General features: G+C 39.1%; 50 protein-coding genes and 1 tRNA gene (1 of these 51 only partly in view). 23 read left to right on the top strand and 28 right to left on the bottom strand.

What is annotated here, in order from left to right; genetic code table 11:
• The 8 genes from QNI15_RS07735 to QNI15_RS07700 all read left to right on the top strand — a co-directional run.
• Positions 1-746, top strand: partial view of a TonB-dependent receptor domain-containing protein gene (locus tag QNI15_RS07735; RefSeq protein WP_314031233.1) — the 3' end only. It extends 1,723 nt beyond the left edge of the window; the window shows 746 of its 2,469 coding nt (coding positions 1,724-2,469); the start codon falls outside the window, past its left edge; its stop codon occupies positions 744-746.
• An 83-nt stretch (positions 747-829) separates the two neighbouring features.
• Positions 830-3,232 (top strand): tetratricopeptide repeat protein, encoded by a 2,403-nt coding sequence (locus QNI15_RS07730; RefSeq protein WP_314031231.1) that lies wholly within the window; start codon positions 830-832, stop codon positions 3,230-3,232.
• A 90-nt stretch (positions 3,233-3,322) separates the two neighbouring features.
• Positions 3,323-4,963, top strand: coding sequence for an arylsulfatase (locus QNI15_RS07725; protein WP_314031230.1), 1,641 nt, complete (start codon positions 3,323-3,325; stop codon positions 4,961-4,963).
• A gap of 121 nt (positions 4,964-5,084) precedes the next feature.
• Positions 5,085-5,744, top strand: coding sequence for a family 16 glycoside hydrolase (locus QNI15_RS07720; protein WP_314031229.1), 660 nt, complete (start codon positions 5,085-5,087; stop codon positions 5,742-5,744).
• A gap of 178 nt (positions 5,745-5,922) precedes the next feature.
• The gene (locus QNI15_RS07715; protein ID WP_313996420.1) at positions 5,923-6,756 is read left to right on the top strand and encodes an SDR family NAD(P)-dependent oxidoreductase; all 834 of its coding nucleotides are present in this window, start codon (positions 5,923-5,925) and stop codon (positions 6,754-6,756) included.
• A 46-nt stretch (positions 6,757-6,802) separates the two neighbouring features.
• Positions 6,803-7,714, top strand: coding sequence for a helix-turn-helix domain-containing protein (locus tag QNI15_RS07710; RefSeq protein ID WP_313996418.1), 912 nt, complete (start codon positions 6,803-6,805; stop codon positions 7,712-7,714).
• A 229-nt stretch (positions 7,715-7,943) separates the two neighbouring features.
• Positions 7,944-8,309 carry a DUF7674 family protein gene (locus QNI15_RS07705; RefSeq protein ID WP_314031227.1) on the top strand — a complete coding sequence of 122 codons (366 nt, stop codon included), beginning with the start codon at positions 7,944-7,946 and terminating at the stop codon, positions 8,307-8,309.
• A 43-nt stretch (positions 8,310-8,352) separates the two neighbouring features.
• The gene (locus QNI15_RS07700) at positions 8,353-8,895 is read left to right on the top strand and encodes a GNAT family N-acetyltransferase (protein WP_314031225.1); all 543 of its coding nucleotides are present in this window, start codon (positions 8,353-8,355) and stop codon (positions 8,893-8,895) included.
• Between the two features lie 15 nt (positions 8,896-8,910).
• On the opposite strand, the gene QNI15_RS07695 is transcribed toward QNI15_RS07700, so the two are convergent.
• From QNI15_RS07695 to tyrS, 4 genes are all read right to left on the bottom strand, one after another.
• Positions 8,911-9,492, bottom strand: a complete 582-nt coding sequence (locus QNI15_RS07695; protein ID WP_314031224.1) for a hypothetical protein — start codon at positions 9,490-9,492, stop codon at positions 8,911-8,913.
• Between the two features lie 72 nt (positions 9,493-9,564).
• The gene (locus QNI15_RS07690; protein WP_314031222.1) at positions 9,565-10,944 is read right to left on the bottom strand and encodes a dipeptidase; all 1,380 of its coding nucleotides are present in this window, start codon (positions 10,942-10,944) and stop codon (positions 9,565-9,567) included.
• Positions 10,945-10,971: 27 nt separating this feature from the next.
• Complete coding sequence (locus QNI15_RS07685; RefSeq protein WP_314031221.1) at positions 10,972-11,652, bottom strand: substrate-binding periplasmic protein; 681 nt, start codon at positions 11,650-11,652, stop codon at positions 10,972-10,974.
• A gap of 81 nt (positions 11,653-11,733) precedes the next feature.
• Positions 11,734-13,056 carry a tyrosine--tRNA ligase gene (gene tyrS / locus QNI15_RS07680; protein WP_314031220.1) on the bottom strand — a complete coding sequence of 441 codons (1,323 nt, stop codon included), beginning with the start codon at positions 13,054-13,056 and terminating at the stop codon, positions 11,734-11,736.
• 277 nt (positions 13,057-13,333) lie between these two features.
• On the opposite strand from tyrS, the gene QNI15_RS07675 reads away from it, so the two are divergent.
• From QNI15_RS07675 to QNI15_RS07665, 3 genes are all read left to right on the top strand, one after another.
• Entirely contained in the window at positions 13,334-13,675 is a 342-nt protein-coding gene (locus tag QNI15_RS07675) for a four-helix bundle copper-binding protein (protein ID WP_313996404.1), read from the top strand.
• A gap of 45 nt (positions 13,676-13,720) precedes the next feature.
• On the top strand, positions 13,721-13,999 hold the full coding sequence (locus tag QNI15_RS07670) for an HPF/RaiA family ribosome-associated protein (RefSeq protein WP_313976274.1): 279 nt from the start codon (positions 13,721-13,723) through the stop codon (positions 13,997-13,999).
• Positions 14,000-14,176: 177 nt separating this feature from the next.
• The gene (locus tag QNI15_RS07665) at positions 14,177-15,655 is read left to right on the top strand and encodes a tetratricopeptide repeat protein (RefSeq protein WP_314031219.1); all 1,479 of its coding nucleotides are present in this window, start codon (positions 14,177-14,179) and stop codon (positions 15,653-15,655) included.
• Positions 15,656-15,746: 91 nt separating this feature from the next.
• On the opposite strand, the gene QNI15_RS07660 is transcribed toward QNI15_RS07665, so the two are convergent.
• Positions 15,747-16,352: a thioredoxin family protein gene (locus tag QNI15_RS07660; RefSeq protein WP_314031218.1), complete on the bottom strand. Its 606-nt coding sequence runs from the start codon at positions 16,350-16,352 to the stop codon at positions 15,747-15,749.
• The gene (locus QNI15_RS07655; protein ID WP_314031217.1) at positions 16,336-16,989 is read right to left on the bottom strand and encodes a 4'-phosphopantetheinyl transferase superfamily protein; all 654 of its coding nucleotides are present in this window, start codon (positions 16,987-16,989) and stop codon (positions 16,336-16,338) included. The genes QNI15_RS07660 and QNI15_RS07655 overlap by 17 nt, the downstream gene beginning before the upstream one ends.
• A gap of 255 nt (positions 16,990-17,244) precedes the next feature.
• Here QNI15_RS07655 and QNI15_RS07650 point away from each other — a divergent pair, with 255 nt between their 5' ends.
• The 3 genes from QNI15_RS07650 to folB all read left to right on the top strand — a co-directional run bounded on the left by QNI15_RS07650 (position 17,245) and on the right by folB (position 19,514).
• On the top strand, positions 17,245-18,165 hold the full coding sequence (locus QNI15_RS07650; RefSeq protein ID WP_314031216.1) for a WD40 repeat domain-containing protein: 921 nt from the start codon (positions 17,245-17,247) through the stop codon (positions 18,163-18,165).
• Positions 18,166-18,297: 132 nt separating this feature from the next.
• Positions 18,298-19,107 carry a DivIVA domain-containing protein gene (locus QNI15_RS07645; protein WP_313976281.1) on the top strand — a complete coding sequence of 270 codons (810 nt, stop codon included), beginning with the start codon at positions 18,298-18,300 and terminating at the stop codon, positions 19,105-19,107.
• Between the two features lie 56 nt (positions 19,108-19,163).
• Positions 19,164-19,514, top strand: a complete 351-nt coding sequence (folB, locus tag QNI15_RS07640; RefSeq protein WP_313976283.1) for a dihydroneopterin aldolase — start codon at positions 19,164-19,166, stop codon at positions 19,512-19,514.
• Positions 19,515-19,579: 65 nt separating this feature from the next.
• On the opposite strand, the gene QNI15_RS07635 is transcribed toward folB, so the two are convergent.
• The 9 genes from QNI15_RS07635 to QNI15_RS07595 all read right to left on the bottom strand — a co-directional run bounded on the left by QNI15_RS07635 (position 19,580) and on the right by QNI15_RS07595 (position 29,544).
• Complete coding sequence (locus QNI15_RS07635) at positions 19,580-20,440, bottom strand: PhzF family phenazine biosynthesis protein (RefSeq protein ID WP_314031214.1); 861 nt, start codon at positions 20,438-20,440, stop codon at positions 19,580-19,582.
• 94 nt (positions 20,441-20,534) lie between these two features.
• Complete coding sequence (locus QNI15_RS07630) at positions 20,535-21,116, bottom strand: Crp/Fnr family transcriptional regulator (protein WP_314031212.1); 582 nt, start codon at positions 21,114-21,116, stop codon at positions 20,535-20,537.
• Between the two features lie 199 nt (positions 21,117-21,315).
• The gene (locus QNI15_RS07625; RefSeq protein ID WP_314031211.1) at positions 21,316-22,191 is read right to left on the bottom strand and encodes a DUF4349 domain-containing protein; all 876 of its coding nucleotides are present in this window, start codon (positions 22,189-22,191) and stop codon (positions 21,316-21,318) included.
• Positions 22,192-22,475: 284 nt separating this feature from the next.
• Complete coding sequence (gene ggt / locus QNI15_RS07620; protein ID WP_390902167.1) at positions 22,476-24,158, bottom strand: gamma-glutamyltransferase; 1,683 nt, start codon at positions 24,156-24,158, stop codon at positions 22,476-22,478.
• A 134-nt stretch (positions 24,159-24,292) separates the two neighbouring features.
• Positions 24,293-25,261 (bottom strand): transketolase family protein, encoded by a 969-nt coding sequence (locus QNI15_RS07615; RefSeq protein ID WP_313996388.1) that lies wholly within the window; start codon positions 25,259-25,261, stop codon positions 24,293-24,295.
• 69 nt (positions 25,262-25,330) lie between these two features.
• A complete protein-coding gene (locus QNI15_RS07610) occupies positions 25,331-26,203 on the bottom strand; it encodes a transketolase (RefSeq protein WP_313976293.1) in 873 nt (290 codons plus the stop codon).
• A gap of 89 nt (positions 26,204-26,292) precedes the next feature.
• Positions 26,293-26,742 (bottom strand): thioredoxin-dependent thiol peroxidase, encoded by a 450-nt coding sequence (gene bcp / locus QNI15_RS07605; RefSeq protein ID WP_313996383.1) that lies wholly within the window; start codon positions 26,740-26,742, stop codon positions 26,293-26,295.
• A 110-nt stretch (positions 26,743-26,852) separates the two neighbouring features.
• On the bottom strand, positions 26,853-28,805 hold the full coding sequence (locus QNI15_RS07600; RefSeq protein ID WP_314031210.1) for a M23 family metallopeptidase: 1,953 nt from the start codon (positions 28,803-28,805) through the stop codon (positions 26,853-26,855).
• A 127-nt stretch (positions 28,806-28,932) separates the two neighbouring features.
• Entirely contained in the window at positions 28,933-29,544 is a 612-nt protein-coding gene (locus QNI15_RS07595; RefSeq protein ID WP_313996379.1) for a fumarylacetoacetate hydrolase family protein, read from the bottom strand.
• A 236-nt stretch (positions 29,545-29,780) separates the two neighbouring features.
• On the opposite strand from QNI15_RS07595, the gene QNI15_RS07590 reads away from it, so the two are divergent.
• Positions 29,781-30,590, top strand: a complete 810-nt coding sequence (locus QNI15_RS07590) for a M48 family metallopeptidase (protein ID WP_313976301.1) — start codon at positions 29,781-29,783, stop codon at positions 30,588-30,590.
• Positions 30,591-30,703: 113 nt separating this feature from the next.
• On the opposite strand, the gene QNI15_RS07585 is transcribed toward QNI15_RS07590, so the two are convergent.
• Positions 30,704-31,078: a hypothetical protein gene (locus QNI15_RS07585; protein WP_313996376.1), complete on the bottom strand. Its 375-nt coding sequence runs from the start codon at positions 31,076-31,078 to the stop codon at positions 30,704-30,706.
• Positions 31,079-31,706: 628 nt separating this feature from the next.
• Between QNI15_RS07585 and QNI15_RS07580 the strand changes: the two genes are divergently transcribed.
• A complete protein-coding gene (locus tag QNI15_RS07580) occupies positions 31,707-32,843 on the top strand; it encodes a hypothetical protein (protein ID WP_313996372.1) in 1,137 nt (378 codons plus the stop codon).
• Positions 32,844-33,007: 164 nt separating this feature from the next.
• On the opposite strand, the gene QNI15_RS07575 is transcribed toward QNI15_RS07580, so the two are convergent.
• Together QNI15_RS07575 and QNI15_RS07570 are read right to left on the bottom strand one after the other, a co-directional pair.
• Positions 33,008-34,441, bottom strand: a complete 1,434-nt coding sequence (locus tag QNI15_RS07575) for a SusD/RagB family nutrient-binding outer membrane lipoprotein (protein ID WP_313996370.1) — start codon at positions 34,439-34,441, stop codon at positions 33,008-33,010.
• A 71-nt stretch (positions 34,442-34,512) separates the two neighbouring features.
• Complete coding sequence (locus tag QNI15_RS07570) at positions 34,513-37,851, bottom strand: SusC/RagA family TonB-linked outer membrane protein (RefSeq protein ID WP_313996367.1); 3,339 nt, start codon at positions 37,849-37,851, stop codon at positions 34,513-34,515.
• Between the two features lie 635 nt (positions 37,852-38,486).
• On the opposite strand from QNI15_RS07570, the gene QNI15_RS07565 reads away from it, so the two are divergent.
• Positions 38,487-39,668, top strand: coding sequence for a class I SAM-dependent rRNA methyltransferase (locus tag QNI15_RS07565; protein WP_313996364.1), 1,182 nt, complete (start codon positions 38,487-38,489; stop codon positions 39,666-39,668).
• A gap of 180 nt (positions 39,669-39,848) precedes the next feature.
• Positions 39,849-41,588 (top strand): hypothetical protein, encoded by a 1,740-nt coding sequence (locus tag QNI15_RS07560; protein WP_313996361.1) that lies wholly within the window; start codon positions 39,849-39,851, stop codon positions 41,586-41,588.
• Between the two features lie 90 nt (positions 41,589-41,678).
• On the opposite strand, the gene QNI15_RS07555 is transcribed toward QNI15_RS07560, so the two are convergent.
• Positions 41,679-42,500: a hypothetical protein gene (locus QNI15_RS07555; RefSeq protein ID WP_313996358.1), complete on the bottom strand. Its 822-nt coding sequence runs from the start codon at positions 42,498-42,500 to the stop codon at positions 41,679-41,681.
• 479 nt (positions 42,501-42,979) lie between these two features.
• On the opposite strand from QNI15_RS07555, the gene cysK reads away from it, so the two are divergent.
• On the top strand, positions 42,980-43,897 hold the full coding sequence (gene cysK, locus QNI15_RS07550; RefSeq protein ID WP_313976317.1) for a cysteine synthase A: 918 nt from the start codon (positions 42,980-42,982) through the stop codon (positions 43,895-43,897).
• An 81-nt stretch (positions 43,898-43,978) separates the two neighbouring features.
• Here the strand turns inward: cysK and QNI15_RS07545 are convergent, their stop codons facing one another.
• The 7 genes from QNI15_RS07545 to QNI15_RS07515 all read right to left on the bottom strand — a co-directional run bounded on the left by QNI15_RS07545 (position 43,979) and on the right by QNI15_RS07515 (position 51,428).
• Entirely contained in the window at positions 43,979-44,452 is a 474-nt protein-coding gene (locus QNI15_RS07545; protein WP_314031209.1) for a c-type cytochrome, read from the bottom strand.
• Positions 44,453-44,549: 97 nt separating this feature from the next.
• Entirely contained in the window at positions 44,550-44,735 is a 186-nt protein-coding gene (locus tag QNI15_RS07540) for a hypothetical protein (protein WP_313976321.1), read from the bottom strand.
• A gap of 39 nt (positions 44,736-44,774) precedes the next feature.
• Positions 44,775-45,575 (bottom strand): pyrroline-5-carboxylate reductase, encoded by an 801-nt coding sequence (proC, locus tag QNI15_RS07535; protein ID WP_313996347.1) that lies wholly within the window; start codon positions 45,573-45,575, stop codon positions 44,775-44,777.
• A 96-nt stretch (positions 45,576-45,671) separates the two neighbouring features.
• Positions 45,672-46,979, bottom strand: a complete 1,308-nt coding sequence (gene thrC, locus QNI15_RS07530; RefSeq protein ID WP_314031208.1) for a threonine synthase — start codon at positions 46,977-46,979, stop codon at positions 45,672-45,674.
• Positions 46,980-47,183: 204 nt separating this feature from the next.
• Entirely contained in the window at positions 47,184-47,537 is a 354-nt protein-coding gene (locus QNI15_RS07525; RefSeq protein WP_313996341.1) for a hypothetical protein, read from the bottom strand.
• A 58-nt stretch (positions 47,538-47,595) separates the two neighbouring features.
• Positions 47,596-49,419: a sensor histidine kinase gene (locus QNI15_RS07520; protein ID WP_314031207.1), complete on the bottom strand. Its 1,824-nt coding sequence runs from the start codon at positions 49,417-49,419 to the stop codon at positions 47,596-47,598.
• Positions 49,420-49,580: 161 nt separating this feature from the next.
• Positions 49,581-51,428 carry a vWA domain-containing protein gene (locus QNI15_RS07515; protein WP_314031206.1) on the bottom strand — a complete coding sequence of 616 codons (1,848 nt, stop codon included), beginning with the start codon at positions 51,426-51,428 and terminating at the stop codon, positions 49,581-49,583.
• Positions 51,429-51,939: 511 nt separating this feature from the next.
• Here QNI15_RS07515 and QNI15_RS07510 point away from each other — a divergent pair.
• Both QNI15_RS07510 and QNI15_RS07505 read left to right on the top strand, forming a co-directional pair.
• Positions 51,940-53,172 carry a DUF748 domain-containing protein gene (locus QNI15_RS07510; RefSeq protein WP_314031205.1) on the top strand — a complete coding sequence of 411 codons (1,233 nt, stop codon included), beginning with the start codon at positions 51,940-51,942 and terminating at the stop codon, positions 53,170-53,172.
• Positions 53,173-53,333: 161 nt separating this feature from the next.
• The gene (locus QNI15_RS07505) at positions 53,334-53,852 is read left to right on the top strand and encodes a DUF421 domain-containing protein (protein ID WP_314031204.1); all 519 of its coding nucleotides are present in this window, start codon (positions 53,334-53,336) and stop codon (positions 53,850-53,852) included.
• A gap of 349 nt (positions 53,853-54,201) precedes the next feature.
• Here QNI15_RS07505 and QNI15_RS07500 read toward each other — a convergent pair whose 3' ends face one another.
• Entirely contained in the window at positions 54,202-55,110 is a 909-nt protein-coding gene (locus tag QNI15_RS07500) for a carbon-nitrogen hydrolase family protein (protein WP_314031203.1), read from the bottom strand.
• A gap of 119 nt (positions 55,111-55,229) precedes the next feature.
• Complete coding sequence (locus tag QNI15_RS07495; RefSeq protein WP_314031202.1) at positions 55,230-56,132, bottom strand: histone deacetylase family protein; 903 nt, start codon at positions 56,130-56,132, stop codon at positions 55,230-55,232.
• Between the two features lie 263 nt (positions 56,133-56,395).
• On the opposite strand from QNI15_RS07495, the gene QNI15_RS07490 reads away from it, so the two are divergent.
• Together QNI15_RS07490 and QNI15_RS07485 are read left to right on the top strand one after the other, a co-directional pair.
• The gene (locus QNI15_RS07490) at positions 56,396-57,442 is read left to right on the top strand and encodes a sensor histidine kinase (RefSeq protein WP_313976340.1); all 1,047 of its coding nucleotides are present in this window, start codon (positions 56,396-56,398) and stop codon (positions 57,440-57,442) included.
• A gap of 150 nt (positions 57,443-57,592) precedes the next feature.
• A tRNA-Asp gene (locus QNI15_RS07485) sits at positions 57,593-57,666 on the top strand.
• Positions 57,667-57,671 lie beyond the last annotated feature (5 nt).

Genomic DNA, 57,671 nt, shown 5'->3' with positions numbered 1-57,671 from the left:
ATACTACTTCCAATATGATGAACCCTTTTCCGGCGAGAAGGCACTCTGAAGTACTGGAAGTAGGTGATCCTAAACTGCTACCTGAATACATAGACCTGGCAGAGATAGGAGTTGTTAAAAATATAGGATTTCATTCTGTCTTTGCGAATGTATATTACCGGGGTGTACAACATGTGATTAACCGTGTCAATACTGTTTACAACGATACCATTCTGATTCGTACATACACCAATGCTGGCAAGGCTACATCGTATGGTATTGAAGCAGGCCTGGATTTGAAACTTGCCGAATGGTGGACTTTTTTTGCTGGAGGAAATGTATACCAGTATGCCATTCGGGGTGGAGTATTTAATACGGCTGTGCAAACAAACAGCATTAATTATTCTGTCAATGGAAATACTACTATCAGAGTTTTTCCTTCTCTTACTTTCCAGGTAAATGTAAACTATACTTCCCGCACGGTGACAGCTCAGGGAGAAGACTCTCGTTTTCTGATACCCAGTGCTACACTAAAGAAAACCTTGTGGAAGGGCCAGGGGAGTGTAAGTCTGCAATGGCAGAACATAGATTTAGGCATGTTGGGTTCTAATGAACAGAGACTGACAACACATGGTAGCAATTTTTATACATCTACGAATTATATTCAGGAAGTAGATGTGTTTCGACTTAATTTCAGTTACCAGTTTAATAAGCTAAGCAAAAAACTGAAGTTTACAGAAAGTGAATTTGGAGAAAAGGAATTTTAAGACAAGCATTCCCTGAAAGGATCTATAATTAGATGGAGATATATAATTCTATATCCTTGTGGGAATGAAATAGAGGAAAACCAATGCGCAAAACGAGCAACAAAGAAAAGAAAACAGAGTTTACAAGCAAACCTACAGAGACCTTAACTAAAAGTAGCTTGTCTTCCCGAAAAACTTTATGGATAGGAATAACAGCTATTGTGTTAAGTGTTGGCTATTCCTTTTTCTTGATAAGCTGTTCACAGAAGGAGAATGCAGAACAAGCTGATACTTTCACTAATAATGTATCTCTGGCAACCTATGTTGGTAGTAAACAGTGTCAAAGCTGTCATGCTGAGCAACAAACACAGTGGAATTCTTCACATCATGCCCAAGCTATTCAGGAAGCCAATGCACAAACTGTGTTGGGTAATTTCAATGAGGCTACTTTCAGGTATAATACTATACAGAGTCGTTTCTATAAAAAGGGAAATGATTACTTTATCGAAACCGATGGACCAGACGGTAAACTGACTGAATACAAGGTAAGTTACACATTTGGTGTATACCCACTTCAACAATATTTGGTTCAGTTTCCGGGAGGGCGTATGCAGGCTATTCCCATTGCCTGGGATTCACGCAAGAAAGAGGAGGGCGGACAGCGATGGTTTCATATGTATCCGGACGAAAAAATTGATTTCAAGGATCAGCTTCACTGGACTGGACCTTACCAGAACTGGAATATGATGTGTGCTGAATGCCATTCGACCGCACTAAAGAAAAATTGGGACCCTGAACAAAAGGCTTATCATACCGAATGGAAAGAGTTGAGTGTAGGATGTGAATCTTGTCATGGACCTGCGTCCGGGCATATCGAATGGAGTAAAACTGCTTCAAAGGAAACAGATGCCAAAAAAGGCTTTGCTTTTAGTCTGCGATCTGGCTGGGCTAGTGACTGGCAATTTGCTGATAATGCACCTATTGCACATCGGATTAAAGGACCTAATCCCGCTATTGAAAATGTATGTGCCGCCTGTCATGCCCGTAGTAGTCAGCTGACAGATGGATGGAATGCCTCTCCTGCCGATGAATTTACCCAGCACCATAATCCTGCGGTTTTGACAGAGCCTTTGTTCTGGGCTACAGGTGAGCAACACGATGAAGTATATGTCTGGAATACATTTCATGCAAGTAAGATGTATGCCAATGGAGTTACCTGTGTAGATTGTCACAATGCACATACAGGTAAGCTTTTGGCTTCTGACAATGCATTATGTGGGCGTTGTCATAGTCCGGCAGTCTTTGATACACCCAAGCACCATTTTCATCAGACAGCTACGGCTGGCGCTTCCTGTGTAAGTTGTCATATGCCCACCCGTACCTATATGGGTGTAGACGAACGTCGTGATCACAGCTTTCAGGTGCCACGTCCGGATCTGAGCATGACTACACAAAGTCCGAATGCCTGTGTGTCGTGTCATACAGAAAAGAACAATCAGTGGGCTGCAAACGCACTGGATAAGTGGTATGGCAATGAGTGGAGACAAAGACCTCATTGGGCAAATACCTTCCATCAGGCTTCTTCCGGCAAACCCAATGCTGACCAGGCTTTAATGACGCTGGCAAAGGATACAAAACAATCTGCTATCGTTAGAGCTAGTTCTCTCTCTTTGTTACGAAGAGAAGCAAGGCCAGAAGTAATAGCTCTGGCACAGCTCCTGATGCAGGATGCTGCACCAAAAGTACGTTCAGAGGCTGTAAAACTACTTGAGACAGTAGAACCAGGAGAACGGTGGCGATTAGCCAATGCCTTGCTGGATGATGCCAATCGTATGGTTCGTATGGAAACGGTAGCTACACTAGCTGATATGCCTGCAGAGCAACTGAATGATACAGACCGTCAGCGATGGGGTAGGGCGTTGGGAGAGTATGAACAGTCTCTGCGTTTACATTCTGATTTTCCATCCAATTCTTCACAGCTTGGTGTTTTGTATTTGCGTCAGCAACGATGGAACGAAGCCCGTAGCTGGTTGCTCAAAGCTATCGAACTGGATCGGAAATTTGAAGCAGGGTATGTAAACCTGGCAGACTATTATCGATTGACAAAGAATGATGTGCTGGCTGTAGAGACATTGAATAAAGGATTGGAGTTTGTTCCCAAAGGAGCTGATCTACGGTATGCACTGGCATTGGCCTACGTTCGTCTGGGAGATGTAAACCAAGCACTTCCTTTACTGAAAGAAGCGATTCGCCTCTCTCCAGATAATGTACAATATGCCTATGTTTACGCAGTAGCTTTACATGATAAAGCGGGACCCCTACAAGGGATTGCAGCTTTAAAACAAGCTTTACAGCATCTGCCTAACAATGGAGACTTGCTTAGCTTGTTGGTGGAATGGCTAATCGAAACCCGAAATTTTGCAGAAGCGCGTTCCTATAGTGAGCAATATGCAGGTTTATATCCTAATGATCCAGCTATTGCCCGCTGGAAACAGATGATTCCATAAGGTATCATAGATGCGACAATTTTATTTAGAAGCAAATATCTCTACAATACATCCACAACCTCTTATTAATCTAATTTATGGTAGTTCATTATGAAGAAATTCTTTTTTTCTCTGGTATTTGCCCTGACAGCTATGTCTCTGGCAGTTGCACAGAAATCGGCTAAGCCGAACATTATACTGATTATGGTCGATGACATGGGGTATTCGGATATTGGTTCCTATGGTTCTGAGATCCAAACCCCTAACCTGGATAAGCTAGCTAATGAAGGCATTCGTTTCCGGGAGTTTTACAATAACTCTATTTGTGCCCCAACCCGTGCTTCTCTGATGACTGGGCAATACCAGCACAAGGCAGGTGTAGGATATTTTGATGTGAATCTGGGATTGCCTGCCTATCAGGGATATCTGAACAAAGAGTCGCTGACACTGGCCGAGGTGCTGAAACAAAATGGGTATAGTACTCTTATGTCAGGTAAATGGCATCTGGGACAGGATAGTCTTGCCTGGCCTAATCAGCGGGGATTTGAGCAGTTTTATGGCTTTGTATCAGGTGCCAGCAACTATTTTGACATTGGCAAATATGGACAGGCTCCTCCTGTTGTACTAATTAAAAATAACAAAAAACTGAAGCTGAAAGAAGGTGAATATCTGACCAATACAATCACAGATAATGCCATTGAATTTTTAAAAGATCAAAATAAGACCAATAAGCCATTCTTCCTGTATCTGGCATTCAATGCACCTCACTGGCCGTTACAGGCATTGCCTGAGGATATTGAGAAGTACAAAGGAAAATATGATATTGGTTGGGATTCATTGAGAGTACAACGACTGGCCCGCCAGAGAGAACTGGGCATATTGCAACCCAATCAAAATATAGCAGAACGTGATCCGGAAGTGCCTCTCTGGGATAATCTAACCTATGATCAAAAGCAACTTTGGAAAGCCAAAATGGAAGTATATGCAGCGATGCTGGATCGGGTAGATCAGAGTATAGGTCGTGTACTAAATACCTTGAAAGAGCTGAAAAAGGATGACAATACTTTGATTGTCTTTATTTCGGACAATGGGGCTCAGGGAGGATTTGCAGGTATTGGTCGTAAACCACAGCGTAACACAGGTCCTATTGGTTCACCAGGGTCTTATGACTACCAGGAGCAAAACTGGGCATATGTATCGAATACTCCTTTGCGCCAATACAAAAACAATATGCATGAAGGCGGTATTAGTTCTCCTTTTATTGCCTGGCTTCCTAAACAAATCAAGGCTGGTTCTCTGGTAAAAGGAACAGGACACCTAATTGATCTGGCTCCAACCTTTTATGAATTAGCAGGAGCTAAATACCCTGCTACTTATAATGGGGTAACAGCCAATCCGCTGGCAGGAAAAAGCCTTGTACCTGTATTGACGGGAAAAGCTTCAGAAGTAAACCGTGGAGAGCCATTATTCTGGGAACGTGCTGGTAACAGGGCTGTACATAAAGGAAAATGGAAGATTGTTTCCACCTTCCCAGCTTATCAGTGTGAACTATACGATCTGGAGAGTGACCGTGGCGAGACCAAAAATGTAGCAGCTCAAAATCCACAAATAGTAAATGAACTGTCGGCTGATTATGGTAAGTGGGCTGAAAAGACAGGTGTAGTAGACTATGATAAAATAAAACCTGCTCAACCAATGGTGATTCCTGGGCAAAGTCCAGCCTCAGCACAGGCTCAAAGGACTGCTCAGTAAAAATATTTTTTATGAATGTTTATATACTACCTGATTTTTATAGTTATATAGGAGTCAGGTAGTTGCATTTCACCTCCTTTTCGCATACCATTGTTATTTCCTTATTTAACACTGCAACTTTATGAAAAAACATTGTCTACTTTGGTTAACCTATTCCTTATTTGGGATAGTTCCCTCTCTTGTACAAGCACAAAAGACTACTAATTATGATCTGGCATCACTTCTGGAACAAAAGAAACTAACTGTATATAATCGTACAATCTATTTATCAGATGATAAGATGGCTGTTAAGTTGAATGAGAAAGATCGGGAGGGCATAGTCTGGCTTAATGGTATTACTTTTAGTAATGGAAGAATAGAAATAGACGTTAAGGGAAAAGATGTATTACAACGTAGTTTTTTAGGTGTTGCCTTTCATGGAGTAAATGACTCAACCTATGACGCTGTTTATTTCCGCCCATTTAATTTTCATGCAAAGGACTCTATACGTAGAATCCATGCTGTACAGTATATCAGCCATCCAGTATATACATGGTCTAAACTAAGGGAAGAGCGAAACGGAGTTTATGAAAAAGCTGTTATTTCTCCTCCAGATCCTAATAACTGGTTTCATGCCCGCATAGAGGTGGTAGGCGAGACAGTGCAGGTCTATGTAAACGATGTCAAAACTGCCTCTCTTACTATCAAGAAGCTTAATGATCGCAAGGACGGAAAAATTGGGTTATGGGTAGGTGATGGCTCTGATGGAGAGTTTAAGAATCTGAAAATAACGAGACGATAATACAAAAGGAGAACCACGGAAGGTTCTCCTTTTGTATTAGTGTTATCTACACAAATGATAACACAACTATACTATCTGTAGTTCAGACACTCTTCTCCGTAATTGGGCTACTTCTGACAAAAATTATTTTTTCAATTTTGTATCCGCAAAATGAGTTCTAACTTATAAAGTGGATTATATGAATACTGAACAACAAAAGGTGTGGTTTATTACAGGTACTTCCAAAGGTCTTGGATTACAACTAACAAAGTTTGCCTTATCCATAGGTGATAAGATAGCTGCTACTACACGGGATGTAGAGGCGTTGAAAAAGAAGGTAGGCACAAATGTCGAGAATCTTTTTCCGGTAGAGTTGGATATCACGTCTGATAAAGATGTAAAAGAAGCTATTAATCGTGTAGTACAGGAGTTTGGTCGTATAGACGTAGTCGTTAATAATGCTGGATATTCTTTGGTAGGAAGTATGGAAGAAATGTCAGATGAAGAGTTTCGGAAAACAATGGATGTCAATCTATTTGGCACTGTCAATGTGATACGGAATGTCATGCCTTATTTGAGAAAGCACCAATCCGGCCATATAATCAATATTTCTTCCAATGCCGGATATGTTGGATTTGAGAAGGCCAGCAGTTACAATGCCGCCAAGTTTGGTGTAGTAGGTCTTTCGGAGGCTCTGGCACAGGAAGTAAAAGGGTTCGGAGTTCATGTAACTGTTGTAGCGCCAGGCCAGTTCAGGACGGAGTTTATGGACTCTATTATGTATGTTAAAAACAGGATTGCTGTATATGGTGTGGACGAAGCAGAGAAGATGTGGTCTCAGTTTAGCGGACAGCAAGAGGGTGATCCTGAAAAGCTGGTTCAGATCCTTGTTAACCTGAGCCGTATGGAACAACCGCCTGTTCGATTGTTGGTAGGACCTGACACATATGAACTGGTAACAAAGCAGCGTAAGGTAGAGGAAGCAGATTTTGAGAAATGGAAAGATCTGACGCTTTCTACCAATTTTGATTAACCCTTTTCTGGGAGCCAATATAGTTGTCTTCTTTACTGCATATACTATGAAACCTTATAACATCCAATCCATTGCCCAATTGCATAAGCTACTGAAGCTACCCAGCCCCAGGCATCCGTTAATCAGCATTATGGATTTTGAGGACATTACTTGTTTTGATGATAGTGCATTGGAAGCTGTTGCCTATAATTTCTATTGTGTTGCTATAAAGAAAAACTTTGAGGGGAAGATGAGGTACGGCCAACGCCACTATGATTTTGATAGAGGTGTAATGACATTTTTTGCTCCAAAGCAGGTAGTAGTGACGGAAATACGAGATGACTGGCAGCTTGAAGGACAGTGGCTGGTATTTCATCCGGACTTTATTCAAGGCTATTCATTGGCTAGCGAAATTCATCAGTTTGGCTTTTTCTCTTATGCAGTAAATGAAGCCTTGCACTTATCAGAAGATGAAGAACATATTATTAAGCGATTGTTTGAAGACATCAGACGGGAATATTCTGCTGTGGTAGACCGTTTTTCTCAAGATGTGATTATCAAACAACTAGAACTGTTATTGAGTTATTGTAATCGCTTTTATCATCGACAGTTTTTAACCCGAAAGCAAGGGAATGACAGTCTGCTCATCGATTTTGAAAATCTGTTGGATTCCTATTTTGAGAATGAAGATGCCGAGCTACATGGTTTGCCAGGAGTGAGTTATTTTGCTGATCGGTTAAATATTTCACGTAATTACCTGAGTGATATGTTACGGGTTATCACTGGACAAAGTGCACAACAACATATTCAGCAAAAGGTAATAGAGAAAGCAAAAGAGTTATTAAGTCTTTCTGAACTAAGTGTGGCTGAGATTGCTTACCAGCTGGGATTTGAGTATCCACAATCTCTACATAAGCTCTTTAAAAAAAAGACTGATCTATCTCCACTCGAATTTCGTGAGCAGGTCAGATCAAAATGAGGAAGCCTGTAGCCTATGAGATTAGTTTGAGTACAATGATACATCTCATACCTCTCTGTTAACTAGAAACCTTTCTTTCCAAAACAGAAAGGTTTTTTCATTTTGAAAAAGATGTACTTGCTTCTATCTCTATAATTATTGTTTATATGTGTTGATAGACAGTTAGTTATCTGTATACTAGTCAATTTGGCAAGAGGTTTGGATATAGATTGTCAAAACAGAATACAATATGAAATCTATTATTCCTCTACTTGCCTTATGGCAAAGTGTACCTTCCGAATCTGAAAATAAAGAAGAGACAATCAGTCAGTCCGATCGTGAAAATATCTATACGCTTATTCAGGAGTTGGCCGATCAAACGAAAGCATTTGCTTTATCCTATCATTTTAAAGATGTGAGAAGGTGTTTTATGGTGGCTGAAGATTTGTTGCAACACTCTGATGCCCAGATTCGAAGTGCTGTTAGCAATGTGTATCTGTACTCTCTGTCCACTTTACTGGATGAGAACAATTCTCTTTCATCTGTACTTCGGTCATTATTGCTTCCTCAGCTTCGAAAAGAATACTACAGCCAGTTACGGGCTTCTCTTCCATAATAGTACATTAATCAGAAGCCAATTGAACTTAACCAAAATAGAAATGAATACTGAATTTAAAATAGAAATAGCCTCAATCAAACATAAAAAGTATGCTGAGTTGATTTGTCAGACTATGGAAACCAGTGCGTTAGTTAGAGGAACAGGTATTTCCAAACGCTTGCCCGAAGATATATTACATAAAATGGAAGAAGGCAAAGCCTTTATTGCTACCCATAGAAATGGCGATTGGGCTGGGTTCGGATATTTTGAAGTATGGGACAACGGAAAATCTATTTCTAATTCAGGTTTAATAGTAGCCCCTCACTATCGGAATAAAGGAATCGCTGAAGCACTCAAAAGAAAACTGTTTAGGCGTTGCCGTCAACTATTTCCGGATGCAAAGATATTTAGCATTACAACCACTAAGACAGTAATGAAAATCAATTCACGATTAGGTTTTAAACCTATGCCTTTTGGAGAGCTTACCGCAGATACACAATACTGGAAAGGATGTCAATCTTGCTGCAACTATGATATTCTGCAACGTACAAACTGTAAGTTTTGTCTTTGCACCGGTATGGTATTTGATCCGGCAGAAATCTAAATATCGTTACGATATTTATTGCTTCTCTAAATGTCTGAATTTTTCAGATAGACTCAAAAGTGGTTCTTTAGGGACAATCATAAAGACGTTATTGTTACTTACTTCTTTTGTAATGGCTTGTATAATCTTAAATTCCTGAGGTGTCCACATATTTTTAAACCAATTTTTCTTTGTCATAACCACTGTCTTCCATTCATCAACCCACCATTGGTTAAACCATGGGTTTCCTTGGGCTTCTATCCTGCCAATCAGAGAGTGAATCCAAGTTTTGATTGTGTCCTGCATTTCCTGATTTAGTCCTCCATTTTCTTCTGATCCGATTATCTCAAGACTAATCTGTCTAAATGTGCTTTCCCAAGATGACTTCTTTTTTTCTGCATAAAAATGAATTTGTCCTATCCAACTGGCGGAGCTATGAGGAATAGAATATTTATTTTCCATATGTTCTATAAGCAGCTTAGTAAAGCTACACTCTCCATTCCTTCCTATTTCATAGCCATATACAAAACTGATTATATTGGATTTGTTTCTCTCAGGAATATACATACCCATTCTTGTAATAAATCTAACTAACAGTAACTTATCTTGATCTGTCATATTTGTTAAAGTAAATCCTAACTGAGAGATAGTTGAAAAAAAATGGGCTGTCTTTTTGACAACCCATTTATCTTATTTACTCATCTCCGCATAGTGCTTGTAAAACAATCCAATGGTTTCGATGCCTTTCAGGTAGTTAAACACACCATAATGTTCGTTTGGAGAGTGAATGGCATCGCTGTCCAGACCAAATCCCATCAGTACTGTTTTGAGACCTAGCTCTTTTTCAAACAAGGCTACAATAGGTATACTGCCACCACCACGGGTTGGAACTGGCTTTTTACCCCATGCCTCTTCAAATGCCTTGCTGGCTGCCTTGAATGCAGTAGAGTCAGTAGGTGTTACAGCCGGATGTCCACCATGATGAGGACGCACCTGTACCTTAACCGTTTTAGGAGCGATACTTTCGAAATGTTTCTGGAATAATTCGGTAATTTCATCTGGGATTTGATTAGGTACCAGGCGCATACTGATTTTCGCAAATGCTTTGGATGGTAATACTGTCTTGGCTCCTTCACCTATGTATCCACCCCAAATACCGTTTACATCCAGTGTAGGCCGAATACCTGTACGTTCAATGGTGGTATAACCTGCTTCACCAAATACATCGTCAATACCCAGGTCTTTCTTATATGCTTCCAGATCAAATGGTGCCTGATTAAGTTCTGCCCGTTGTTCGGCTGTTAGTTCTATCACATTGTCATAGAAGTTTGGAATCGTAATGTGCCCATTGGCATCTTTCAGTGAGGTAATCATCTGGCACAATACGTTGATTGGATTATCTACCCCGCCACCATATACTCCGCTATGCAGATCCCGGTTAGGGCCTGTTACCTCTAACTCTACATAACTTAGTCCTCGTAAACCTACTTCCAGTGAAGGTGTATCATTACCAATAATGCTGGTATCGGAGATCAGAATTACATCCGCTTTCAGTTTGTCCTTGTGGGCTGTGACGAAAGACTCCAGGTTTTTAGACCCTACTTCCTCTTCTCCTTCAATCATAATTTTGAGATTGCAAGGCAGAGAATCGGTTTGTAACATCACCTCCAGCGCCTTGATATGCATATACACCTGACCTTTGTCATCACAGGCACCACGGGCAAAGATAGCCCCATCGGGATGCAAGGCAGTTTTCTGAATGATAGGCTCAAAAGGAGGGGAGTTCCAGAGATTAATCGGATCAGCAGGCTGTACATCATAGTGACCATAGACCAAAACAGTAGGTAGTTTAAAATCTATGATCTTTTCTGCATACACAATGGGATTTCCGGCAGTTTCGCATAGTTCAACAAAGTCAGCTCCGGCTGTTTCCAGTTGTGTTTTGGCAAAATTAGCGGCACGGCGTATATCATCCTTGTACTTGCTGTCCGCTGATACCGACGGAATACGCAGCCATTCAATCAATTCTGTTAAAAAGCGATTTTTATGTTGTTCAATATAGGAATTCATATGCAATCCAGATGATGTTAGTAAGTGTTACAATAATATATTCTGAAACCAGCGTTGATACATCATATCATACGTACCATTTTGTTTTAATTCGTCAAGAATCGTGTTGATGGTGTTCCTGAGTGAGTGGTTATCCTTCTGTAACGCAATAGCATACGATGACTCTGTATCTGGCAGAATTAAGCTAACCGAAAGGATAGGGTGTTTCTCAACAAAAGCGCCTGCAATGGAAGTATCGTCTACCAGATAATCGAAGGCTCCCTCCTGTAATTGGGTATATAAATCATCGTTACTGTCGGATGTATATACCGAGAATGGGTTAAGGTATTGCCGAATGTAGTCTTCTGCTTCTGTGGCAATGCGTACACCTGCTTTCTTTTGAGATAGTTTTTCTATACTGTCTAATAGTCCATCTTTACGACTGACCACCCCAAGATGGAAGTCAAGATACGAGTTGGTGAAACCCAATACTTTCTTGCGGGATTCTGTTACAGTGACAGCAGAGCAGACTATATCTACTTCTTTCTGTTCGAGTTTTTCGAGAATGTCTTTCCACAAAATAATTTTATACTCCAGATGGCAATTGAGTTTTTGGGCTATGCATTGCAAAAGATCCACTTCAAAGCCTTCAAACTGCCCTGAGCGTATATCTGTGTGTAAAGGAACAGGAGCTGCGTGGTCTAACCCAACGTGTAGAACAGATTTCATGACAGTAAGAATAGGGAGTATAGATACTAAAGACGTCACAGAGGTTTAGGACTCCTGTGACGTCTGGATAAAAACGGGTAATCAATCAATCGTTACCAGGCAATATTCTTTTCCTTTTTGAATCAGAAGGTATTTATTCTGAAGCAATGGGAAGTCTACAACTTGTGCAGGATCTGATACTTTGATTTTATTAATACTTACCCCATTTCCCTGAATCAGTTTACGGGCATCTCCCTTGGATTGGAATAATGGTTTTTCATTCAGACTTTTTTGTTTTTCTGCAACTGCGAATACGAAATCCAGTACATTGGGTGTATTGGTAAGTTCTTCTTTTGATAATTGCGCTTTAGCTACTCCCTCAAATACTTCCAGTAAAGTCTGTTCATCTGTTTTAGCCAGAATCTCAGTAGTATTCTTGCCAAACAAAATTTCAGAAGCTTCTACTGCCTTCTGATAATCTTCTTCAGAATGTACCATACAAGTAATTTCCTTGGCTAGTGTTTTCTGCAACACTCGTTTACCAGGGTCTTGTGTATGTTCTGCTTCCAGACTTTCAATAACGTCTTTATCCAACAAAGTAAAAACACGAATCAGGCGTTTTACCTCATCGTCGGATACATTCAACCAGAACTGATAGAACTTATACGGAGAGGTTTTGGCTGGATCAAGCCATACGTTTCCACCTTCGCTTTTGCCAAATTTAGTTCCATCTGCTTTAGTTACCAGAGGTGCTGTTAATGCATAGGCTTTGCCATTGTCAATACGTCCGATTAGTTCTGTCCCCGTTGTAATATTACCCCACTGGTCAGAGCCACCCATCTGTAATCGTACTCCTTTGTTCTTGTATAACCAGTAGAAGTCATAACCTTGCAACAACTGATAGGAAAACTCTGTGAATGAAATTCCTTCTTTGCCTTCTCCTAGACGGTTTTTAACAGAGTCTTTGGACATCATATAGTTTACAGTCAGGTGTTTGCCCACTGTACGCAGAAATTCCAGAAAGCCAATTTCTTTAAACCAGTCGTAGTTATTCACCATTTCTGCAGCATTGTCGCCTGTAAACTTCAGAAATTTCTCCAGTTGTTTTCTGATACCTGCCTGATTGGCTTGTAATGTGTTCTCATCCAGCAGATTTCGTTCTTTGGACTTACCCGAAGGGTCCCCAATCATACCTGTAGCACCACCTACCAGAGCATACGGTTTGTGACCTGCTCGTTGAAAGTGAACCAGAAGCATAATAGTTGCCAGGTTTCCGATATGTAAAGATGCTGCTGTTGGATCAAACCCAATATATCCACCTGTCATTTCTTTGGCTAGTTGCTCATCAGTACCAGGCATTTTATCATGGAGCATGCCACGCCATTGTAATTCTTCAATAAAATTAATTTTTGCGTCTTTATTCATGAGTCTTAAGTAGAATTCAGGAACAAAGTTAAAAGGAAATTGTTTTTACAAAGGGAGAGTTGCTCTATTTACTGAAAAAATCTATAGGTATAATTTTTTTGTGACAGTTTAAAGTATAAATGCCAATGATGAATAGGATAACTAAGATGAGCAGACTATAGTAATATAAACAAATCAATAAAGCGAAATAAATTAGGATTATATCTCTGTTTTTTGGGATGTAAGGCATAATTTTTTGCTCTTATTGGTGTAGTTTCTCACTTATTCCACATCAGTTATGGCTATACAGAATTTAAACACCCTGGTAGAATCACTAGCCAGATGTATTCATGGCTGTGAGCGTTGCGCAACAGGTTGCCTGAATGAAGCAGATACGCCTTTGGTACGTACATGTATTGCTACTGCACTGGATTGTGCAGATGCTTGTTCACTGACGTTGAAATTAATTTCAAGAGAATCAAAGCATTGGAACCATTTATTGCAATTATGTGTGCATATTTGTAAGGATTGTGAAAAAGAGTGTGGAAAACATTCTCTTGAATATTGTAGAGAATGTGCCGAAATTTGTCATTATTGTGCAGAGACCTGTGAGCAATATATGACTGTAGTAGTCTTATAACAGCATTTATACCGAGCAAACAAAAGAGATACTTATTCTATTTTTATGAAAATTGATATTCATATGCTGAATTTTGAGGCAGATGATGAATTTCTGAATCGTATTTATAACCGCATCAAATCACTGAATAACTATTCGGAACTTTTTACAAATGCAGAGGTCTTCCTGAAAAAGGAACAGAACTCAGAAGAATTTAATTTAGAGATTCGTTTACATGGCAGAGCCACAGATATTTCTGCCAATACTCAGTTAGGCAGTTTTGATGATGCATTGGAATCTACCTATGAGAAGATTTTGAACGAACTTAAAAAGCGTAATAAATAATTTATACCAGAAGTGTAACATACGAACTCATCTGTTTTCTCATTTTATAGAAAATAGGTGAGCTTGTTTGATATTTTATGCACATCCTATAAAACTTACACTTGTTACCCTCCTGGCTTTCCTATACTAGGATACCTTCTTGTAATTAGCTCTATTAAGGGTAAAATGCCCGGAGCTATGAATATTGAACAGAGAAACAACATATTAAGCAAAGCCAGAATTCTTAAGAATCTGAAGCGATACGATTTGGCAGAAGCTGAATTAAGGAGACTCCTTGTTGATGATCCTGAAGATGCAGAAGTATTAAAAGTACTTGCTATTAAGGAAATAGAGCAACAGAGATATTATGAAGCACAAAAGTATGTTTCACAGTTAGCAGGATTGGTAATCAATGATGCCTACGTCCACTATCTTCAGGCTATTCTTCATTTAACCCTTCAGAAAAATACTGAAGCTGAAAAATCCATTCGTGAGGCATTAACACTACAGCCTGAAGAACCCATCTATTATGGAATACTCGCGGAAATCTTTGTTTTCCAAAAAAATTGGGAACAAGTATTACTTGTGACAGCATCCGGACTGACATTTGATGCAGACAATCTTCATTGTCTATTATTACGTGCTTGGGCACTAAGTCATAATGATAGGAGAGAAGAAGCCGAAGAAGTAATGAAAAAACTTCTCTCACTAGGTCCTGATCAATCGGAAGTAATATGTTACATAGGTAAGATTCTATATACACAAAAGCGGTTTGATGAAGCCTATTCCTATTTCCAGAATGCCTTGCAGTTAGATCCTTCTAATGAGGAGGCAAGAGTATATGCTTTAACTATCCGAAAGCATCAAAACTGGCTTTTCCGCAATGTAACTTCTTACATAATCAAATTACCTTATCTATTTGGTATATTACCCAAATGGAGCAGGTGGCTAATCCGGTTAAGTGTGGGGGCGGGATGTTTTTATTTGTTGCAGGGGTATGGATTGTGGATACAAATTATTTGTGCCTGTATTATGGCAATCTCAGTGAAGATGCAGCTATCGTTATATTTCTCTCCACTGATTTTATTGCTTACAAAGGTCTCAGACCAGCTTATAGTTGATGACCCAGAGAGGAAACGATTAGCTCAGGGAGGAAAAGAGCCTACTGGAATAGTGATACCTGAAAGCTTCTTATGTATTGTATCATTTGTGGTTTTATCCTGCTGGATATGGGGTGGCCTTGCTTTGGGTATTATCGTAACCTCTGGCATTTTAGTAGTAGGTGTGCTAAGTATATTTACACTATTCAGAAAGAAAGTGTTTAAAACCAATCCTCAGAAAGAAGCAATTCGAAAGCAGGAAAAGGAGGCATTTGAACAAAGGAGAGCAGAGCAGAAAGCGGAATGGAAAGAAACCAAAGCAGAGATAAAGCAGGAATGGCAGACTGCTAAAGATGAATTTAAGCGGGACATCGAAAAAGTTCAGGAAGAACGTAAGCAACGTAATCAGGAAAGAGAAGCCAGATGGCAACTGGCAGAAGATACAAGAAAGCAAAATCGTCCCCAAAAAAGTATTCTGCGTACTATCGGAAATGTATTTGCCTGGTTAGTAATTATTAAAGTAAGTATGTATATTCTGGTATTGCTGGGAATAGGACTAGCTTCTCTCTTTTCCTAAATAAGAACAGAGATTTATGTGAAAAAACGGTATATTCTGTTTAGTTGAATAGATCAGAAATAGAATATACCGTTTTAATCTACAACCAAGGTTATTGTTTTTGTATAGCACATCCAACAGGACGTTTTTCTGCATAGGAAAGGTTCTTCCGATTGACTGCAGCTGTAATAGCGTCTCTTAGATAAAACGCAGTAGCTTCCTGAGCGACTTGAGGATTATCGTCGATCGCGCCTCTGTATTTTAAAATAAAGTTTCCTTCTCCTGTATTTTGTAATACAAAGACTTCCGGATTTTTGGTGGCTTTAAATTGCAGTGCTACTTTTTGTTCCTTATCCGCAAGGTATGGTACTACTGCATTTTTTTCTTTTGCCCATTTTGCCATTTCTTCTATTGAGTCATCAAGATGATCCAAAGAAGTATTGGAGTTAATTAAAAGAAATTGTGCTCCTTTTCCCTGATATTGAGAGATCAGGTTTTGAATACGCTCTTCATAAAGTTTGGCAAAAGGACAGTAATTGCTTGTAAAAATCAGTACAATTGCCTTTTCATTCTTGTAGTCTGACAATGAAATGGAATTATGGTTAATCGCATTGATTAACGTAAAATTCTCAATCTTGCCAGGTGTTTGAGCAGAGGCTATTATAGTAAGCAGCAGAGCTGCTTTCAGTGTTAATATAAAGCTACGTAGAGATTTCACCTTTAAAAGTATAAGCCACTATAAAACTAGTAATTTTCTGATAAAAGATTGTATACGAAGTGTTGTGTGTATCTGCCTTAACAGTACCAAATAATGTACCATTTTCGTATATATCAAAATTTTCTACATAAATCTGATCTCTGAAACTTAATTGGCGTTGGCTATACAACTTATATAAAGCTTCTTTGGCACACCAGTAGACACAATATTTTTCAATATCATCCTGTGCATGCTCATATTCCTGTGGTGATAAAACTCTGGGGATTATCCTACGCATTTTTTCTTTAACCGGCTCAATGTCAATTCCGACTGGAGAACTTTTGTGCAGAATAGCTGCTGCATATCTTTCAGTATGACTTACCGATACATAGTATTCATGTTCTGCCAACAGTGGACGGCCCTGCCAGTTTTTGAGTATACCCTGATACGGCTTTTCCCAATGATGTAATAAATATTGTACAAGTATTCGAGAAGCTAGGGTTTGTTTGCGGCGTCCTTCATGGCTAATGCTTAACAGGTAGGAGTTATCATGCTCATTAGGATGCCAGAGATGATATAATTCTTCCAGTGTTTCGTTGATCTCCCATATCCCCCAGATACAGCTATCATTTATACATTCACTTTTGGACAAAGGCATATAGATGGTAAGAAGAGGGCTAAAAACACGAATGTGCTACTTTTTTCTCAGAAAAAAACAGTGTATACAATAACTTATAGCCAAATATGAATAAAGGAACATTTTCGGGGTAAAAATACTTATACTTACGATTTGTGGCATAATTGAACGAATATTTTATTTATCGGAGATAACTGATTGGTATAGTTTTGAAGAAAGCCACAATTACGATTAATTTTACCCTATCAAGTATTGTAAACACAAATGTCGGAAAATTTGAGTCATAGAATACAAGTAAATAAGGTAGGAACTTTTACAGGTCACAGAGATTGTGTCTATGCCATAGAAAAGGCGGCAAACTCGTATCAGTTTTTTTCAGCAGCTGGTGATGGGTTAGTTGTTCAATGGGATTTACAAAATCCTGATCAGGGAAAGCTGTTGGCACAGATTGGTGCTTCTGTCTATGCATTGCATTTTGAAGAAGAAAGGCAATTACTTTGGATTGGACAGAACTTTGATGGATTGCATGTAATAGATCTAGTTTCACAGAACGAGATAGGCTCCGTTAAAATTACCGAATCTGCTATTTTTGATATTCAGATATGGGACGGATATGTCTATGTGGCAACAGGAGATGGTACAGTGATCATGCTGGACAAGGAAACCTTAACTATCCGAAAACAACTAAAACTCTCCGATAAAAGTGCCAGATGTCTGGCTATAAATATACAAAGCAACGACCTGGCTGTTGGGTACAGCGATCACCAGATCCGGATTCTGGATCTGAAAACGTTAACATTGAAGCATACATTGGAAGGACATACAAACTCTGTTTTTACAGTAGCCTACTCGCCTGATTCACAACTTCTAGTAAGTGCTGGTCGTGATGCTCAGCTGAAAATATGGGATGTTGGAGCTTCGTATTCACTGTACAATTCCATTGTAGCACATATGTACGCTATCAACCATATTACCTTCCATCCTGATGGACGCTATTTTGCGACAGGCAGTATGGATAAATCCATTAAAGTATGGGATGCTCTTTCATTTCGTTTACTGAAAGTTATTGATAAAGCACGTCATGCTGGCCATGGAACCTCTGTTAATAAATTACTTTGGACAGATTATCATGGTCGTTTAGTATCAGCCAGCGATGATCGTACGTTATCTATATGGGCAATCGATGATTTGCCCTGATTTAGAGCGATAAACCCTTTAGAAAGCCAAAATAATAGGATATTTATATATAAAAGTGTAGCTTTACCACATAAAGAATGCGTTTAAACGACGAAATTTTATATAAACTGCCTGAATCAGGCACAGCAACCTATGAAAATAACACCCATCGAAATACGTCAGAAAGTTTTTGCAGAAAAAATGCTGCGTGGGTATGATAAAGATGAAGTAATTGCATTTTTACAATCCTTATCACAAGAGTGGGAACGCGTATTAGAAGAGAATCGGGAGTATCGTATAAAGCTGGAGGTGACTCAAAAAGAGGTACAGAAGATGCGCGATGTGGAGACCTCATTATATAAAACACTAAAAACTGCTGAAGATACTAGTTCTCAACTTATTGAGCAGGCTAACCGTTCTGCAGATTTACAGATGCGCGAAGCCCGTAACCAGGCTGACTTGTTATTAAATGAAGCTCGTGCTAAAGCACAGAAAATGATTCAGGATGCAGAAAATCAGTCGAGAAACAAGCTGGAAGAAACGCTAACTGAACTCAAAAGCCGTGAGAATGATTTTCGTCAGTTGGAAAGACTGAAAGAAAGTCTGATCAAAGAAATTCAAAATATTGCCAGCGACACCTTGGATCGAATCAACCGGGTTGCTGAAAAAGGAAATAAGAATGTCTTTGAAGATAAAATACGGGAAGTTCGGGAGGCTCTTGAGAATAAACCCAAGGAAAGCACTATTTCACTATCTCAGAATACATGGGATACTGCCACTAAAAACGGAGAACCTGAATCTGTAGCAACAGGAAAGCCTGCAGAGACCAAAGCCTCATCAACACCTATATCTATTCTGCAAGGTAGTGTAGTGGTTAAGAATCAGTCAAAGCCTGCAACTGAGAAGAAAGAAGACTCTTCCCCTTCAAAAGGACCTGCTTCGTTCTTTGATGAGATTAAATAACAGGATTGTAATTGCTTGAAGGAAATCAACTACACATTTTAAATTTGTAATACATTTTGGGCATTATTGCTTTAGAAGGAATGGAGTTTTTTGCCTACCACGGCTTCTATGAAGAAGAACGTAAAGTAGGCAATCGTTTTATTGTAGACCTGGCTGTAACACTAGATCTGACTCAGCCTGCACAAACAGATAAACTGAGCCAGACTGTAAATTATGAAGTGCTTTATAACATTGTAAAAGAGGAGATGGAAATACAATCTCATTTACTGGAGAATATGGCAGGGCGTATATTGGACAAAATCTATTATAAGTATCCTCATATAGAATCTGTTACTGTTAGTATTGCCAAACAAAATCCCCCTGTTGGTGGTGTATGTCGCCAGTCTAAAATTACCCTGACACGATAGCTCGTATCAGATATACTAAACTTCTATTACATCATTAGGTAAGATGAGTTATCTATAGGGCTCTCTCAGATCTCTATTGTATATTTTTCGACCAACGTTGCCTGTCCTCCCGCATACAATAATTCTATCTGATCATCCTGTATCTCAAGGTTGATATGAATCAGACTGAGAGAAGGTTGTTTCATATATCGTCCCTGTTCAATTGTATATTTTCCTCTGCGATCACCTGACTGATATAGAAATGCAGCAAGTGGACCCGCTGCCATACCTGTAGCTGACTCTTCTTCTATTCCATACAGTGGAGCAAACATTCGTGTAGTCGCATTTATACCTGCTTGTTGACTTTTAGCAAATACATAATATCCGACTAAGTTATATTTTTCAGAGATTGCCGCAATTTTTTCGAAATCGGGCGTGATATGTCCCAATACAGATACCTCAGGCACTTCCAGTATAAGAAAAGTATTACCTGTATTCACTAACGCAGGTTTCAAGGTATAGTATTGAGATAACCCCAGCGATTGATAAATAATGGGCAAATCACTTGCTTCCGGAAAAGTATAGTGGGGCGCTTTTTGTTCCATATATACAGCATCCTTAAGGAATCGTATTTGTCGTATCCCATCTATGGTTTCCTTAGTGGCTTGCGTAACCTGTGTGATGGTCCCCCGTTGTTTAAGATAAGCAAAGGTTGCAATTGTGGCATGTCCACAATGGGCTATTTGCCGGGTAGGAGTAAAGAACTCCAGCCTGATATCGGCTATGCTGGATGCACTGACAAATGCAGTCTCGGAAAGCCTAACTTTGGTCGCAATTTCCTGTTTCTGACTGATCAAAAGATTATCTGCATCTAATACAATAGCTGCAGGATTTCCACCTTTACCTTGCTGGGTAAACGCATTGACAATATGTACTTCAACTTGCATAAGTATAATTTCCTAGTGTATAATATACTTGCAAAGTTGGTGAAGGTGAGATATAGAAACGATCACATAGGATAAGTAATTTCGTTACCCTATGTTAATTTCCTGAAGCTTGTTTTCGCAGGCGACTCAGACTTTGTGGCGTAATACCCAGATAGGAAGCAATAAGATGATTGGAAACCCGCTGCTCAATCTGCGGATATCGAATAATAAACTCCTGATAACGCTCTAGTGCGGTGTTGCATAATGAAGAGGCTATCCGACGATTGTAGGCAATAATGGAGTTTCTGTATGTGATATGGTAGTATTGATGCAATTGAGGAATTCTTTCAATCAGTTTTTCCTGATCTTTTCGGGTAATCTGTAAAACTTCACTGTCTTCCAGACAATCTATTGTATAGCTGGTAGGCAACTCAGTATGAAAGCTATAAAGATCATTTGCCCACCAGTCTTCGAGACTGAATTTTATAATATGTTCCTGACCTTTCTCATCTACCAGATACGTTTTGAGTATGCCTTTGATTACAAATGTGTCATATCTTGCAATATCACCTTGTTGAAGAATATATTGATGTTTGCGAAATTTTCTGTAATGGAAGGCAGATTGTATCAGTGCTATTTGCTCTTCATTGAGTTGAATATTTCGTTGGGTAAAGTGTGCAATCAATAAATCCCACATGCCATTTGGTATAAGTCTGGTTCTGGTACAATGGTTTGTTTTCGAAAATAAGAAAAGGGGCGATAGAAGGCTATCAGGACTCTGACACTTTTTTAACAATATCAAAGTTCTGATATTTTCTCAGTACTATCAGAACTTTGATAATTTTACAACACTATCAATAAATAGATTATTTCTGGTTTTCTTAAATAGGATTGTACTATAGCGCTTCTTTGCGAAGTTTACGTTTTATATATATGCGACGTGAGATCCATACTCCAAGAGCCAATATAATCCACAGAGGCCATAATGTAACTATACCAATGATCAGTTGTAGCAGGATACTCCAGCCATTGCCTGCACCTGCAAAGAGTTTACTCCAGAAGCCAATCTCAGGTACCGCTGCATAAGGTACTTGTTCGTAGATATCCAGATTAATCGTGCTGTAGCCTACTTGATTGGTGAGATACTTAAGCCGACCTTCCTTGGATTCAATTTCTTCACGTACTGTTTGCAGGGCCTGTTCCAACTCAAGAATATCTTTCATAGTCTTGGCTTGTTTCAATAACTCCAGATAACGTGTTTCCAGTGCCCGTTTGGTTTTCAGCCGGGTTTGTATATCTATGAACTCTTCTGTTACATCCTGAGCCGTTACATTGTTCTGCTCTACAAAAATGCCCTGCTTGAGTAATTCTTCCAACAGTCCTTCAAATTTGGCTGCAGGTACTCGGATGACAAATGTAGCAGTATAGGACGCATTGTCTCGTGATTCGTTTGAGGTAGCCAGATAGCCGCCTGCTTTTTGTACTAACTGGCTGACAATTGCTTTGCTCTCTTTTACCTTTTCTACCTGTATACGGATCTGTGCAGTCTTAATAATTTGCTTTTGGATGACAGCTAGCTCTGTATTATCAGATATGACTTCCATCTCCTTGAAGTTAACAGTACTAACATTACCTTCTGGAGGAGCAGGTAACATCATAAGATCCGCAGTCTGTTCTTCAGTTTTTGAAAGCCCACCTTCAAAGTGACTGCTTTCTCCATTACTACACGAAAGAAGGATAATTGGGAAGGCTAAAAATACGTATTTTTTCATAGTGGTAAGTAACTATAGTGAGTAGAGAAAATAGTGCGAAAAAAAATTATCTTTTTTTCTTAAAAAGATGTTTTCCTTTCTCAGATTCCATACACTAACAAATAAAATATTTTCAGTAATGCTAAAACAAAATGTTTTTTTACTTCCCTTAGGTATTGATATATAGATAGTTATATAAAAATATTATTGAATCAATTTCAATAACTTCTGCTCAGAAATAATAGTAAAGGCGTCAACGTATCGGTGACGCCTTTCTCTTATATTGGGTTATCTTAACCAAAAACCTAGTATCCTATAGCTGTATCATCTCCACGTGGGTCTGCTCCTCCTTCCATTTTGTGTTTTTTTCGTATCAGTATCGCATCCACACGACCAATGCCATTTACTTCAGTGATCTTATGTCCTTTGGCTTCAAGTGCTTTACGGGCCTCTTCACTAAAAGCTCCTTTTTCGGCCATGATTGCATCTGGTAGCCACTGATGGTGAAAACGTTTCGCACTCACGGATTCCTGCATTCCCATTTTGTGTTCGAGCACATTCAGAATATTCTGGAATACAGAGGTGATAATGGTAGACCCTCCCGGTGTACCTACTACCATATACAACTTTCCTTTTTTCTCGATAATGGTAGGTGTCATAGAAGATAGCATCCGTTTGCCCGGTTGCACGGCATTTGCAACACCACCCACTACTCCATATAAGTTAGGTACACCTGGTTTAGCGCTGAAATCATCCATTTCATTATTCAGCAAAAAGCCAGCTTCTTTTACTACTACTTTGGAGCCAAATCCTCCATTGAGTGTAGTAGTAATGGAAACAGCATTGCCCTGAGCATCTACAATGGAAAAATGGGTGGTTTGATCACTTTCGTTTCTGGCAAACATGCCTGCTTTTATCTCATTGGAAGGGGTTGCATGGTCCATCTGTATGGTTTGTAAGCGTTCCTGAAGATAGTTGGCATTTAACAAATCGGCGACAGGAACTTTGTAAAAATCCGGATCACCCAAATGTGAGGCTCGATCTGCATACACACGTCTTTCACATTCTGCCATCCAATGCACTGTATTAGGTTGTTGCCATCCCCATTTACGTAATTTTGCGTTTTCCATCATTTTCAGCAATTGCAGCAGTGCAACTCCACCACTGGAAGGAGGAGGCATAGAAATAATCTTATATCCTTTGTAGTCTCCAATCATGGGGTCTCGCCATACAGAATGATAGTTCTTGAGGTCTTCAAGAGAGATAATTCCATTGGCAGTCTGCATTTCCCGTACAATCATATTGGCAGTTTCACCACTATAAAATCCTTCTCTGCCCAAGTCCCGAATACGTTCCAGTGTTAATGCCAGAGCCGGATGAAATAAGGTGTCTCCTTTCTGCCAAGGCTTTTCTCTGACCAGATAAGGTGTATGTGTATTGTATTTGATGAAATTTTCTTTTGCATTATTCAAACTATTGGCTTCCTTTTCGGTGAGTATTACTCCATTGCGGGCCAGATCAATAGAGGGTTGAACGAGGTCTTTCCATGGAAGGGTGCCCAGTTTCTTGTGCGCTTCTGCCATTCCATCTACTGCACCTGGAACACCAGCTGCCAGGTGTCCATTAATACTTAATCCCTGAATAACGTTGCCTGCTGAATCCTGATACATTTTTTCAAAGGCTGCTGCTGGGGCTTTCTCCCGATAATCCAATGTTCCTGTAGAACCATCCTTGAGACGATATACCATAAATCCACCTCCACCAATATTGCCTGCTACCGGATATACCACTGCCAGGGCAAACTGTACTGCAATAGCTGCATCTACCGCATTACCACCTTTTTTCAGAATTTCCACACCTACTCGTGAGGCTTCCGGATGGGCAGATACCACCATCGCGTGTTTAGCTGTTACTCCCTTAGTGTGTTGGGCAAAGAGGGAGCTTTGTTGCAGTATAAGTAAGAGAATAATAAAGTAACCTTTCTTCATAGATTGTTTGGCTTGTTGGGTAGATTTAAAGAGAACTACTTTGCATTACTCCGAATGTATAAAAAACACTAGAAATAAAAAACTCCCGGATAAGCTATATCCGGGAGTTATATCTATTTGAAGAAAAGATTCTTTTAGGCAAGAACTTCTTTTTTCCGTTTGATAGCACGTTCTGCTGCATCTACAATGGCTGTAGAAGTAAGACCATATTTTACCATCAGTTCATCTGGTGTTCCACTTTCACCAAATGTATCCTGTACGGCTACCATTTCCAGAGGAGAAGGATAGTTGCTGCTTAATACATGTGCAATTGCATCTCCCAAACCTCCATTCAACTGGTGCTCTTCTGCTGAAACAGCACAACCTGTTTTCTTCACTGATTCCAGGATAGCTTCTTTATCCAATGGCTTAATCGTATGGATGTTGATGATTTCTGCATCAATGCCACGTTCTGCCAGGATATGGCCTGCTTCAATTGCTTTCCATACCATATGACCTGTCGCAAATATACTTACATCTGCACCTTCGTTTAACATTAGTGCTTTACCAATGATGAATGGCGTATCTTCTGAGATAAATACAGGAACTACTGGACGTCCGAAACGCAGATACACCGGACCATGGTGTTCTGCAATTGCCATAGTTGCTGCTTTCGTCTGGTTAAAATCGCATGGGTTGATTACTGTCATGCCTGGTAGCATACGCATCATACCCAGATCTTCCAGAATCTGGTGAGTAGCACCATCTTCACCCAGTGTAAGGCCTGCGTGAGATGCACATATTTTTACATTCTTGTCAGAATAGGCAATAGACTGACGGATCTGGTCATATACACGACCTGTAGAGAAGTTGGCAAATGTTCCTGTAAAAGGAATTTTACCACCAATAGTTAAACCAGCAGCTACACCCATCATGTTAGCTTCTGCAATACCTACCTGGAAAAAACGCTCAGGAAACTCCTTAATAAAAGCATCCATCTTTAGTGAGCCAACCAAGTCAGCACACAACGCAACAACATTTGGGTTTTTCCGGCCAGCTTCCAGTAAACCTACACCAAAACCACTGCGGGTATCTTTTTTATCTAGAATAGTGAATTGTTTCATTTTACGGTCAGGATTTTCTTTTGAAGAAATACGATTTCAAATATGAGTTGTATGAGATAGCATTATGCATTAAAAATCACCCAGCGTTTCTGGTAATTGTGCCAATGCCTGAGCCAATTGGTCATCATTAGGCGCAACACCATGCCATTTGTGACTTCCCATCATAAAGTCTACACCATAACCCATACCTGTTTTCATCATGATTGCCACAGGAGAACCTTTTCCGGTTAATGTTTTAGCATGTTCATATGTTTTGATCAGTTCTGCCATGTCGTTTCCGTTTTCCAGAATGATTACTTCCCATCCGAATGCACGGTATTTTGCCGGAAGATCTTTCAGATCCATTACTTTTACAGTAGGTCCGTCAATTTGCTGCCCATTCCAGTCAACTGTTGCAATAAGATTGTCAACTTTATGGTGTGCTGCATACATGGCTGCTTCCCAGATCTGACCTTCATCCTGTTCTCCGTCTCCCATCAGCACATATACCAGGTGGTTATCTCCATTTAGCTTTTTTGCCTGAGCAGCTCCTACAGCTACAGACAGGCCCTGACCCAGTGATCCGGATGCCATACGAATGCCTGGCAATCCTTCGTGGGTAGTGGGGTGTCCCTGCAGACGGGAATTGATTTTGCGATGAGTACTTAATTCTGCTACTGGGAAATATCCGCTGCGAGCCAGTACGGAATACCACACAGCTGAAATATGTCCATTAGATAGGAAACATAAGTCTTCCCCAATACCATCCATCTTGAAGTCAGGGTTATGTTTCATAAGGTGGAAATACAGCGCTACAAAATATTCTGTACAACCTAGAGCACCACCTGGGTGACCGTTACCCACTCCATGTACCATACGTACAATATCACGACGTACCTGAGAGCTGATGTCTTTTAATTCTTCTAGGGTTTTGGGTGTTGAGTCTTGAATCACGGATTCCATAAGTAAATCTGCGGATTAGAAAAAGATAAATAATTAAACTTGATTTTCAAAAGCTAAGGTATTCAGAAGCTTAGTCTGTTGATGATCTGTTACTTCAGTATCTGAGCCGAGTGGTTCTTAGTATCTACTTTTTCAATGATATCAGTAATAATTCCTTTTTCATCAATTAAAAAGGTAGTACGCATTGTTCCCATGTATTTGCGACCATACATGCTTTTTTCTTTCCATACGTCATATTGCTCAACCACCTGCTTGTCGGTATCGGCTACTAATGGAAATTTGAGATCATATTTGGTAATGAATTTCTTATGTGATTTTTCATTGTCCACACTTACACCAATTACCTGATAACCCGCTGCTTCCAGTGCAGACAGATTTTCATTCAGGTTACAAGCCTGAGCTGTACAGCCTGAAGTATCGTCCTTGGGATAAAAATACAGGACTACCTTCTTGCCCCGATAATCAGAAAGCTTAAAAGCATTGCCATTCTGGTCTTTGCTAACGAAGTCAGGGGCTTCGTCTCCAATGTTCAGTTTCATGAAAGATTGAATTGTAAGAGGTAAACGAACAGACCTTGTAAGGCATCAAATACCTTACAAGGTCTGGACACTGTGGCAAAGTTTGTGTAAATCTGTCACAATTACAATTCTTATGGAATTTTCATTTCCAATTTTATTGTATTTTGTACATTATCCTCTACTTCAAGTATAAAATCGCCCTGTAACATAGGCATATCCTGAGGCCGGTCAGACCATAAAAGGCCTGTTTTGTAGTCATATTGCATCAGCAACCAGCGTCCATTAATGTAGGCTCTGTAGTTTCCTATACCCGAAAGGTTATCAGACACTTTACATACAATCTGTTCTCTGTTTTTTATAATACATTTCGCTACAGGAGCAATTGTATCTGCCATGAGTGTAAATGTTCCCAGATCTTTTGTACGGAAGCTAAGGCTATTGTCAATCCATGTACCTCCCTGATAGCTGGGGGTTCTTCCTCGTAAGAGATATACAGATGTCTTTGTCTTCTGTGTTGACGGTACATTTGCTTTCAAGCGGACGTCAATATAATCCCGTAGAGGTACAACCATACGACCTATCTGGTAAATGTTACCTTGCTGGCGAGTCTCCAGATACAATGTATCAAAAAGAGAGCTCTCATTAAAGAGAATGCTTATTGAATCACCTTCATACAAATGGTTCACATTGGAAGGAACCAGTGACTTGAAATAGAAAGGTTCGGTGTGATTGCCAATTTGTACTGAGTCTGGTAGTGCTTTGCGTACATCCCACAGATAAACTACTTCACCTTTCTTTATATAGGCAGAAGGAACCTGTACACTATCTTTGCCTGTATAGAATGTTGCTTTCTGTGCTCCTGCTAATGGGTTGTTTACCCACAGACAAAGTGTGTTCTCAAATAATTGTTGTTGGACCTGAGCCGTATTGGTTGCAGATTTGAATGCAGGTATAGAGGGATTATACGGATTTCCCTGTATGGTAAAGTTCAGACGAGTTACATTCTGATACGCATCCCATACACTAACTTTAACGAGATGTGGTTGGGTATCCATAATATGAATACGGCCTTTGTTTTCATCTGTTTTATATGTTGTTAGTGCATTTCCATCTGTGAGATAACAACGTTGATATCGTTCTCCTGAAAGCCTGTATTTTTCGTAAGCAATATGGGTGTTAATATATTGTGTCTGGTCAAAAGAGAATGACTCCAGATGGTGTGAGAAAATCACCTGATTATCCAGTTGTACCTCAATACAACTGATGCCATTGCGATTAGATGTACCATCTGATAAATCGTTGGCTAGCAACTCCAGTCCCAGATCTCCATAGCCATAAACAGGTTTATGAATGATATAATTGCCATTGGGTTGACGTTGTGGTATATATTCCAGGCGACCATATTCTCCGTCTACTCTACCTTGAATAGAGAGTGTGCGTAAGGCTAAACGGGAGATAATGGGAGAAATCTTATCAGTGATTTCAGAAAAGCCAAAATTTAATGGATTCAGTACATTGTCTTTTGTATCCCGGATTTCGAAATGAAGGTGAGGACCACCTGAACCACCTGTATTGCCAGAAAGGGCAACTACTTCTCCTCTTTTTACCCGAATCTGAGTACTATCTAGTAATAAATCAATCTCAAAAGTTTGTTGATCATACTGGTGTGTTTTCAGGTATTGACCAATTATCGCGTTGTATTGTTTGAGGTGGCCATATACAGTAACATATCCATTGGGATGTGTAATATATAAACCATTGCCATATCCCTTGCGTGTAACCTTAATGCGGGAAATATATCCATCTGCTGCTGCATATACAGGAAGCCCTTCTTTACCATCCGTTTTAATATCCAGTCCGGCATGAAAATGATCAGGTCTAAGTTCTCCCATATTTCCTGCCAGTAGATTTTTCTGACCAGGCTTGATAGGAAACATAAAATACCCTTTAGGGTAAGATGTTTGTGCCTGTGTAGGAGATAATATGGTCAGACATAAAATGCCTGAAAAGAGATATAAGAGGGGAGCGGAAAGCGTTTTTTTTACAAAAATCCTGTTTTTTAAGGTATTCAAAAATGTCAGCATACAGTGGTATGATTTGAATGAATCAGAGTGATTCAGCATGGAAACATATTTACCAATTGATCATTGTTGTAGTTTTAGATTTTGGTGTTGTAGTGTTTGTACTATCAAATGAGTATTGATGGTAGACTCATTTTACTTCAAATTCAAGCATTTTTTCTCCTTCTATAAAAGCTGTTAGTTTATCCCCGATTTTTACAGGACCTACACCTTTGGGAGTGCCTGTAAAGATGATATCTCCTTTCTTTAAGGTAAAGAATTTTGAAACATAGGAGATGATATAATCAAAATTGAATAATGTCAGACCTGTATTACCTTGCTGACGGGTTTCCCCATTAATCTGAAGGCTAAAATTTATATCCCGGATATTGGCAAAGTTTGTTTTGGGTACAAATTCCGAAACAGGAGCTGAACCATTAAACGCTTTGGCTATTTCCCATGGTAATCCTTTTTCCTTGCACTTTTGTTGTATATCTCGGGCTGTAAAGTCTATTCCTACACCAATCTCGTCATAATATTTGTGCGCAAATTTTTCCTCAATATATTTGCCCTCTTTACTAATCTTTACTAAAATTTCTACTTCATGATGTACATCTTGTGAAAAATCAGGGTAGTAGAAAGGGGCATTATCTTTGAGTAAGGCTGTATCAGGTTTTAAAAAGACTACAGGTTCGGAAGGTTTTTCGTTTTTTAATTCTTCAATATGTTCAACGTAATTTCGGCCGATAGCAATGATTTTCATGAATCTGATTGTATAAAGTAGGAAGTGGAATTAGGAACAGATAACAGAATATAAAGAACAAACGGATACTTTAAATTTCTTTTTCCAATGCAATAACAATAGGTATTAGCAATGTAAAGAGAAGAGTATCTTGAATCTAAAAACTGTTTAATTGACAAAAATATAAATTTCAGGCAAACTTTTTGCTTCAATTTTAACGTAAAACTTTCATTAGTTTACACATAACAATAGAACACATGAGAAAACTGTCAAAATTTTTACTAAGCCTTACAATCGTCGGAGGTATTATAAGTTGTCAGAAGGTACCTATAACTGGACGAAGCCAGTTAAACTTTATACCTGATTCTGAGATGAATGCAATGGCTCTGCAAGCCTATACACAATTTTTAACAGAGAATAAGCCTGTAAGTAACAGTCAGGCTGATATGGTGAAGAGGGTAGGGGCAAGGGTGCAAGCTGCACTGGAGAAGCTTTTGAAAGAAAGAAATCAATCGAATGCTATCTCTGGTTTTAAATGGGAATACAATCTGGTTGATAGCAAAGAATTAAATGCTTGGTGTATGCCAGGGGGAAAAGTGGTGGTCTACACAGGATTATTGCCTGTGACTCAGAACGAAGCAGGTCTGGCTGTGGTAATGGGTCACGAAATTGCTCATGCCGTGGCACGACATGGTAGTGAAAGATCTAGCCAGCAGATGGTAACCAATGGATTATTACAGGCTGGAGGCGTTGTTGTAGGCCAAAACCCTACATTGGTTAATCAGATTGTTTTGCAGGCTGCAGGTGCTGGAACACAACTAGGGCTGCTGTCACACTCTCGTAGTCAGGAGTCTGAAGCAGATGAAATCGGATTGTATGTTGCGGCATTGGCTGGATATGATCCTCAGGAGTCTGTTAAATTATGGCAACGTATGGCAGAAGCTAGCAAGGGATCTCAAAAACCACCAGAATTTCTTTCCACACACCCTTCAGATGCAACACGTATCAGTCGTTTGCAGAAGCTGATGCCCAAGGCGTTACAATACTATAACCAAAGTAAAAAATAACATAGTACCTGATTAGAGAAAAGCCCCAATTACAAAATTGTATGGGGCTTTTTTCTTTTAAGGCTATCAAAAGTTACTGGATCTGATCTGTATAACGATAGTAGGCGACTTGCTTAATTGTTAGCTAGCCCATTTCGGTCTGTGAAACGGACTCCTGTCGCTTCAACCTTGGGAAATGTGGCAGGTTTGCGACCGGCTCCGATTGGCTGACGATAGAATTTAACTTTAACCAATGCCTCACAACCATCCTTGCGAGCCTGACGTCTGACACGTGCAAGTACTTTCTTAAACGAGGTGACATTACTACCTACTGCTTCATAGTGTGCCACTTCTTCATAATTACGTAACTCTGGCTCTGCCGTATAAACAGGAATGATGCCTGCTGTTCGTTTGGCTGATGCCTCTGCTTCATAATTTTTATGCATTACCACACAACTACAACACATTCCGATGCATACAGCCAATACTAGATTTTGTAGAAATTTCATGAATAAGCTAGTTGAATTTTTGTAATACAAAGAAATTCAAGCTATTGCTTATTAAATAACAGGGAATACTGCATTAAGTACAGATGTAATTAATTAGTTCAATTTGATGGTTAACGAATTAGATACTATCTCTTTACAATGTATAAATACTAGGATGGAGAGCATAAGATTCTGTTTAAAGCTTGTATATAGCTTCAACTATTGACTTTTATACTATTTGTTAATAGCTATCAGTAGAATGGAAATACCTGTCCTGTAAAAAATGATAGTTGAGCGCTATCTTAAAATTGGTTCTTTACTATAATTTGCTACCATACTACTATTATTCTTTCTCAGTAACTGATTTAGGCTTGTTTATTAGGTATAACTATTTTTAAGGGCCCTACTTCTTTATTTTTATGGAGAGTTCTACTTGGGTATAATAGTAGGATTCGCTATATACCCTAACTCATATGGTAACCCAATAAAGTCTTGAGTTCTCAGGAAAAAAAATATGATATAATTAATATACAGTTTTTGTGTAATTATTTTGAATAAATAAAATCACAAATAGTATGGTTTTTATATTTTTTTTATGAGGCTAATAGTTTATATATTGGTATATGTCTAAATTTAAAAAGTTACCAATATGGAAAAAATAAGAACTGCTTTATGCCTATTTCTAATTGCCTTTTTATCAGGGGGTGCTTTTGTATCTTGCCATAAAGAAGATGCTAAAATAGAACCTGAGTTAAATCGCATACACAATCAAATCCAGCTTAGCCCAAATGGATATCTTGAATTTCCAGACCAGGCTACGTTAGAACGAACTCTTGTTGAGCTAAGAGATAAACAAAATGATGAACTACAAAAGTGGGAGGCTCAGACGGGTATTCTTTCTATGAGAAATTTATTCGAGCAGGGTTTAAAGGAATCTGAAGAGTTAGGTAAAAGTGTTGATAAGGAAGGTTTTGAATTACCTTCAATAATTAAAAATAACCCAATGTGTTTCAAGTTTCTGTATGGTAATAAAATAGTGATGAATACCTATCGTACAGATATTGCTTCCGTTATCAATAAAGATGGTATTGTAAAAGTAGGTGGTATACTTTTTCAGTACTCTTATGACTATTTAAAAGTCATTACAGATAGTAATATAGAAAAGATTAAGCAACTTCCTTATATTTCTAAAACAGACGAAAGCCAAAATATTGTGGTAACTAAAGTAATTAGAGCTTCTGATAGTAAGGGTGCTAGAACAACCTTTTATGAAAAACAAAAGCATCAGGTGATAGAAAAACAAGAAAGTACATCGGGTTGTGTCTGGGAGTCGAGATTAACAGCAGAATTAGATCTGGCTATTGTAGATGAACCTATTTATGAATCAGTACAAACTACTTGCATTGAATGGGACCCAATACATAATAGAGAAATCAGATATGATTGTGTTAAATCGGTTTTCAAATATACCAAAAGACGTAATTATTTTGTAGCACATTGCTGGGCTGAAGAAGAGAAAGGGTTCTGTTCATGGGGTGGATTCGGTTCTGATAGCAGATATAAGCTTTCTATTATTGGGCAATTCACTGACAAAACGACTGGCGTGTCAAAATCTGTTATGAAGATAAGTGATGCACCAACAAGCCAGCTTACAGTTACTATCTATGATGCAACATATGATATTAAAACAAGTACTCCTCTCATTGATATTTCCAATACGCTGATAACTTTCAAAACCGAAAATGATCCTAAGGGACGTAATGTTCGTTTAGGGTTTACAGACTAAATCCCTTGACCCATATAACTTAATAAATAGAACTTAAAATAATATATCTTAAAAGAAGAAGCCTTTTATTTAGCGACACTAGCTGCTAAATAAAAGGCTTTCCTTATTTAAATCATCTTCAATAATGGAAGATTTGATTTTCTAACTTTATAACATTACTAGTTTTAGTATGGACTAGAATTTACTGTAGTAGGTGTATAGAGCGTTACTTGAGGTACATTAGCCGCATTGGCATTGATTTCAGCTTGCGGATACAATAATCGCTGAGGAAATTCAGATGCACCAGATTTCAAAGGAATCTCTAGCAAATTATGAGTTCTTCGTACATCATTAAACACTTCCAACTGCCCTGTTAGTGTAATATACCTTTCCTCTAGAATTTCTCGAATCAGTGCTTGAATTGCTGTTACATTATCATTATTTTCAATACCTCCCGGTGCAAAGTCGGTAGTTGTATATGGAGCATATTCAAATTCAAAGTCATCTGTAATAGCTTCACTTAGATTAGCACCTGAGGTATAATAGGCGCGTAAGGTATTTAATGAAGCCAATGCATTATCAAAATCATTTTGTTTTGCATATGCTTCTGCACGAATGAGCGTGTTTTCTTCAAAAGTGACAATTGGAAAAGAACTTGTAGCATCGAAAAAACCACCTACATCGTAGTTAACATCATAGAACCCTTCATCAGGAATGTAAAGATAATTTAAGCGGGCTTCTTCATTGGTTTTAGCATTATTACGACTTATAGAAGAAACAGGATCTAACAACTGTACAGCATAAGCATTGCCTGCCATATAACCTGGACGATCGCCTGCTAAGAATGAATAAAATAAATTTGCGTTTTGCTGATAATCAGGCCCGTGCATAGCCATCATGTTATCACTTGCTGAAGCAATAGCAATGGATGGATCGGTATATTTGACTGCGTTTGCATAATCCTTTACATGTAGATAAAAGCGAGCTTTTAATGTATTGGCAGCCTGAATCCACTTTTGTTTGTCCCCACCAAAGAAAATGTCTGCATCTCCTACATCTGCAGCAGATTTTGTGCCCAAGTTGGTGATTGCAGAATCAAGTAGTATCTGTACTGCTGTATAAACAGCTTCCTGAGAGTCATATTTAGGCGTAACAATTATTGGATATTGTAAGGCTTCAGTATAAGGCACATCGCCAAAAAGATCTGCAGCCAATCCTAAAGTCATAGCCTGCATAACCTGTCCAATGCCTAATGCCTGTAGATGCTGTATTGCTATAGCATTTTGCTTCATGATATTAACATTAGCTAGCACATTAGTATACATAGTAGTCCATTGATTATTAAAATCACGAGCAGAAACTACATAATTGGAAAGTGGAACATATTGTCGGTCTTCTCCACTAAAATGTCCTGTCCATAGTCCAGTAAGCCTACTCATATCCCCCTCATAAACACCAATCAGATTTACCTGAGCTCCACTTAAGTATTGCTCAATGCCAATGACAGAAGGGTCTGTAATATTTACAGGATCTACATCATATCCACTTATCAGATTTTTGCATCCATTTAAGGAGACCATAGCACTGATAATACCTAAAAAAATATATAATTTTCTCATATATCCAATTGAAAAGTCGTAATTGATAAATTGAATTGTTTTAGAATAATTCATGCCAAATTACTATTCAATTAATAATTAATTGAAAGGCTGAAAATAAATGAACGAGTATTAGGGTTCTGGAAATAGTCTATGCCACGACCGTTATTTGCTCCAGTAAGGTTAGTTTCAGGATCAATTCCTTTATAATCTGTCCATAAGACAAGGTTTCTCCCAGTAAATCCAAGTGTAACAGAAGAAAGCTTAGTACGTTTGCGGAGCCATTCATTATTAAGAGTATAGTTGAGTGTAAGTTCACGTAAACGAGCCCAACTTGCATCTTCTACAAAAGGAGCATTTATACCAAACCCACCTCCGGAATTTAAATACCAAGCCTGATCTAAGGCAACAGGTCCATTTCCAAAATTTCCAACTGTACCTCTGAATGTGTAGGTACCATCATTATTACGACGTGATATAATGCGAGTATTAGTAGTTAGATCAGCAATGGTTGCACCATCAAATGTTTTAATAGAGGCAGCTTCTGCTGCTGATACAGTGGTCTCAACTGCTGTCTCTTTGGCTACGCCATAGTTGACAAGAGCACCACGTGTCCCATTCCACATTTCATTTCCTATACTAAAATCAAACAAACCATATAAGCTAAAACCTTTAAAACTGAATGTGTTCCCAATACTAGCCCGATACTTTGGATTAGGGTTACCTATTACACTGGAACTAAGTGCTACAATAGGAAAGCCATTGTTATCTAACTGATAGTTACCATTATCGTTACGAGCATAATCTGTTCCCCAAATTACACCAACAGGCTGACCTCTTACTGCTACCGAAGAACCATCTGTAAAACCACCACCAGGAAGGAAGATATATTCAACACCCCTTAGATCAACTACTTTATTGCGGTATAAAGACCATAAGAAATTGGAAGACCATTTAAAATCACCTTTCCTTAACCAATCTGTTTGTAGAGTAAATTCCAATCCTTTGTTCTCCATTGTTGCAGCATTGTCATACTGCGAACTAAAACCTGATGAAGGTGCACGATCTACTGGCAAAATAACATCCGTGTTACGATTGTAGTATGCAGTACCACTCAACTGAATTCTGCTATCAAATAAACGAACATCAAAGCCTACTTCAACTTCCTGTTTCTTTTCAGGACGTAATCTTGGATTACCAGCTGTAGCGGAGCGTTGATAGCCGCCTACCCCAAATTGAGCACCATTGAGAGTGCCACCCCATGTCTCAGCGAAGGTAGTGGGGAAATATTTAGTTATATTATAATAAGGGGCAGGTTCATTTCCCACAATGCCAAATCCAGCTCTAATTTTACCAAAGCTTAAAATTCTACTTTCTCCTAAAAGTTTTGTAAACTGCCAGGATGAATTAATAGAAGGATAGAAGAATATACTTTGGGCTTCACGTCCAAAAGTCGAAGCAGCTTCTGCACGTCCTGTAGCTGTTACAAATACTTGGTCGAGAATTTCTAGATCTATTTGTGTAAAAGCAGCATTCGTTTTAACTGTACTAGCATAGTTAAATGGCTCACGGTTTGTGGGTGAAGTATTTGCTAGGTTTGGAGGAGCATCAGGAACAATAAAGTTACGGCCAAGAGCTCCTACATTATTGTACTGACGGCTGTTATAGTTGAAACCCAAAAGTAAAGATCCATTGAAGTTATCAGAGAACCGATGATTTGCTCGGGCAAATAAGTTAGTATTCCACTGACTTTCTGTAATAGTTTGTTCCGTATATACCCCTCCTGGAGAAATAGCAGATTGAGCGTTCACAAAATCAGTTCTTCTGTCAGAATATGTATCGACCCCTACATTACCTCGTAAATTTAACCAACTCAGGACATCATAACTTAATTCTATATTTCCTAAGATACGGTTTACAACTGCAAAGCTTCTGTTATGTTCGATTGTCCAAAAAGGGTTATCAAAAAAGCCAGCATCTGGATTACCTAAGGGATTGCGATAGGAAATTTGCCGATTTGGACGTAATTCCCCCGATGCAGTATGAAAAGTTCCTACAGTATATGCTTCGTTATCATAATCAGGAGAAGTACGTAATCCTCCCAAGAAAATACCACCCAGGTTTGATCCTTGTTGAGTACGGTTAGAACGAACATTCGAATAGGTTATATTAGCTGTACCTTTGATCTTATCAGTTAATTGTGTAGAAACATTAATACGTGCAGTATTCCGGTTGTAATCGCTGTTGCGTTTTACAATACCCTGTTGTGTCAAGTTAGAATAACTAGCATAAAAATTAGCCTTGTTGGTTCCTCCACTTAGATTAATTGAGTTATCAATGAAATAACCAATACGAAATACCTCTTTTCCGTGTTCATAGGTTTCTATTGACTTCTTATTTCCATGAGGATTGCTACTGGTACCTGAAGCAATAGGATAACGGGTAGTCCCATCCGAAAATGTTACAAATGGGACTCCAGTTCCTGTAGTGTATGTATCTGGTCCACCAGCACGATCTTCAATACGATCACCCCAACTCCTTGAGTTACCAGAAGCGAATTTTCCATTGGTTCCCTGTCCAAAAGAACGTTGTAGATCTGGAACTTTGTTTACTTCATCTAAAGAGACAGTGCCTTTATAACCAATGTTGATTTTACCATTGGTGCTTTGGCCTTTCTTTGTAGTAATTACAATGACACCGTTGGCAGCACGGCTACCCCATAAAGCAGCAGCAGAGGCACTTGGAAGTACTTCAACAGATGCAATGTCAGCAGGATTTAAATCATTCAAACGTGACTGTTGCTGAACACCGTCAATCTGATTGCCACTGCCTGCCTGATTACCGTCATTACTCGAAATATAGCTATTAAATACAGGGACTCCATCTATCACAATCAGAGGCTGATTACTTCCTGTAATTGAGTTTTGCCCTCTCAGTTGGATATATGTTCCAGCCCCTGGATCACTGCCGTTTCTTGTAATTGTAACACCAGCAGCTTTACCAGAGAGACCATTCAGCAGAGAAGTCTCTCCAGATTGTACAACTGAATTACCTTTAACAGTAGAGACAGTAGTGCCAAGCTTATCTTTGGAGGTTTCTACACCAATCGCATTGACTACAACTTCATTCAATTGTCTAACATCTGTTTGCATCTGTACATTAACAGTTGTGCGGCCACCTACCTGTACTTCTTGTGTGGCAAATCCTATGAAGCTGAATGTTAATGTGGCATCTGAAGGAGCACTTATCTGAAAGTCGCCATTTGCATTAGAGGTTGTGCCTGTAGTCGTGCCTTTGACTATCACACTTACTCCTGGCAGTGGAGTGCCATCGTTGGAATCTGTGACTTTTCCTGTAATGGTTCGTTCTTGGGCGAAGAGTGCTCCAATCGATAGCAGGAATAACATAAGAAAGGATAAAAGTTTCTTCATAAAAAATGAGGTTTAGAAGTTTGTTATGTAATAAAATGAAGAAAATGTGTAGGTAAATGTACCTTAATAAGTTCATTCTTAAAAATTAATAGTGTAAAATTTTGTTTTTTGAATGTTACGAATTGTTATGTGGTGTGATATTCATTTTTTACTTTAAAAAATTTTGTAAGTATAGTTTTTGGTTGTAAAATATTCTGTTATCCCTTGTTTATTGTATTTTACCTATAATAAATAATGTAAGATTTATGATATTTCATGTATAGTATATGAAGAGAATTATTTTGTGAAAATCTGATTTTTTAGAAATATTCCATGGATTTTCCTTTTGAAGCATATATTATATTTTGGTTGTATTTTTTTATTTTTATTTATTATCTGTAAATGAGTTATTTAATGTGGTTTTGTTATTATATTATCTTTTGTGTTACTTTATGGTTTTTTATGTCGTATGTTTGAGTGTGCTCGTTTATGTAATATTTTTGTCAATTGTTTGATTTCTGTAAAGAGAAGAACTAGATTAATTAGGATTATTGGTTGAGGAAATTTTTTAACATATTGCTCAATGGAGAAACACAAAAGATATTATACAAGTCAGGAAATTTTAAAAGCGAGTATTTTGAAATACCTTTGCTGGTATGTATCCTAGTTTAGTTTTAAAATCTGGCCGAGATCGGTCGGTCAATAATCGTCATCCCTGGATATTTTCAGGAGGAGTAAAGCAACTGCCTAAGGCTGAGAATGGTGATATTGTGGAAGTATTGGATAACCAGGGAAATCGCCTGGCTTATGGATTTTACTCTCCCCAGAGTCAGATTTCCTGTCGTTTGTTTGAGTTTTCAAGTTTACCTATTGATTTTAGTCAGCCGGATTACTGGCATCAGAAAATTCAATCGGCCTATGAAATCCGCAAAAAGTATGTACTTACTACCCAAACCAACTGTTGTCGGTTGTTGCATGCAGAAGGAGATTTTCTTCCGGGAGTAATCGCTGATTTGTATGATGATCTGGTCGTACTGCAGTTGTTAATTAAGGGGAGTGAAAAGATTGCTCCGCATATTATAAGTGGACTACAAAAAATAGGCGTCAAATATATTTACCTGAAAAATAAACATAATCCGGGTTTTCGGGAGGAAGTAGTACTTGAAAATGGATTTCTTACTTCTAATACACTTCAGGATTCAAAAGTTGTCCTTGAAAATGGGGTAAAATTTGCTATTGATTTTGAAAGAGGTCAGAAAACAGGTTTCTTTCTTGATCAACGGGATAATCGGGCTCTGCTGCAAACATATAGTCAGGGAAAGAAGGTTCTGAATGCGTTCAGTTATACAGGTGGATTTAGTATATATGCATTGGCAGGCGGAGCTTCTGAGGTGCATTCTGTAGATATTTCAAAGGATGCTGTCCAATTAGCAGATGAAAACAGTACCTTAAATTTTGGAAAGGATGTAATCCATAAAGCCATTGCAGAGGATTGTTTTGAGTATTTGAAAAACACACAGGAAGAATATGATGTGATTGTACTGGACCCTCCCGCATTTGCTAAAAATGCGAAAGCGGTTCCTAATGCATCACGGGGATACAAAGAATTAAATCTAAAAGGATTGAAAAAGATCAAACCAGGAGGAATCTTGTTTACGTTCTCTTGTTCTCAAAATATAGATCGGGATTTATTTCGCAAGATTATCTTTTCAGCTGCAGCGGATGCTCATCGGAACGTTCGTATTCTACACCAGTTAACTCAACCTCTGGATCATCCAGTCAATATTTTTCATCCGGAAGGTGAATACTTGAAAGGGCTTGTATTGCAGGTTGAGTAAATCTACTAACTAGTTTAAGAAATTTTTCTGTTTCATAAGACATTCTTATTGAGGAGCTTCATGTGATTATTTTTCTGGAATCACATGAAGCTTATGTATTTTTTTTATATTTATGTTTACCAGCCTGTAAACCTAATTATTAAAAGGACTTACGCCTCAACCCACTGCCTGTAAAATCTTATGAAACTGCTTAGATCGACAACATCTATCACCTACGAAACTATTGCCTTCTGTGTATTACTTCTTATCCATCTGATTCCGCTTTTTACAGGAAAGTTCTTTCCCACTTCAGATGGAGCCGCGCACTTGTACAATGCTGAACTGATGAAAGACATGTTGCTGGGAACATCTCCTATACATGTTGAGTTTCTGGAATGGAATATATATCCGGACCCAAATCGGTTTTCCCATGTATTCTTAACCACATTGCTACTCGTTTTTCCGGATTATATTGCTGAAAAGATACTTCTGGCAACATACGTGATTCTGTTCGCTGTTTCTTTTCGCTATCTGATACGAAATATAAATTATAAGGCTACCTTCTTATCTGTATTTGCGTTTCCACTTGTCTATAATCTGTCTTTCTGGTATGGATTTTATAATTTTTGTTTCTCTCTTATCTTTTTCTTTCTATTTGTAGGGTATTGGTTGCGTACTCAATATAATTATACTCTTAAACGTACTATTGTATTGATATTCTTGACTTTATGTATGTATTTTTCGCATCCTGTTTCCTATGTCTTTTCTATTCTTTTTCTGGGGCTATGGATTGTTATGGATGCATTCCGGAGAAACAAGCCTGTAGATTATACACATACAGGGTATTGGAAGCGGGTATTTCTTTTGCAGATTCCAAAGCCTGACTGGACGTTCTTATTCCGGCAGACTGGTATGTCTGTACTGATCTATGGGGTTACAGGTATTTTACTGCTAGTGTATGTTTTGCGCATTGGTGCATCTGCTTATTACTATCCAAGCAGTAAGCTTACACAGGTATTTCAACTAACACAACTGATGCCGCTTCAGTTTCTTGCACAGGATGAGACTCTTCTGCTGGGTATTCTGTATCATGTGTTGTTTTGTTTACTCATTGTATGTGTAATCCGGTATCATCGAATGAGCATTTTGCATTATGTAGTATTGTTTGGCTTACTGGCAGGTCTGGCGTTATATTACATTTTCGGTCCGGATGGCGCTGCTGGTGGAAGTGGAATGCACCCTCGCATCGGTTTGTTCTTTTATATCTATGTAGTTATTTTTGCCGCTTTTTATGCCTGGAAGTTATCTACTCAGCGAATTGTCTATATGCTGGTAGCTTTGATTTCTATTGGCTTGATGATTGTTCGTACAAAAGAACTTCTTCGTTTACAATCTGTTTTTGATGAGATTATGACAGCACAGGAACATATACCTGCACATGCTGTTACGTTGCCGTATTGTTTCTATCCGATAGATTCTACATTGGAACGTAATTTTCCAATAGATTACTATCCGCTAAAGCATTACAGTAATTACCTGTTGTTAGGAAAGAAAGGAATCTCTTTGGATAACTATGAGGCACGCACTGGATATTTCCCATTGAACTGGAATCTGGATAAGATTTCAGATCCTGTACAGTTAAACCACCTGAATGATGTAATGTATGAAAAAGAGCATGTACGCTCTATTGAATTTCATGAAGAAATGATCGGACAGCCTGTCGACTATGTAACATTGGTGGGTGTCCATGCTACAGATAAATCTTTGCACAAAGATGTTATGACAGAGCTGGAGGAAGAATTCGATCTGATCTATGAGTCTGACAATAGGATTGTTCACGTGTATAAGAAGAAGACATTAGACAAGCCTATTGGATCTTTAATTTCTGCTCCCGGGAAAGAGAGACCTCTGGCAAAAAGAAACGAAGCTACTTTGGATTAGGCTTATATAACAACAAAGCCTTTACTGGTTATAGTAAAGGCTTTGTTGTTATATAAGTATCTATTTAGTTAAATAGGTTGTTGGAGATAATTACCGAATAGTAATTGTATAACTTTTCTCTTCAACAGTAACGGTTACTTTGCGGTCGCAATCACCATTGCCATAATTAACGATGCGAGTGGCTACATCGACAGGAATTACTTCCAGAACACCACTTACAGGTACCCAGCCACTCGTTGACAGGCAAGATGCTTTAAATACCAGTGGGCTAGTTACTACAGCATTAAAACTAACTCCGTTTTGAGTAGTGCCAGAAGCTGTACCTGTTATAGAAATCTCATTGCTATTGGTGTTGTATGATCGGGTACGATTACATGACCAGGTAATGCTTTTTCCAGAAGATTTAGTTATGAGCAGGGAACTGATAATATTGGCAGTATAAATTCCATTAGCGGGATCATTACTGAATGTAATTGTTTTAGTTCCTTCTATTTTATTCCCATTTACATAATAGTTATCAAACGTGATGACACGGGTAGCCCCTTTAATAGGAGAAATAGCTGTATAGGTAATAGTGATCTTGCCTGTTCGGGTTCTTCCATCGCGTCCTTTAATACCCGTTGATCCAAAATCAACTACAACTGTTCCTGTTGCGTTCTGCCCTTTGGGAGTAATGGTTACAGTAGCTCCATAGTAGTTTTGTCCTGTTTCTGTTTGGCGGAGGCTGCTGCTATTGGTCTTCAATACGTCGTCTGAAATAGACACAAGATCTTCTGATTCATTGAATCCGGTATTGTTATCTTCGACTACCGGTTCTTCCGCTTGAACTTCATCATCCTTTTTACAGGATGTAACTACAAAGGTGCATGCCAAAAGGGCTGCAAACAGAATTTGAAATAGAAACTTTCTCATAGTTGGGAAAATAGTTAACGTGTTATACAAAATGAGGAGTTTAAAATTTGTAAACCTATTACTTAGAAGTATTTTCAAGATAAAGGTTTAACCAGAGACGAAAAAGTTTTTTTAGAAAGCGTGTGGCTTATTTTTGAAAAATGGTTCTTTCTTCTTTTTTTGTCAGGACAAGTAATCGTAAAAGAATATTGTAAATTGATTTATAGATTTCTTACTCTTCTATATAAACGGATTTGCTGACAATCAGGTATAAACAGTAAGTAACAAAAGTTGTATTAGCCTTATTGGATAGCTGAATCGGAATATATTTTCGGAATCGCTATTTGCTGAAAGACTTGATTAGTTACTGATCTAATAAAGAGAACACCGGAACTAGCTGCATAGGTCTTAATTAAAAAAGATATACTATTTTTACCGGGTTCGATCAGAAAATACTAATTTCCCGAACTACACAGATTCTTATAACCAACTAACTTTGTATGAAAGCTCAGAACATTTTAGAAACGATTGGCGGAACTCCTCATGTACGCATTAATCGATTGTTTGCTCACCGGAATGTGGAGGTATGGATGAAGTTGGAACGTTCCAATCCGGGGGGAAGTATTAAAGATAGAATTGCTCTTTCCATGATAGAAGATGCTGAGCGACGTGGACTTCTTGAGCCTGATAGTGTAATTGTAGAGCCTACCTCTGGTAATACAGGTGTAGGATTGGCAATGGTAGCAGCTGTAAAAGGATATAAACTGATTCTGGTTATGCCTGAATCAATGTCTGTTGAACGCAGACGACTTATGTCAGCATATGGGGCATTATTTGAATTGACACCTCGTGAAAAAGGAATGAGAGGGGCAATCGAAAAGGCGCAGGAAATTGTAAACTCAAATCCGAAGGCGTGGATGCCAAGTCAGTTTGAAAATCCTGCCAACATCGAGATTCATAAGCAAACTACTGCTCAGGAGATATTGAAAGACTTTCCGGAAGGTATTGACTTCCTGATTTCAGGTGTAGGAACCGGAGGACATATCACGGGTTGTGATGAAGTGCTGAAGACACATTTCCCTAAGTTGAAAACCTATGCAGTTGAACCGTCTGCTTCTCCTGTGATTAGTGGTGGTCAACCTAGTCCACACCCTATTCAGGGTATTGGAGCTGGCTTTATTCCTAAAAACCTTCACAAAGAAAGTCTGAATGGGGTAATACAGGTATCTAAAGAAGACGCTTTTGACTATACAATTCGGGCTGCAAAAGAAGAAGGGATATTTATTGGTATTTCTTCCGGAGCTTCTCTGGCTGCTGTAGCTAAGAAGTTGCCAGATATTCCGGATGGATCACGTGTATTGACGTTCTGCTATGATACTGGCGAACGATATTTGTCTATTGAAGGCTTGTTTGTATAAATGTATTGTTGACAAAACTTCAAAAGAAAATCCTGTCAGAATGAGATTGACAGGATTTTCTTTTCATCGGGTAGAAATATATTATCCGCCTTGTGCGTCAAGATATTTTAAAATAGCATCAATATCTTCATTCGCCAGATCAGGAAATGACTGCATAGGAATTTTATTGAATTTATTGAAAATCTGATTTCCATAAGCATCTCCGGAAGCAACTACGGCTGAAGAGTTATGAATCCACTTGTATAACCAGTCTTTGCTTGGTGCTCGTTTGGAAATACCTTTTAGTCCCGGACCTACCACTACATCGTCACCTGCACTATGACAAGCTGCACAGTTATTTTTAAATAGAGATTCACCTTTTTGTGCTACAGGATCTAATGCTGCTGGGGCAGGAGCAGTTGTTTCAGTTCCAGGAGTACCTGGTGTTGGTTTTGCTGCTACTGGCGCTTCAGGTTTATAGCTGATAATCAAGGCTGCTCCAGTGATAAATACCACAAGCAATGCAAACAATAGCACTCCTAAGGCAATTTGTAATTTTTTAATGGTCTCTTCCATAAAAAAGGTATGGTTGGTAATAGTATAGTTAGCTAGCGCGAAAATAATTTATTCTTTTCAATAATGAACATGCCTGTATAAAACAACCTGAATTTATTTAGTGAACAGGTTGTAGAGTGTCTGTTTGAGTCGAATCACTTTTGAGCCGATCTTCAATCCGTTCCTGTAATTGGCCTTTGCGGCCTGGTAGTGTGGTAACTGAAAATATATGAATGGTAAAACCAATAACAGCCAGCACAAACAGGCCACTCACTATCAAAAATATCTTCTTATTCTTATTCATGATAAAAATCTATTCCATTGTTTGGTATGCGCCGACAGATTATTTGCCTAGTTCCTGGGAGCGTTTGAATGCACTGTTAATGGCTTCCTTTACATCTTCTTCTACCCGGTTTTCCAGAAATACTTTTAGTGCCGCTTCCGTAGTGCCTCCTTTGGAAGCCACCTTTTTGATCCAGTCCTCACAGGAAATTGTGTTCCGGTTCTGAAGGTGTACTGATCCCATGAAAGTTTGGTTTACCAATAGTTCTGCCTGAGCTGGGGTAAAGCCTAACTCAATACCTGCCTTAATCATGGCATTCATGAAATAGTATACGTAGGCAGGGCCACTTCCGGAAACAGCTGTTGCAGAGTCAAGGAGCCCTTCATCTTCTACATACATAGCTTTACCTGTAGTGTTGAGCAGGTTTTGAATGATAAATAATTCTTTACGGTCCAGTTCCGGACTACAGCTAAATACTGTCATTCCCATTCCGATCTGAGAGGGTAGATTAGGCATCGCACGTACTAGTTTGGGAATGCCCAGTGAAGTATGTAATGTTTGAATACTTACACCTGCCATCACAGAGAGTACTATTTGCTCGGGATTCAAAAAAGGACGTATAGTGGGCGCTACAGTACTATAATCCTGTGGCTTTACAGAAACAATAATGATATCAGCCTGCCGGATGAAATCACCTGCTGAACGAAAGATATTATAATCCGGAATTTCAGGTAGTCGGGTACGGCCAGCATCACTGCGGATCAGTAACTGCATTTGGTCTGGAGTGGCAAAGTGGGACGCAAGCAGACTCTTGGCATAGGTAGTTCCCATGTTTCCGGCACCAATGATAAGGATATTCATGGTATAAAGTAGGACAGATAGATTGAGTAGGAGGTAAATAATGGCTAAGCAGAACCAGATTCGTTAATGAAGGGAATCTGGTTCTATTGTTGGGTACTAGCTGTTTTTGCTTAGCAGAAATTCCTTAAATAGCTGATAGTCATCAGGCAAAGGAATCGATTTCTTCGGTTTGTCAAGCAACACTGCCAGAGATTCCGGAACAGGTGGTTGTTGTCCTGTTACTTCTGTGACAGATTCCGAGAATTTAACGGGATGGGCTGTTGCCAATACTACCCCAGGTACGTTTTCTACTTCTTTCTGGTATTTCTTTAAGGCCAGATAACCCACTGCTCCATGAGGATCTATCAGATAGTTATAGGTCTTATATACTTCTTCAATGGCTTTGCGGGTTTCTGCATCCGAGAATCGAAAGCCTGTAATGTGCTGTTTCATGGTTTCCCATGAATCTCCAAAAATTTCACGCATACGGGCAAAGTTACTTGGATCACCTACATCCATGGCACTGGAAAGGGTAGATACAGAGGGTTTGGCAGTATAGTGTGCCGTTTCAAGATATACAGGTACTGTATCGTTCGCATTAGATGCTGCCACAAAGTGATGAATAGGCAAGCCCATTTTCCATGCAAATAAACCAGCGGTCAGGTTACCATAGTTGCCACTGGGAATAGAAAATACAAACGGGCCTTTGTATTTTTTAGTAAACTGCTGGTATGCATAGAAATAATAGAAGCTTTGAGGCAGTAAACGGGCAATATTAATAGAGTTGGCCGAGGTCAGATATAATTTTTCCCGTAGAGCCGTATCTGCAAAGGCCGTTTTAACAAGGCGCTGACAGTCATCAAATGTTCCGGTAACTTCCAGAGCGGTAATATTTTTACCTAGTGTACAGAATTGGGCTTCCTGTACCTGACTTACCTTACCAGATGGATACAACACCACTACTTCTACACCAGGCACCTGGTAGAAACCTTGTGCCACAGCACTTCCGGTATCTCCTGAAGTAGCAGCCAGTACAATTACTTTCTTGGTCTCATTCTTGAGTAAGTGAGACATAATACGTGACATAAAGCGGGCTCCTACATCCTTAAATGCCAGTGTAGGGCCATGAAACAACTCCAGTATATGGGTTTGTGCATCAAGCTCATTCAGAGGAATTTCAAAGTTCAGCGCTTCTTCACAAATCTGGCGTAAGTCTGATTCGGTAATTTCGTCACCAACAAAGTTTCTGGCTATTTCGAAGCCTATTTCCGGAAGAGATAGAGAAGGAAGTTTTGTGAAAAAGTCAGGGGATAATGCAGGTATTGTTTCAGGCATAAACAATCCCTTGTCAGCAGCTAATCCTTCAATAACAGCATGGGCAAACGATGTAGCAGGAACCTGACGGTTGGTACTAAAATAGTTCATGATCAATGGGCAAAAGAAAATAAGGATAAATGCATAAATATTTCTTTGAAAGAAACTGTAGTGTGTTGTTGATGATCAGTCCGCAAAAATAGTATCTTTTCTTTTGAAGATCCCTTTTTAACAAAAAATCCACAGGAAATAAATCCCGTGGAGCAAAAAAATAGAGTTCTTTGACCTGAAATAAATTACAAATCATAATTATTGTTATGTATTTGGCTCTGACTTTGTTCCTGATTTGTTAGGTTTACCTTTGGCCTTGAAATCTTTTAATCGTTTTTTTTGATGTTTTTTCAATGCTCTTCGCATTTCATAGAGAGCTCTGCACTTCACCGCTTCTCCAAAAAAGGCAAGCCCTGAACAGAATATAACCAGACTTATTGTGCCTTGCACTACCCAACGGGTAGTTGGCACACCACCATGCATTATGTGGGAAGTCTCGCTTACCAGACACAAACCAAAGCCACATAAGGCCAGTCCAAGTGGAGCAAACACTTGCCAGCGTTTATATAAAGACCATTTTTGTTGCTTATAAGGAGCTTTTTTCTCTGGTAAATACATAGATTTTGAATGCAAGAAATGAACCGCAAAAATAGAAGATACACCCCAGAATTGAAAGTCAATCAGGCAGAGAAAGTGGAATAATAAGCTTTATTGTAGTCCCTTTGGCTGGATATGTTTCAATATGTAGATCTCCCCCCAGATTTCTGGATCTGCGCTGCATATTATCCAGCCCGTTTCCCTTGTGTATATTCTGTAGATCAAAGCCTATTCCGTTATCACTAACACTTAAAATTAATTCTTCATTCCTTTGCTGAATGCTGATGGTTACTTGTTGTGCTTTGGCATATTTGGCAACATTATTTACAGCTTCTTTGAATATAAGGTAAAAGTCATACTGATATTCTGGCGAAAATGTAAAATTAACGAGAGTAGAGTCGATATGAAAGGAATATTCAATCTCCTGAGTTTCGAATACTTGTGCTGTGAACTCCTGCATACGTAAAGTAATGCTTCCAAAGGAGTTTTTATCCGGGCGGGTAGTCCAGACAATATCACTCATTGCATCCTGTACTTTTAGCGAGCTACTACTGATCTTTTCGATTAATTCCTTTACAGATTCTGGCCGTTGTTGTAAGCGATCCTGTGCTACCTGACTCAGAATCGCAATACTGCTTAGCGTAGAGCCAATGTCATCATGCAGGTCACGGGCAATGCGACTTCGCATCTGCTCGTTCATCTTTAGGTGTTTGATGACTTCGTTTTGAGCCGCTTCATTTTCTCTACGGTATTTATTAATCTGAAACGCTATCGCAAATGATAACAGAATCACTTCAAGAGCAGACCCGATCTGCATGGCATTACGGGTAATATGATTGCTGGGCAGGATATTGGATAATTGTAATACAAATATGGCAGCACTGATAAGTAGTAATGACCAGATAGCTGTAAAGAAAATTCCAAGTTTGTATCCTTTGTAGCCAATAACAATGCCTAAAAAGAACAGATAGATCGTAATAGCAAGAGCCGCTCCATGCAATAGTGTAATGCCTTCACTGCGTAGAGGAGTAAGGGTAAGGATAAAACCTGCTATGACAGGAGTTAATAGAGCCCATTTGATCCATCTGGTAACAGGTAACCGGTATTCAACATACAAGAAGCCGTGAACAAATAGAATGGCAAACACAAAGGTCCCTGTTATGAAAAAGGAAGTATACCGGTTAAACCAAACTGCATCGGGCCAGAGATATTCATGAGCCAATCCTTTTTGATAACTAAAGAAGGCAGTAAAAAACAACACATACAGAAAATAATACACATAGGTACGGCTGCCAAAAAGATAAGAGATATAGAAGTTGAAAATCGCAACTGCAAGCATGAGTCCGAAATACATACCTTGAATGAGATCATTGGTATGATTGTATTCAAAGAAAGTATGCAAAGAAGATACTTTAACTGGAATTACTAAGGGTAAGGAGTTTTGAACGCGCAGATAGTACGTATTGGTTTGCTGAGGAGGTAGGTTCAGGTCAAACAGAAAGAAATTGGTCTGAAATACACGATTGAGAAAGGGGGTATAAATGCCGGATCGGGTAAGTACAGAATAGGGTTCGGCTGTATTAACGGTTTTATATAAAGTGATACTGTCTATAACTGGCTCTGAAATTTCCAGGAAAAGGTTGTCAGGAGTTTGATTTTGTAAGGTGAATCGTAACCATATCACAGATTTGCTTACACCAAAGTTGACAATCTTCTGTTTGTTTACTATAAATCGCTTCTTTTGTACCTCATCAATAGTTAGTTGGGTTGTAATATCTTCATACACTTCAATGGAAGGGCTAATGTCAAAGAAGTCTTTTTTGTCTTTTAGTATGGCCGTTGATTGAGCATGTACAACTTCTAGGGTATACCAAAACAGAATAAGCCAGATACTAAATTTCATATAAAGGGACGGAGTTTCTGCAAAATACTAATTTACAGTAATTTGTGGGCAAAGTTATAGGCCATTTTTCGATTTACGACAATAGTATCAGGTAAAATAAGGTATAAAAAAAGTCCCTACCTATGAGGGTAAGGACTTCGTATCTCTCTGGTGACAAGAAGTTAAGTTGTTACAGTTGCCTGTACAAATCGCTTGATATCACCACAGGCAATATACGATTTGCCATCCGGAGCGGTATTTACTTCGTCTACTACATATAAGGTTCCTTCTTCACGAATGGAACGAGGGAAACGCATATTCCAGGTAGATTCGTAGCCGTCCGATACTACCCGTGCACGTAGTTTACTACCATCTTTTACACATTGCACCAGTACACCATCTCCTACCTGATCAGTTGTTTCCAGATCAGCAGCTGTAGGTGCACCAGCAGATGCTTTGCCATTGCTACTCTTGCGTGTCCGTGTTGCAGAAGCAAACGTATCTACTTCACCTGCTTTGGCATAGCGGTTAATTTCTCCTTTCACCCGATAAAAAGAACCATCACTGGACAGTTCGAGCCCTTCTACTACGTAGCGGGCGTTTTCTGCACGAATGGCTCTTGGGAACTGTACATTCTTGTCCTGGTCGTATCCGTCTGATAATACTTTGATGCGTAGTTTGCCACCTTCACGCACACATTGCAGTTCCACACCTGTGCCTACTTCGGTTACTACTTTCAGTGCCTTCACCTCTTCTCCTGCAGATACACCCCGGCTACCCAGATCTGACCGGTTACGGTTCCGTGCCTGGTATGACTGATCCAGTAGTTCCTTACGGCCTTCATTGCCCAGTGCTTTTTGCGCCATCCTGCTGGCAAAGTATTCAAGCTGCTCTATTTCTTCTGCAATTTCAAAATGCTCATGGAGGCCTTTTTCCTGTAACTCACGAATCAATGTACGTAATATCTGTTCTGCATCCGCATTGTGTCCGGATTCCAGTAGCTCCAGGGCAGATTCTTTGGCTTTGGCAATCTTCAGCCTGTTTATCTCAATAAGAATACCACTAGAAGGAGCCAGAGCAGATTCTTCCAGAGTTCCTACCTGAGCTGTAATGTCTAGTTGTCCATTTATTTGCTGGATAGCGCCATTCTGCACAGCTTCTGCTGTAAATGTTAGCTTACCAATTGGCAATGTTCCTTTGGAGGCTTCTGGTAAGGTAAGTGTTAGACCCAGTAATTTGTCTTCACCTGTATAAATGTCACCTAAGGTCAGAATGGTTTGTCCATTGGCAGAGGTTTGGGTTTTGGCAATACTGAGTACATCTGACAATTGTATTTCAGAGGCTAGTTCCAGTGTAGCAGAAAGATTTTGTGCTACAACCGATTTTAAGCTGTCCAGCTCAAAGGTAAATACATCTGAAGCCTCATCAATACTCTGAATAAAGTAGAAATTACCTGTAGCCGCCTGAGCCATCCCTATAAGTAAATCCTCATTGAATCCCCGTCCAAAACCAAGAGTGGTGGTAGTAATACCTTCTGATGCTTTCTTGCCGGCTGTTGCCATCAAACTTTTGGGATCAGTAATACCCATATTGGCATGCCCGTCTGTAAGAAGCAGAACACGGTTTACTTTCTGAGGATCGTAATTAGCCTTTACGTGTTCGCAGCCTTGTAACCAGCCGCCAGACAGATTGGTGATACCGCCAGCACGTACTTTATGAATCAGCGTTTTAACCGCTTCTTTGTCTGTGACTGGCTGCGGTCCAAAAATGGTATTTACATTGTCGTCATATACCACGATGGAAATAATATCGCCGGGTTCTAGTTTGTTGACAACTGCTTCAGCGGCTTTGAGAGCATGTTGCAAAGGAGCACCAGCCATAGATCCTGACCGATCTATAACCAGTGAAAGATTTAGATTGCGGCGTGCTGCCTGTGGCAGATCAGATTGAAAACGGATGAGCAAGTCAGTGGGCTGGCTAATGCCTTCCGGTAAAATGGTTTGAGAAAAACTGTAGCTGGGTTTGAGCATAAGATTGGGTATAATAGATTGAGGTTAGCTGGTAATACTATCTTTGATCTTAACAATACTAAATATTGTTCAATTAGTTAATTCCTGCCAGGCTTTATTACCAATAGCGAGGTAATATAAAAATGCAAGTCACACAAAAGCCGATGAAAGAAGAAAGTTTGGGAGTTTAGTTACATTGATACTAAGCGTTATTGTCAGACTATGTAAGTGTGTGCAGCTAAAGTTAGAAAAAAAAGATATTTCATTGATAAATAAAATACGAATAATTGGTAGAGATAAAGGATATTTTTTGAAAAGCAGCAAACCTATACAGCAAGTAAAACAGTTTTTTACTTACATGATTTTAAGAAATATACAGCATGTATGATAGAATGCTGATTTACAGAGTTACGCATCAACATAAGACTTGTCTGCACTTGCAGAATGAAACTATAGGAGAGGATATTTATACAGGCATGCTTTTTTCCTTTTAATGTGACAGGTTAAATATGATGCATTATTAACTAATGTTATGAAAGTGAAAAAGAAATATATCATACTACTTTCCATAGTGGGAGTATTGATAGTGGCAAGGTTATTATTGCCTTATTTTGTGACCCGATATGTAAACAAGGTCCTGGCGGATATTCCCGGCTACTGGGGAAAAATTGATGATGTAGATATACATCTTTACAGAGGTGCTTATCAGGTACAGGGAATGAAACTTTTTAAAGTGGAAGGAAATCAACGGGTTCCATTTCTGGATTTTCCGGTTGTAGATCTATCAGTATACTGGGATGCTATATTCAAAGGAGAGATTGCCGGAAAGGTAACATTTGACAAACCTGTAATCAACTTTATTGGAGGTAGCAGTGAAGAAAAAAACCAGAGTGGTAAAGACATTGACTGGACCAAACCATTAAAAGAACTAATGCCTTTGCAAATAGATCAGTTGATTGTACGGAAGGGAGCCATCACCTTCAATGATTTCACCACCCGACCTAAGGTAGATCTGTCTATGAAAGATGTAAATATGACAGCTACTAACTTAAGTAATGCTCAGCATAAGGCAGAAACATTGCCTTCTGATGTAAAGCTAACTGCTAATTCAATTGGGAATGGAAAGCTTAACATCTTAATGAAGATTGATGTACTGAAGCCAATGCCTGACTTTGATATGAATTTGAAATTTGAAGATGTCAATATTCCAGCTTTAAATGATTTTTTCAAAGCATATGCAAAAGTGGATCTGGAAAGGGGCAACTTTAATCTTTATAGTGAACTGGCTCTACGGGAAGGTGCTATCACCGGATATGTGAAACCCATAGCACGTGACCTAAAGTTTATTGACTGGAAAGACAAAGAGGAGACCAAAAATGTGGGCCATCTGCTTTGGGAAGGTATCGCCGGCCTGGTAGCGACAATCTTCAAGAACCATCCCAATGATCAATTGGCAACGGTAGTGCCTGTTTCAGGTACTCTCTCCAAAACTGATATTAATACATGGAAAACCGTGGTGAATATACTTCACAATGCATTTATTAAAGCATTGCCTATGGAAACCGATGGCACGGTAACCTTCGCTGATGCCATTGCTGCTTATCGGGAACAGATGGTAAAGGGAGATAAAGAAAGTGAGAAGGATAACAAAAAAGAGGAGAGAGCCAAGAAGAAGGAAGAGCGTAAAGAAAAAAGAGAGGAGAGAAAAGAAGAACGAAAAGCAAAACGTGAACGAAATAAAGAACAAAATAGTGTGAGTGAATAAAGTGCTTGCAATGTTTACTAACAAGTGTCTGGCACTTTGGATCATCCATGTGCCAGACACTATTTTTTTTGATACTACCAATTTTGCTCCTTTAGTAAAGAAATTTTGAGACAAGTCAGGATAAACAAAACATGCGGTCACTTTGGTAGCTAACAAACCCTTTGATTGTAACGAAATATTCAACAAGTATAGAAATGTTTTATGCTGTATTTGGGGAAGGAAAAGACCTGAGTGTAGTGCAGATGAGTTGTCGGGCTATTATTGTATTTCTGATTGCATATGGCTTAATCCGTGTATCCGGAAGAAGATCCTTCACCATTCATACGCCTGTTGATAATATTGTGGTCATATTGCTGGGTGCTATTCTAAGCCGTGCGGTGGTTGGTGCTTCTCCTTTTATACCTGTAGTTTGTGCCAGTCTGACACTGGTATTGTTGCACCGGATTTTTGGATGGTTTATGGCACATAATACCCGTTTGGGTAAATGGATAGAAAGCCGGAAAATTATTTTGTATCAGGATGCCCAGTTTATAGAAGAGAATATGAAAAAGGCGCTAGTGCGAAAAGAAGATATTATGCAGGGAATCCGGCAGGCTATCCATACGGAGGATTTAACGAAAATTGATAAAATATACATTGAAGGAAATGGGAAGATCAGTATACTTATAAAAGAAGTCTAAAAACAGGAAGCTAAACTTTGAGTTTTATGACCATAATTATGCTCATGTGGTTGCTTAAACTGAACTATAGGCAGAATGGAGCCTTGCGGTGAATTCAATGCATGAAAACAGGATGGCAGATTAGTCTATGGTATGTTCGGGTTCAAAGTGCTTTTGCCTGGAGTTCACTGAAAAATTACCGATGCGTTGAATTCACCGCAAAAATGTTTTTGCATAGAATTCACCGCAAGATGAGTATCTGATCGGAATTAACCGCAATTCACTGCTTGCAGCGAACTATGTGCAGTACGAAGATATTGCTGGAATAAAGATAAGATAATTGTTTTGCTACAAAAAGCTCATAAAAGAATTATTGGCTATTCTTCACTGTAAATGTAAACAGATCAGGACGTGAATAATGACCGATTACATCAAAGTCCAGTTTACTTTGAATAACTTCATCCAGATTTAGTTCTGCTACAAGTACACCTTTTTCATCCCAAAGCGGGCCTGCTATACATTTTCCCTGAGGAGAGACAATTACGCTTCCTCCCCGACAAAGGACTGAGTCATCTTCTACAAGCTGTACCTGAAATTCTGTTCGGTAATCATCTTTATGAAAATACTGGTTACAACCTATTACAAAACATCTGCCTTCACAGGCAATATGTTGCATAGTTGCTGTCCAGGTTTCACGAGCATCTGCAGTAGGAGCTATATAGAGTTGAACACCTTGCTGATATAAAGCCATACGTGCCAATGGCATATAGTTTTCCCAACAGATCAAACCGCCCAGTTTTCCAAACTCTGTCTGTATAGTAGTAAGTACGTCAGCTCCATGGCCTTCTGCCCACACAAGTCGCTCAACTCCGGTAGGCTTGATCTTGCGATGCTTACCCATATAGCCTTGATTGGGAGAGATATAGATCATGGTACAGTACAAACTACCATTTACACTATCCCTTTCTGTAATACCTGTTACCAGAAATATCTGATTGTCTTTAGCAATTTGTTCTAACTGTGTTAAGTGTTTTCCAGGCAGTTCAAGACTATTTTCCCAATATTGCTGATACAGTTGCCTGCCCTGATCACTACGTTGTCCAATTGTAGATCCGAACGTAAACTTTCGAGGGTACCCCGGAATAAATGACTCTGGAAACACAAGTAGCTGGCAACCCTGAGAGGCATATTCGGCAATTGTATTTTCCATTTTCTGAATCGTTGCTTCCAGATTAAAAAATACAGGGGTTTCCTGTACTACAGCTACTTTTACTCGCATAATGAGATTTGAAACAATAAGTAGATTTGCAAAATTATGTGTAAAAGGATCTTTTTCAAGTTTTGGTTTGACTTATGATACCTTTAGGAAACGACAGCATGAAGTTTATAACCATAGACTTAGAAAAATATTTCCTGAGCTAGTCTGTATGTATTGGCATGCGCATCTACAATATCTGCTATCCGAGTGGAATATCCACCTCCCATACTGGCCACCACCGGAATTCGGTGTTGTTTGCAGAGCGTCCAAACTATGCGATCCCGCTCACGGCAGCCTTCTGGTGTGAGGGAGAGTTTTCCCAGTTTGTCAGTAGCCAACACATCCACTCCTGACTGAAAAAATATAAACTCAGGTTGGTGGATATCTATCAACTGAGGCAGATTAGTACTTAGTAGTGACAGATAATGTTTATCATCTGTAGAATCCGGTAAGGGTATGTCCAGATCCGATTGTTCTTTATGCAGAGGATAATTATTTGCCCCATGCATACTAAAGGTAAATACACGTGGTTCATTCTGAAAAATCTGGGCAGTGCCGTCTCCCTGATGGACATCCAGATCTATCACCAGAATTTTTTGAGCTAATTTCGTCTCCAGCAGGTAGTTTGCACCGATTGCGATGTCATTAAGGAGACAAAAGCCTTCACCTCTGTTGGTGAAGGCATGGTGAGTACCGCCAGCAATATTCATGGCCGCACCATATTGCAAGGCAAAGTGTACAGCTTGGATTGTTCCCTGAGCAATGATAATTTCGCGCCTTACCAGAGACTCGGATAGCGGAAAGCCTGTTCGCCGGATCTCTGCCGGAGTCAATGTCTGATTTTTAAGCTTTTCCCAATAGGATTTTTCATGGGTGGTTAAAATCCATTTTTCTTCCAATGTCGTAGGTCTAAAAAAGTTTTCAGAGGAGACAGTCCCTTCATACAGAAGTTGTTCGGGAAGCAATGTGTATTTCTCCATGGGGAAGCGATGACCCTCAGGCAGAGGATGTGCATATTCAGGAGCCCAGGCAATCTTAAGCATTTTGTACAAAATGGTTTGAATCGGTAAAGTTATTGATAAACCAGAAACACGGGTATTTGGTTTGATTTGCCTTTAATGAGGTATTTTTTCCGTTCCTGTAAAATAGATTGAAAACTGGCACATATTGGTGCATATTTTGATTAATACATACAGACTACAACTAATGAAACACTGATAAAATGAGTGTTAATTGTTAAAAATTAATAATTGGGAGATATTTATTTTACCCTGAGAGAGGGTAAAGTGTGGATTGTAAGAACTGTATGAATCGAAGAAAGATATATTGGCTATGTCAGATTATTGGCTGGACAGGGTATTCGCTGAGTGACCTCATTATATACATTTTACGGGATGGCTATAGTTATGGACAGGTTGTCAATGTGATTATTAGCATAGGTTTAGGAATTGGTATTACACATCTTTATAGGCTAATTTTAAAGAGGTTACATTGGCTGGAGTTGCCATTAAGCCAGATTATTCCACGTACTTTGATGGCTGTACTGATTATGGCAGTCACCATGGTAGTATTAAGTGTACCTCTCGAATATTTTACCATCCCACGTGTACAAAAACGTTTTGATGAGATAGGAGGGATACCTGTGATTTACCTTGCTTGGGGATTTTTGAACTGGACAAAGAATCTGCTGTTATGGTCTGTGATCTATCACGTATATCAGTATTTCTCGCTGAGCAAACGCAATGAAATAGAACGGGTACAGCTCGAATCATCTGTGAAAGATTTTGAGGCAAAGATCCTGCGGGCACAACTCAATCCACACTTTATGTTTAATGCGTTAAACAGCATTCGGGCTTTAATCTATGAAGATCCTAATAAAGCCAAAGAAGCCCTCACACAACTCTCAAGTCTTTTACGCAACTCCTTACTTAGTGACAGACAAAAAACTGTTAGTCTGAATGAAGAGTTGAAAACAGTCCAGGATTATTTGTCACTGGAAAAAATCCGCTATGAAGACCGCCTTGAAGTACAGACCAATATTAGCCCTGATACATTAAATGTACAAGTACCTCCTATGATGGTACAGACTTTGGTTGAGAATGCAGTAAAACATGGCATTTCCAAACCACTAAAGGGTGGCTTTATTTCCATACAAGCTCAACTGGAACGAAACTTCCTAAATCTGATTATTCGGAATACAGGTAAGCTGGAACGAGCTGAAAACTCAGATGGTGTTGGTTTACTTAACACCTCTCAACGCTTGGTATTAATTTACGGAACGGGCGCCTCATTTCGAATCAATCAGGAAACCGATGAAGTAGTACGGGCCGAAGTACGATTGCCTGTGCAATAGAAATATAAAAAAATTCTAGCTGTTAGTCAGTGTGTTATATGCTTTTTGTGAGAAAGTTGTAATATTTTTGGATGGTTCCTATTGCGTCATAAAATAATTTGCCTACTTTTGCACCACGTTAAGCGAAACGCAAGACGAAAAAAGAAAAACGGTGCGGTAGTTCAGTTGGTTAGAATACCGCCCTGTCACGGCGGGGGTCGCGGGTTCGAGTCCCGTCCGCACCGCAAGA

The sequence above is a fragment of the Xanthocytophaga flava genome (assembly GCF_030068545.1).
In the GTDB taxonomy this organism is placed as follows: domain Bacteria; phylum Bacteroidota; class Bacteroidia; order Cytophagales; family 172606-1; genus Xanthocytophaga; species Xanthocytophaga flava.
This window is presented reverse-complemented; position numbering and strand designations above follow the sequence as displayed.

Excerpts from the sequence above, each read along its gene's own strand:
- QNI15_RS07600 (WP_314031210.1), bottom strand. The coding sequence starts at position 28,805 with ATGCTGACATTTTTGAATACCTTAAAAAACAGGATTTTTGTAAAAAAA.
- proC (WP_313996347.1), bottom strand. The coding sequence starts at position 45,575 with ATGAATATCCTTATCATTGGTGCCGGAAACATGGGAACTACCTATGCC.
- QNI15_RS07665 (WP_314031219.1), top strand. The coding sequence starts at position 14,177 with ATGAATATTGAACAGAGAAACAACATATTAAGCAAAGCCAGAATTCTT.
- QNI15_RS07515 (WP_314031206.1), bottom strand. The coding sequence starts at position 51,428 with ATGCTCAAACCCAGCTACAGTTTTTCTCAAACCATTTTACCGGAAGGC.
- QNI15_RS07710 (WP_313996418.1), top strand. The coding sequence starts at position 6,803 with ATGAAACCTTATAACATCCAATCCATTGCCCAATTGCATAAGCTACTG.
- QNI15_RS07645 (WP_313976281.1), top strand. The coding sequence starts at position 18,298 with ATGAAAATAACACCCATCGAAATACGTCAGAAAGTTTTTGCAGAAAAA.
- QNI15_RS07495 (WP_314031202.1), bottom strand. The coding sequence starts at position 56,132 with ATGCTTAAGATTGCCTGGGCTCCTGAATATGCACATCCTCTGCCTGAG.
- QNI15_RS07690 (WP_314031222.1), bottom strand. The coding sequence starts at position 10,944 with ATGAATTCCTATATTGAACAACATAAAAATCGCTTTTTAACAGAATTG.
- QNI15_RS07685 (WP_314031221.1), bottom strand. The coding sequence starts at position 11,652 with ATGAAATCTGTTCTACACGTTGGGTTAGACCACGCAGCTCCTGTTCCT.
- QNI15_RS07695 (WP_314031224.1), bottom strand. The coding sequence starts at position 9,492 with ATGACAGATCAAGATAAGTTACTGTTAGTTAGATTTATTACAAGAATG.
- QNI15_RS07625 (WP_314031211.1), bottom strand. The coding sequence starts at position 22,191 with ATGAAAAAATACGTATTTTTAGCCTTCCCAATTATCCTTCTTTCGTGT.
- QNI15_RS07730 (WP_314031231.1), top strand. The coding sequence starts at position 830 with ATGCGCAAAACGAGCAACAAAGAAAAGAAAACAGAGTTTACAAGCAAA.
- QNI15_RS07565 (WP_313996364.1), top strand. The coding sequence starts at position 38,487 with ATGTATCCTAGTTTAGTTTTAAAATCTGGCCGAGATCGGTCGGTCAAT.
- QNI15_RS07610 (WP_313976293.1), bottom strand. The coding sequence starts at position 26,203 with ATGGAATCCGTGATTCAAGACTCAACACCCAAAACCCTAGAAGAATTA.
- QNI15_RS07510 (WP_314031205.1), top strand. The coding sequence starts at position 51,940 with ATGAAAGTGAAAAAGAAATATATCATACTACTTTCCATAGTGGGAGTA.
- QNI15_RS07675 (WP_313996404.1), top strand. The coding sequence starts at position 13,334 with ATGGCTATACAGAATTTAAACACCCTGGTAGAATCACTAGCCAGATGT.
- ggt (WP_390902167.1), bottom strand. The coding sequence starts at position 24,158 with ATGAAGAAAGGTTACTTTATTATTCTCTTACTTATACTGCAACAAAGC.
- QNI15_RS07615 (WP_313996388.1), bottom strand. The coding sequence starts at position 25,261 with ATGAAACAATTCACTATTCTAGATAAAAAAGATACCCGCAGTGGTTTT.
- QNI15_RS07575 (WP_313996370.1), bottom strand. The coding sequence starts at position 34,441 with ATGAGAAAATTATATATTTTTTTAGGTATTATCAGTGCTATGGTCTCC.
- QNI15_RS07590 (WP_313976301.1), top strand. The coding sequence starts at position 29,781 with ATGAGAAAACTGTCAAAATTTTTACTAAGCCTTACAATCGTCGGAGGT.
- QNI15_RS07570 (WP_313996367.1), bottom strand. The coding sequence starts at position 37,851 with ATGAAGAAACTTTTATCCTTTCTTATGTTATTCCTGCTATCGATTGGA.
- QNI15_RS07705 (WP_314031227.1), top strand. The coding sequence starts at position 7,944 with ATGAAATCTATTATTCCTCTACTTGCCTTATGGCAAAGTGTACCTTCC.
- QNI15_RS07555 (WP_313996358.1), bottom strand. The coding sequence starts at position 42,500 with ATGAGAAAGTTTCTATTTCAAATTCTGTTTGCAGCCCTTTTGGCATGC.
- thrC (WP_314031208.1), bottom strand. The coding sequence starts at position 46,979 with ATGAACTATTTTAGTACCAACCGTCAGGTTCCTGCTACATCGTTTGCC.
- cysK (WP_313976317.1), top strand. The coding sequence starts at position 42,980 with ATGAAAGCTCAGAACATTTTAGAAACGATTGGCGGAACTCCTCATGTA.
- QNI15_RS07585 (WP_313996376.1), bottom strand. The coding sequence starts at position 31,078 with ATGAAATTTCTACAAAATCTAGTATTGGCTGTATGCATCGGAATGTGT.
- bcp (WP_313996383.1), bottom strand. The coding sequence starts at position 26,742 with ATGAAACTGAACATTGGAGACGAAGCCCCTGACTTCGTTAGCAAAGAC.
- QNI15_RS07540 (WP_313976321.1), bottom strand. The coding sequence starts at position 44,735 with ATGAATAAGAATAAGAAGATATTTTTGATAGTGAGTGGCCTGTTTGTG.
- QNI15_RS07715 (WP_313996420.1), top strand. The coding sequence starts at position 5,923 with ATGAATACTGAACAACAAAAGGTGTGGTTTATTACAGGTACTTCCAAA.
- QNI15_RS07525 (WP_313996341.1), bottom strand. The coding sequence starts at position 47,537 with ATGTATTTACCAGAGAAAAAAGCTCCTTATAAGCAACAAAAATGGTCT.
- QNI15_RS07720 (WP_314031229.1), top strand. The coding sequence starts at position 5,085 with ATGAAAAAACATTGTCTACTTTGGTTAACCTATTCCTTATTTGGGATA.
- QNI15_RS07700 (WP_314031225.1), top strand. The coding sequence starts at position 8,353 with ATGAATACTGAATTTAAAATAGAAATAGCCTCAATCAAACATAAAAAG.
- QNI15_RS07520 (WP_314031207.1), bottom strand. The coding sequence starts at position 49,419 with ATGAAATTTAGTATCTGGCTTATTCTGTTTTGGTATACCCTAGAAGTT.
- QNI15_RS07595 (WP_313996379.1), bottom strand. The coding sequence starts at position 29,544 with ATGAAAATCATTGCTATCGGCCGAAATTACGTTGAACATATTGAAGAA.
- QNI15_RS07490 (WP_313976340.1), top strand. The coding sequence starts at position 56,396 with ATGAATCGAAGAAAGATATATTGGCTATGTCAGATTATTGGCTGGACA.
- tyrS (WP_314031220.1), bottom strand. The coding sequence starts at position 13,056 with ATGAATAAAGACGCAAAAATTAATTTTATTGAAGAATTACAATGGCGT.
- QNI15_RS07630 (WP_314031212.1), bottom strand. The coding sequence starts at position 21,116 with ATGTGGGATTTATTGATTGCACACTTTACCCAACGAAATATTCAACTC.
- QNI15_RS07580 (WP_313996372.1), top strand. The coding sequence starts at position 31,707 with ATGGAAAAAATAAGAACTGCTTTATGCCTATTTCTAATTGCCTTTTTA.
- QNI15_RS07670 (WP_313976274.1), top strand. The coding sequence starts at position 13,721 with ATGAAAATTGATATTCATATGCTGAATTTTGAGGCAGATGATGAATTT.
- QNI15_RS07655 (WP_314031217.1), bottom strand. The coding sequence starts at position 16,989 with ATGCCTTTGTCCAAAAGTGAATGTATAAATGATAGCTGTATCTGGGGG.
- QNI15_RS07560 (WP_313996361.1), top strand. The coding sequence starts at position 39,849 with ATGAAACTGCTTAGATCGACAACATCTATCACCTACGAAACTATTGCC.
- QNI15_RS07500 (WP_314031203.1), bottom strand. The coding sequence starts at position 55,110 with ATGCGAGTAAAAGTAGCTGTAGTACAGGAAACCCCTGTATTTTTTAAT.
- QNI15_RS07545 (WP_314031209.1), bottom strand. The coding sequence starts at position 44,452 with ATGGAAGAGACCATTAAAAAATTACAAATTGCCTTAGGAGTGCTATTG.
- QNI15_RS07635 (WP_314031214.1), bottom strand. The coding sequence starts at position 20,440 with ATGCAAGTTGAAGTACATATTGTCAATGCGTTTACCCAGCAAGGTAAA.
- QNI15_RS07725 (WP_314031230.1), top strand. The coding sequence starts at position 3,323 with ATGAAGAAATTCTTTTTTTCTCTGGTATTTGCCCTGACAGCTATGTCT.